Origin of the sequence: Rhodococcus sp. RS1C4, from assembly GCF_002258225.1 — a bacterium.
In the GTDB taxonomy this organism is placed as follows: Bacteria; Actinomycetota; Actinomycetes; order Mycobacteriales; family Mycobacteriaceae; genus Rhodococcoides; species Rhodococcoides fascians_E.
Map to the genome: position 1 here is coordinate 1 of NZ_NOXZ01000046.1, position 57,671 is coordinate 57,671.

Genomic DNA, 57,671 nt, shown 5'->3' on the forward strand with positions numbered 1-57,671 from the left:
CCCGGCAACTACCCACCACCTCCGGGCAGCTATCCCCCGCCGCCCGGCAACTACCCACCACCGCCCGGCAACTATCCGCCATCCCCGGGTTACGGCGGCCAGGGTTACGGCGGACAGGGTTACGGCGGACAGGGTTACGGCGGACAGGGTTACGGCGGACACGGCGTCGGCCTGCCGCCCACGCTGAACGTCGGTGATGCGCTCTCGTTCGGCTGGAACAAGTTCAAGGACAATGCAGGCGTCTGGATCGGCATCGTCGTCATCGCCGCAGTCGTTCAGGTGATCTTGAACCTCGTTTTCGGTCGCTCGGGGAATTCGGGTGACGTGTCCGCGTTGTTCGGCATCTGGTCGATCATCGGCACCGTCGTCTCGGCGATCGTGGGGTACATCATCAATGCCGCGTTCATCCGTGGCGCTCTGCACGAGGTCGACGGCAACAAGCCCGCCATCGGGTCCTTCTTCCAGTTCGCCAACGTCGCCTCGATCATCATCGCCAGTGTTCTCGTCGCCATCATGGTTCTGGTCGGGTTCGTCCTGCTCGTCATCCCGGGTCTCGTTCTGACCTTCCTGTCGTGGTGGACACTGCAATTCGTCATCGACCGCAACGAGGACGCCGTCGCCGCCATCAAGTCCAGTTTCCGAGCGATCTCCTCGAACGCAGGACAACTGTTCCTCTTGGCCCTCGCCATCATCGGGATCAACATCCTCGGAGCCATCCCGTGCTTCCTCGGGTTGCTCGTGACCATCCCGATCTCCGCCATCGCGTCGACCTACGCGTATCGCATCGTGTCCCGCACGGCTGCGGTCTAGATCCCGGCGCGATTTCGAGCATCAGACTGCTCGGTATCGAAATCGTCGGTCACTCGCCGTATTGTTCTGTCGTCGCCTGGGTCCACCGTCCGAACACGGGCCGGTCCAGGCGACGACAGACAGGAAGATTCCGGCGAGAGGGAGATGTTGAACGACCACGACGGCGGCGGTACGAGCAACACCGGGGGCGGCGCCCCGGATCCAGAGCAGGGCGCACCGCAGGATCAGAACCCGCAAGAGGGGTACACCCAGCAACCGTACGACCCTCGGCAGCAGGGCCTCGGCGGCTACCCTCAGCAGCCCGGAAATCCGACACCGCCCCCGTATCCAGGGCAGCCCCAGTACCCAGGACAGACCCCGTATCCAGGGCAGCCCCAGTACCCAGGGGAGCCCCCGTATCAGGGCCAGCCCACGTATCCAGGCCAGCCTCAATACAACCAGTCGCAACCGGGTTACGGGCCGCCGCCCGCGTACGGCCAACAGCCTGACTACGGACCGTCCGGCGGTGGCTATCCCACGTACCCGTCGACACAACCCTGGGGTGGGTCCCAATTTCCACCGCCGTACGCGCAAGGGCCCTACGCATCGCTGCCCTTCTCGCACCCGCACTACACGCCACCGACGTCGCTGGGTGTCGGCGCGGCTCTGAGCTACGGCTGGAAGAAGTTCGGTGCCAACATCGGCGTGTGGCTCGGCTTCATGGGGGTCTTCGCGGCGGTGACCGTCCTGGGCTACGTCGTGTTGTTCGCCATCATCATCGCCAGTATCTCGAGCTCGACCGAGTACGAGAACACGATGTTCGCTCCGACCCCCGACGGAGGATTCTCGGTCGGCCTGCTCGTGATCACATTCGTGGCCGGCGTCATCGGATTCTTCGCCGGGGCCCTGCTCATCCGGGGCGCGTTGCTGGAATTGGACGGTGCGAGGCCCGGCTTCGGCGAGTTCTGGCGTCTGCCCAACCTGGTGCAGCTGACCCTGTTCGGAGTCGTCGTCTCGTTGATCAGTGCCGTGGCCCCGTCGCTGCCCACCCTGGCATCCCTGTCGATCAGTCTGCTTCTCGGGATCTTGATCTGGTTCGGTCCGCATTTCATCATCGACCGTGGTGCATCGGTGGTGATCGCGTTGACCGCCAACATCAGGTTGCTCGGTGTCAGCCCGGGGAAGCTCGTCCTGCTGTACCTTGCGGTGGCCGGAATCAACATCGTCGGAGCAGTGCCCTGTGGGCTGGGGCTTCTGTTCACCGTTCCCACGAGCGTGATCGCGGTGACCTACGCGTACCGCGTCCTGTCCGCGGGAGCTGTCTCGCCGGCGTAGGCCTTCGAACAGAAAAACCCCCGCAGCTCCGGCGGCTGCGGGGGTTTCTGCTGCGGTGGGCTTCTATTCCGCGGAGGGCGCGTCCGTAGTGTCGTCCTTCTTCTCCTGTGCAATCTTCTCCGGCTTGGCATCGATGCCGGATTCCTTGCGCTGCAACGGGGTAATCGGTGCCGGGGCATCCGTCAACGGGTCCACGCCACCGCCGGACTTCGGGAAGGCGATGACCTCGCGAATGGAGTCGACGCCTGCCAGGAGCGCGGTGATGCGGTCCCACCCGAACGCGATTCCGCCGTGCGGAGGCGCGCCGTAGCTGAACGCGTCGAGCAGGAAGCCGAACTTCTCCTGCGCTTCCTCGTGGCCGATGCCCATGATCGCGAACACTCGTTCCTGAATGTCCTTGCGGTGGATACGAATACTTCCGCCGCCGATCTCGTTTCCGTTGCACACGATGTCGTACGCGTACGCCAGGGCCGAGCCCGGATCGGTGTCGAAGGTATCGATGGATTCCGGCTTCGGCGATGTGAATGCATGGTGAACCGCGGTCCAGGCACCCGAGCCGACCGCGACGTCGCCGCTCGCGGTGGCGTCGGACGTCGGCTCGAAGAGCGGTGCGTCGACGACCCACACGAACGCCCATGCCTTCGGATCGATGAGGTCGAGCTTGCGCGCGATTTCGCCTCGGACAGCGCCGAGGAGAGCTCGCGAGGACTTGACGGCGCCGGCGGAGAAGAAGATCGCGTCACCGGGCTTCGCGCCTACATGGGCGGCAATTCCGTCCCGTTCTTCGTCCGTGAGGTTCTTCGCGACCGGTCCGCCCAGAGTCCCGTCCTCGCCGACCAGAACGTAGGCCAGACCCTTGTGCCCGCGCTGCTTCGCGAACTCCTGCCACTTGTCCAACTGCTTGCGCGGCTGCGACGCCCCGCCCGGCATGACGACGGCGCCGACGTACGGCGCCTGGAACACGCGGAACTCCGTGGCGGAGAAGAAGTCCGCGCATTCGACCAGTTCGATGTCGAACCGCAGGTCGGGCTTGTCCGAACCGTAGCGACGCATCGCGTCGGCATACGTGATGCGCGCAATGGGCGACGTGATGTCGTGTCCGACGAGCTTCCACAGCGCGGCGAGGATCTCCTCGGCGAGCAGAATGACGTCGTCCTGGGTGACGAAGCTCATCTCGACGTCGAGCTGAGTGAACTCCGGCTGGCGGTCGGCGCGGAAGTCCTCGTCGCGGTAGCAGCGGGCGATCTGGTAGTACCGCTCGATACCGCCGACCATCAGCAGCTGCTTGAACAGCTGCGGGCTCTGCGGCAACGCGTAGAAACTACCGGGCTGAAGGCGTGCAGGGACCAGGAAGTCGCGGGCGCCTTCGGGCGTCGACCGCGTCAGCGTCGGTGTCTCCACTTCGACGAACTCGTGATGCGCCAGGACACCACGCGCCGCAGCATTGACCTGCGATCGCAGCCGGATTGCGTGGCCGGGTCCTTCTCGACGCAGGTCCAGGTAGCGGTACTTCAGCCTCGCTTCCTCACCCGGCTGATCGTCGAGCTGGAAAGGAAGCGGCGCGCTTTCCGACAGAACCTCGATGTCGGTGGCATCGACCTCGACCGCACCGGTGGGGATTTCGTAGTTCTGGTTGCCTTCGGGGCGACCCTCGACCTTGCCGGTGACCTTCACGACGTACTCGGCGCGCAGGCGGTGTGCCTTCTCGGCCACATCGCCCTCGCGAAACACGACCTGGGCGACGCCCGATGCGTCACGAAGGTCGATGAAGATGACACCGCCATGATCGCGGCGACGCGCAACCCACCCCGTCAGGGTGACAGTTCGGTCGACGTGCTCGGATCGAAGTGAGCCGGCGAGGTGGGTGCGCAGCACTGGTGTCCTTTCACAAAAATGGAACAAAGCGTGTTCGTCGGTCACCAATCCTACGGAGGCGACGTCCGGACAGGAAACGCGATACCGCTTCAGGCATGGGAAGCTGCAGTTCGACAAACGTCGGATCGGGCCGTGCAACTCGCCCGGGGGGACGTTCTTCCTGGAAGGATGACGAGGCATGACGTTCAGAGAAGGCGCTCGACTCGACTCGAAGCGTGTGTCCTCCGGTGGCGGTGGCCGAGGCGGCAAGATCGCGCTCGGAGGAGGTGCGGGCGGTCTGGTGATTCTGGTGCTGGCGCTGCTGTTCGGCGGAGACCCGGGATCGATCCTGGGGCAGCTGACCGACGGAACGGACAGTTCGTCGCAATCCGCCGGGACCGACGGTTCGCTCGACAAGTGCCAGACAGGGGCCGACGCCAACAGTGACGTCGATTGCCGCATCGTCGGGACGATCGGGAGCCTCGACGATGTCTGGCAGTCCGAGCTCGGCACCCAGACCGGAGTGGACTACGTCGAGCCCGCAGTACGACTGTTCAGCGGCTCGATCAACACCGGCTGCGGCAATGCGACCAGTGCGGTCGGACCGTTCTACTGCCCCGCCGACTCGACGGCGTACTTCGACACCAGCTTCTTCCAGGTCCTCGTCGACCGGTTCGGATCCAGCGGTGGCCCGCTGGCGCAGGAATACGTCGTCGCCCACGAGGTCGGCCATCACATTCAGAATCAGTTGGGCGACATCGGACGAGCACAGGCCGATCCGCAGGGCGCCGAATCCGGTGCGGTTCGGGTGGAGCTGCAGGCCGACTGCTACGCCGGTGTCTGGGCACATCACGCCGCGCTGATCCCTGACCCGAACACCGGCCAACCCTTCCTGGAACCTCTCACCGACACCGATGTTCGCGATGCGCTGTCGGCAGCGTCGTCGGTCGGTGACGACCGGATCCAGCAGGCGTCGAGCGGTCGGGTGAACCCGGAGGGCTGGACCCATGGGTCCTCGGAGCAGCGTCAGGCGTGGTTCGTGGCGGGGTACAGGACCGGGCAGGTCGGTGCCTGCGACACGTTCTCCGCCCGCGACCTGAACAGTCCGGCCGCCCTCACACGGTGACAGCCCGAGACACGAGCGTTCTCAGAACAGGGTGAGCGCCGGGTCGCGCGCCTCCGACGCAGGCGAATCCGGTTCGACGGGAACGTTCTTGGGCATGGAACGTGCGTCGCCGACATCGAATCCGTGGCGCTCCAACATAGGATCGATACGTCCTCGCAGCCACGCCTTGTACTCGGGTGTCACGTATGCGCCGTGCCCGTACAGCTGACGGTAGCGACGAACCAACGCTGGGTGATGTTCCGCCAACCACGACATGAACCAGTCCTTCGTCGACGACCTCAGGTGCATCGGCGTCGCGGACACCGAGGTCGCTCCTGCGTCGGCGAGCGCTTCGACGAGGGACTCGAGCTGCCGTGCCCCGTCGGTGAGGAACGGAATCACCGGTGCCACCAGGACACCACACGGCAACCCTGCGTCGCGGACTGCTCTGATCAGCTCGAGACGAGCCTTGGGGCTCGGCGTGCCCGGCTCGATCTGCTTCTGCAGGCCGGCGTCGAAAATGGCCAGACTGATGTTGATGTGCACGTCGACCTGGCGAGAGGCAAGGGCGAGCAAGGGCAGATCCCGCCGCAGCAGCGTTCCCTTCGTCAGGATCGAGAACGGCGTGCCGGATTCCACGAGTGCGCCGATGATGCCGGGCATCAGCCGATATCGCCCCTCGGCGCGCTGGTAGGGATCGGTGTTGGTGCCCAATGCAACCGGCTCCCTCTTCCACGATTTACGCGCGAGTTCTCTGCGAAGCACCGCGGCAATGTTCGTCTTCACGACGATCTGCGAATCGAAATCGCTGCCGGCGTCGAGGTCGAGGTACTCGTGGGTGGGCCTGGCGAAGCAGTACGTGCACGCGTGGGAACACCCGCGCGCAGGATTGACCGTCCACGAGAACGGAAGCGAATCACCGTCGATCTTGTTGAGCGCACTCCTGCACAGCACCTCGTGGAACGTGATGCCCTCGAATTCGGGCGTCTGCACGCTGCGAACCAGGCCGGCACGCTCGAGACCGGGCAGTGCGCCGTCGTCCGCGGCGCCGAGTGTCTGTCCCGCCCATCGCATGCACACAGTCGAACATGTGTTCTACATCGGTGTCAAGCGGGTCGGCGCCGCCGAGAACGAGCGTCACGCGGACGGCAGCATCGGGGCTGCCGCTACGGTGGAGGCGTGACCGCACCGATCGTTCCCACACTCGAACCCATCCTCCGCCTCGGACTCAGCCTGGGAAGCCCCATCGCCGTCGGCTCGGTACCCGACGGCGAACGAGTGGTGACGCCCATCCTCGGCGGCGCCGCTCCAGGACCGGACATCGAAGGGACGGTTGCTGTTTCGACGTCCCTTGCCGGGGTGACGCGCGTCGACGGCCGCACCGAGTTCGCCGCAGACATCACTCTCGAGCTCGCCGAGGGCGGTCACCTCGCGTTGTCGTTCCGCGGTCTTCAGTTCGGCCCGGCCGAGGTCATCGAGTCGCTCGCCGGAACCGAAGAAGTCGACCCCGCGACCTACTACTTCCGTGGCACTCTCGAAATCTCCACGGCGGTACCGCAATTCACCTACCTGAACCGCGCCCTGGTCGTCACGTCGGGCACCCGCTCCGCAGAATCTGTCGTCCTCGATGCGTTCCTGGTCACGTAGCCGCTAGTTGCCCAGCTCGGCGACCTCACGGTCGGTCAGGGTGGCGAGAGGGGTTCTGCCCGCCGCCTTGACGAGCTCCGCCGCTCGATAGAGCGGCCGCTCCCCCAGCCCGGCGTCGCGGGCTTCCGCTTTCAACTGGTCGACGAGAAGCGAGGCGATCGCTGCAGCCGGCACCAGTTCACTCGTCCACAATGCGTCGGCGAGCTTGCGGAGCGACAGAATGGGGAGCTCACGGCCCCCGCCGTTCGTGTAGAGCGCCAACGCGAGAGTCAGTTTCACGTTGCCGTCGTACAGGCGCAGCGAGATCTGATCTATCCGCGCCGTTCTGACCTGCAGCTCCGCCGACACCAAGTTCGGCACCGACAGAGCGCGAGTACGCACCCCGCCGCGAGCGTGAACGATGTTGCCGTCGAGCCATGTTCGACGTCGGATGCCCACCCACGCCGACGCCGCAGCCGGTATTCCGACGACGACGCCGAGGACGACCGCAACGGTGGTAGGCAGAAAGAACGAGGTGATCACGGCGACGAGGACACCGAACACCAGCGCACCGATCGCGACCTTCCTGAGCCGGGGAACGATCAGCTCGGTAGGTATCAGATCCAGGTCGACGCGCTCGTCACCGGCCAAGTCGAGCCTCCAGGTGCGACACGATCTCGGACAGTGCCACGTCGTGCTGCTCCCCGGTCGACAATTCCTTGACCACGACGTTACCGTCGGCCAGCTCTTTGTCGCCGAGAACCAAGGCGAACTGTGCGCCGGAACGATCGGCGGCTTTCATGGCGCCCTTGACACCACGATTGCCGTAGGCGAGATCGACGCTGATTCCCTTGCCGCGCAGTTCGCCTGCGATCGCCACGATGCGCGCTTTCGCGTCCGATCCCAGCGGAACGCCGAACACGGCGCAGCGCGCGGGAGATCCGGCCGACTTCCCCTCGGCTGCGAGGGCAAGCATGGTTCGGTCGACGCCGAGCCCGAATCCGATGCCGGACAGTTCCTGGCCACCCAGTTGCGCCATCAACCCGTCGTATCGGCCACCGCCGCCGATTCCGGATTGCGCGCCCAGTCCGTCGTGGACGAACTCGAACGTCGTCTTCGTGTAGTAGTCGAGTCCGCGGACCATCCGCGGGTTCACGACGTACGGAACCTTCAACGCGTCGAGGTGTGCGAGCACCTCGTCGAAGTGCGCCCGCGCAGTGTCGGACAGGTGGTCGAGCATCAGCGGGGCGTCCGACGTCATCTCGCGCACTTCCGGACGTTTGTCGTCGAGGACTCGAAGCGGGTTGATCCGAGCGCGCGTGCGGGTGGCCTCGTCGAGCGGAAGGCCGAAGAGGAACTCCTGCAACAATTCTCGATACTGCGGGCGGCAGGTGTCGTCCCCCAGCGACGTGATCTCCAACCTGAAGTCCGTCAGACCGAGCGACCGAAAACCGTTGTCCGCCACGGCGACGACCTCGGCGTCCAGCGCAGGATCATCCATTCCGATGGCTTCGACCCCGACTTGCTGCAACTGTCGATAGCGTCCCGCCTGCGGGCGTTCGTAGCGGAAGAACGGCCCTGCGTAGGCAAGTTTCACCGGGAGAGCTCCCCGGTCGAGGCCGTGCTCGATGACGGCGCGCATGACGCCTGCAGTTCCCTCCGGACGCAGGGTGACGGATCTGTCGCCCCGATCGGCGAAGGTGTACATCTCCTTGCTCACGACGTCCGTCGACTCGCCGACACCGCGTGCGAACAGCCCGGTGTCCTCGAAAATGGGCAGTTCGATGTGCCCGTACCCGGCGTTGCGAGCCGCGGTCAGCAACCCCTCACGGACGGCGACGAACTCCGAGGAATTCGGGGGGACGTAGTCGGGAATGCCCTTGGGCGCAGAAAAGGTACTCGGCTTGCTCACGGTCACAGTTTTCCTTGTTCGGGGCCTGCGAGTCCAACGAGAAAGGGATTGGAGGCGCGTTCCTGGCCGATGGTGCTCTGCCCGCCGTGTCCCGGCAGCACCACGGTGGCGTCGTCGAGCGGCAGCAGCGTCGTCGCGATCGAGCGAAGCAACTGTTCGTGGTCACCTCCGGGAAGATCGGTTCTCCCGATGGACCCCGCGAACAGCGTGTCGCCGGTCAACGCGATCGCTAGTGTGCCGTCCGGTGTCTCGACGTCGATGGTGAACACGACCGACCCCTGCGTGTGGCCGGGCGTGTGAAGCACACCGAACTCGATGCCTGCCAGTTCGAGAGAGGTCCCACCGTTCAGGTCGACCACACGTTCGGGCTCGTGGAACTCCGCGTCGCCGAGCAGAGCGGCGAGGGTCGGGCCGGTGCCACGCAGTGGATCGGACAGCATGAACCTGTCCTCGTCGTGGATGTAGGCAGGAATACCGAACTTCTCGCACACCGGTTCCACGGACCAGGTGTGGTCGAGGTGACCGTGGGTGAGCAACACCGCTTCGGGAGTGAGCCCGGATTCGCCCAGAAACCGCAGGAGCGGTTCCGTCGCATCCTGCCCGGGATCCACCACGACGCAGTCCGACGAGCCCTCCTGGGCGAGCACGTAACAGTTCGTCTGAAACATTCCCGCCGGGAATCCGGTGACGAGCACAGCTGCCGCTCCTAGTTTTCGTACGCCAAGGTCCGTTCCACCCTAGTTGGACCGTGTCCACCTGCGTGTGCGCAGTCCGCCCCCGGAACGACGCCGCCATGCCAGTCGGAAACTTCTCAGGATGTAATGGCACACTCACTCACGGTCGGTTTCGGCTCGCCGACCGGCGGGAAGAGACGTAGGCCGAGCCGGCGGACGACACAAGCGGGAGGACACGCAATTGCCCAGCAACGAGCAGCGGCGCGAGGCAGCGAAGAGAAAGCTCGAGCGACAACTCGAACGCCGAGCCGAACGAGCGAAGAAGCGTAAACAGCTGACCATCGCCGGATCGGTGCTGGGTGTGGTGGTCGTGGTCGGTGCGGTTGCCGTCGTGTTCGCCCTCACTCGCGGCGGAGACGGGCCCGAGACGACGGCGTCGTCGACGCCCAACGGCGACACACTGATCGCCGACGGCCGCGCCGAGCCGCTCCCCGAGACCGTCGACTGCAGCTACCCCGCGGCCGCACAGCCCGCCGCGAAGGAGAACACTCCTCCGCGCACCGACGGCGTGCCGACGAGTGACGAAGCACTCAGCTACAGCATGGAGACGACGCAGGGCAACATCGGCCTGACGCTGAACAATCCGCAGTCACCGTGCACGGTGAACAGTTTCGTCTCTCTCGCCAACCAGGGCTACTTCGACGGCACGCAGTGCCACCGACTCACCACAGGCGCTGGTTTGCAGGTTCTGCAATGTGGCGATCCCGCAGGCACCGGCATGGGCGGACCGGGCTACCAGTTCGCCGACGAGTTCCCGGCCGATCAGTACGCCGAAGGCGACCCGGCCGCCGACGAGCCGATCAGTTACCCACGCGGAACGATCGCGATGGCCAACGCGGGACCCGGCACGAACGGCAGCCAGTTCTTCCTCGTCTACGGCGACTCCACGCTGCCGCCCGCCTACACGGTGTTCGGCACCATCGACGAGACCGGTCTGCAGACACTGGACAAGGTCGCTGCGGCGGGCGTCGAAGGTGGAGCCGCGGACGGCAAGCCTGCACTTCCGGTGGACATCACCAGTGTCGTGAGCGACCTGTGAAGCGCACGTTAGCGGTGCTCGCCGCGTCGGGCGCGTCCGTCCTCCTCGTGGCAGGTTGCTCGTCCGACAACTCCGGTACCGCAGCGACGACCGAGTCCGCGTCGGCCACGACCAGTGCCGCGGCCCCGACCACTCAGCCGCCGCTGGATCTGAGCCTGTTCGGAGTCCTCCCCCCGGTTCCTGCGCAGGAGGTGTCGAGCACCACCTGCGAGTACCCGGAGGCGACGCCCGCGATTCGCGAGAACACCGCGCCGCAGCAGTACGGAGTGTCCACCGTCGGGCTGGTCGACGTTGCGGTGACGACGAGCCAGGGCCCCATCGGCCTGTCGCTCGACCGCGCCGAAGCGCCCTGCACCGTCAACAGTTTCACGTCACTTGCCACGCAGGGGTACTTCGACGACACCGTCTGTCACCGGCTGACCACCACCGAAGGGCTACAGGTCCTGCAGTGCGGGGATCCGTCCGGACAGGGAAACCGTGGCCCCGGTTACGAGTTCGCCAACGAGTACCCGACGACGGCGTTCCCGGCCGGCGACGCGGCGCTGTCCAGCCCGGTCGTCTACCCCCGCGGCACCGTCGCCATGGCGAACGCAGGACCCGATACCAACGGCAGCCAGTTCTTCCTGGTCTACGAGGATTCCGTCCTTCCTCCGCAGTACACCGTCTTCGGAACCATCGACGACGCCGGACTGGCGACGCTGGACGCGGTGGCAGCGGCCGGAGTCTCCACACCGGGCAACGACGGACCACCCAACGCGGCGGTCACCGTCGAGTCGGTCGTCGCCGCTCAGTGACCGTGAGTGGAAATGTAGGTCCTGACCTACATTTCCACTCACGTGGGGGTCAGGCAGCCGACGTCAGGCGATAGACGTCGTACACCCCTTCGACGTTGCGCACGACGTTCAGGACGTGGCCCAGGTGCTTCGGGTCACCCATCTCGAAGGTGAACTTGCTGATCGCCACCCGGTCCCCCGATGTGGCCACGGACGCGGACAGAATGTTGACCTTCTCGTCCGCGAGTGCCTTGGTGACGTCCGAGAGCAGGCGATGCCGATCCAGCGCCTCGATCTGAATCGCGACGAGGAACACCGAGGATGCCGACGGGGCCCATTCGACGTCGATGAACCGTTCCGACTGCTCGCCCAGCGATTTCGCGTTGGTGCAGTCGGTTCGGTGGACACTGACCGACCCGCCGCGGGTGACGAACCCGAGGATTTCGTCGCCCGGCACCGGGGTGCAGCACTTGGCCAGCTTCGCGACGATCCCTTCGGTGCCGGACACCAGCACACCGGCGTCACCGACCTGACGCGGACGAGTCGGGATGGTGGACGGTGTGGACCGCTCCGCCAGTTCCTCTTCCACGTCTCCGACGCCGCCCAGGTGAGCAACCAACCGCTGCACCACGTGCTGCGCGGACACGTGACTCTCGCCGACCGCGGTGTACAGCGCCGAGACGTCGACGTAGCGCAGTTCGTGCGCGATCGTGGACATCGACTCGGCGTTCATCAACCGTTGCAGCGGTAGTCCGCCGCGGCGCACTTCTTTCGCGATGGCGTCCTTGCCCGCTTCGAGTGCTTCCTCGCGGCGCTCCTTGGCGAACCACTGGCGGATCTTCGTCTTCGCGCGGGGCGAGACGACGAAGCCTTGCCAATCGCGGCTCGGCCCGGCGGTGACGGCCTTCGAGGTGAACACCTCGACGACCTCGCCGTTCTCGAGCGTGCGTTCGAGCGCCACCAGCCGACCGTTGACGCGGGCTCCGATACAGCGGTGGCCCACCTCGGTGTGCACGGCGTACGCGAAGTCGACGGGACACGACCCCGCGGGCAGCGTGACGACGTCACCTTTCGGTGTGAAGACGAAGATCTCCTTGACGGCCAGGTCGTAGCGCAACGATTCCAGGAATTCGCCCGGATCCGCTGCCTCACGCTGCCAGTCGAGCAATTGGCGCATCCACGCCATGTCGTCGACCTCGGCGTTGTCGTTGCCGTGTTTGCCGCGCGTCTCCTTGTACCGCCAGTGCGCGGCGATGCCGAACTCGGCCGTGCGATGCATGTCCCTCGTGCGGATCTGCACCTCGAGCGGCTTGCCTTCGGGGCCGACGACCGTGGTGTGCAGCGACTGGTAGACGCCGTAGCGAGGCTGCGCGATGTAGTCCTTGAACCGGCCGGCCATCGGCTGCCACAGCGAGTGCACGACGCCCACGGCGGCGTAACAGTCGCGGATCTCGTCGCACAGAATGCGTACGCCCACCAGATCGTGGATGTCGTCGAAGTCGCGACCCTTGACGATCATCTTCTGATAGATCGACCAGTAGTGCTTGGGTCGTCCTTCGACGGCCGCACTGATGCGGGAGGCCGACAGCGACGCGTTGATCTCGGCGCGCACTTTTTCGAGGTACGTGTCGCGGGACGGTGCACGATCGGCGACGAGTCGAACGATCTCGTCGTACTTCTTGGGGTGCAGAATCGCGAATGCGAGATCTTCGAGTTCCCACTTGACCGTCGCCATGCCGAGACGGTGTGCGAGTGGCGCGATGACCTCGAGGGTTTCTTTCGCCTTTCGTGCTTGTTTCTCGGGCGGCAGGAAGCGCATGGTGCGCATGTTGTGCAGGCGGTCGGCCACCTTGATGACCAGAACGCGAGGATCGCGGGCCATTGCGATGATCATCTTGCGGATGGTCTCGCCCTCGGCCGCGGTGCCGAGAACCACCTTGTCGAGCTTGGTCACCCCGTCGACGAGGTGCGCTACTTCCTCACCGAACTCGTCGGTGAGTTGTTTCAGCGAGTAGCCGGTGTCCTCGACGGTGTCGTGCAGGAGAGCCGCGACCAGCGTCGTGGTGTCCATGCCCAGTTCGGCGAGAATGTTCGCCACCGCCAACGGGTGCGTGATGTACGGGTCCCCGGACTTGCGCATCTGGGTGGCGTGGCGCTCGTCCGCGACGTCGTATGCCCGTTGAAGCAACGCGAGATCCGCTTTGGGATAAAGCTCACGGTGCAGACTCACCAGCGGTTCGAGGACAGGCTTGACCGCGGCGTTGCGGCCGGCCGTGATGCGCCTGGCCAAGCGGGCGCGGACGCGTCGGGACGCGGACGTCGGGACGGCGGGTGCCGAGCCCTTTCCGACGACCAGCGGAGCGGAGTCCGGTGTCGCCTGCGGAGTGTCCGCAGTAGCCGCCTTTCCCGATTCCGATTCGGACGCAGGTCGATCCGGCAAGGGTTGGTCGAGGTAACGGGTCACAATGTTCGCCTCCTGCCGCGTGGTCTGCTCTCGTTCGCTTGGCTCATGGCCCCTCGGTCGACCGACACCGACCTCGGTTACGGATCTTCGACAACAGCAGTGTTCACCAACTTTAGTCCTCAGACCTGCCGAAGGCAGACAAGCGGGTAGCCCTCGCACTTGCCTCGACCCTCGAGGACCGCGATCTCGAGCGCGACCGCAGCACCGACGACCTCGGCGCCGCAGGCCCGCAACAACTCTGCGGTGGCCGCGATGGTGCCACCGGTGGCGAGGACGTCGTCGACGATCAGGACCTTCCGGCCCGAGATGTCGACGTCGGCCGGGATCTCGAGTTCCGCCGACCCGTATTCCAGTTCGTAGCTCTGCGCCACCACGGGTGGCGGGAGCTTGCCTGCCTTGCGGACCGCGAGAATGCCGGTGCCGAGTTCCAACGCGACACCCGCGCCCAGCAAGAAGCCGCGCGCATCGATTCCCGCAACGAGGTCGGCTCCCGAACCGGCCTCGGCCAGTGCCGCTACCACGGACTTCAGACCGTCTGGATCTGCGAACACCGGCGTCAGATCGGCGAACCGCACCCCGTCGACCGGGAAATCGTCGGCCCATCGGGTGAGTCGGTCGATGTGGTCCGACGCGATCGACGCTCTCTCTTCGGAAACTCTGTTCACCTGAGCAGTATCCAACGATCCATGTTCCACCCTGCACCCGCCACCGTCGGATTCACGACGACGTTGGTCATACCGTCCGCCACGGCCAACGTTCGAGGCTGGTTGAACAGTGGAAGCGAGGGCATCTCGTTCCAGAGGATCCGTTCCCCTTCGGTCGCGAGAGACAGCACGGTCCCATCCGACGGCGCCGTCGCCAGCTCGTTGACGATCGCATCGATTCTGCCGTTGGTGAATCCACCGACGTTGCTGCCGTTCCCGCTGTGCACGCTGTAGCGCGCCGCTTCCTCGGACACCGCTCCCGACGGTCCCGAGGCCGACGCAGTGGCTCCGAGAACGGCGTCGACCGCCCCCGTGCGTAGTGCACTCGGCGAGAAGTCCGGAGACCCTGCGTCGGTGACGGTTATCCCGGCGGGCGCGCATGCGGACGCGATGTCGGCGACGATCCGTGCGCGCCGTGGATCGGGTGCGAGGTAGCCGACTCGAACGGTGAGGCTGTCCAGATCGGCGTTGTTTCGCTCGGTCGTCGACGCCGCGACGTCCGCTTGCCGGTAACGGCCGTCCGCGGTGGCGGCCACCGGTCCGTAGAGCAGCGCGCTCGGACGGACGAGTCGGGAATCGACGACGGCCGAGCCGATGCCTGCGGACTCGTCGTATCCGGGGTGGCCGACGCCGTCGAACAGTTGCTCCCGCGGCACACACGCTGCGATTGCGCGGCGCGCAGCGGACGCCGCGAGCGAACCGCTCGTCGCGAACGTCAATTGCTCCACGCCGTGGGACGGAAAGTCGGTGCGCTCGAAGCCGTCCGATGGGATGTCGCCGCCTGCACCGTGATCGACGACCTCGAGGTCGCCCTCGGTTGCGCGTGCGGCGACGTCGGTTCCCTTCGGCCATACGACGATGCGGTCGGTCTCGGGCGGAACCCCCCACCACGACTCGTTGGCGACGAGTACGAGGCCGTCCTCCTGGGTGTAGGAGTCGACGCGGTAGGGCCCGTTGGACGGCAGCAGGGACGTGTCGATCTGTCCTGGAACGAGATTCCAGCCCGTGTTCCAGAACTCGGCGATCCTCCCGACGGCCGCGAGGTCGCCGGACAGGATCGGGTCGACGACATTGGGGACCCCGGCGACGCGAGCTGCCACATGGGAGGGCAGAAGATCGGTTGCGCCGAACAAGGACCGCCAGCCGTCGTAGTTCCGACCCGGACGGTAGACGACCGTGGCGTCCTTGCTTCCCGGGATGCAGTCGACTCGTTCGATGTCTCGGTATCCCGCGCTCGACGCAGCGTCGAACAGGGGCAGGTCGTTCTCCCCCGCCACGAAGCGCCCACTGTTCGCTGCCCATGTCAGCACCAGGTCGTCGCACGTCATCGGGACGCCGTCGGAGTACGTCGCCTGCGGCGCGATCGTGTACGACACCGTGAGGACGTCGGCCGGTACGACCGACACCCCGCCCACGTCGTTGTCCGAGAGCGCTTCGCCTTCGGGTCCGACGTAGCCGAAGCCGGTCTGGACCCGAGGGAACGCCTGCCGGGCCGCCGATGCGGCGCCGTCGACCGTATTGGCGTTGTACGTGGTCAATACCGTGTCGACGGCGTATCCGATGGACGGGACCTGGTCCTCTGCCGTCGAGCACCCTGCGAGAGCGCCTGCTGTGACGGCGACGACCGCCACCGCTGCCGTCGTCCGCGACCTCTGGACTCGCACGTTCATCAACGCCTCTTCTTGGCACGCTTTCCGGTAGGCCGCGAGCCCACCCGAGGGGTCACCGGCGCGTCGGGGACTGTGCCCGACCCTGCTACGACCGGAGTGTCCGACCCTACGCGCTTCGCGGCCTCGGCACGCTTGCCCAACACCTTCTTGGTGTGGGCCGCGACGGGACCCCACTTCTCCTTGATGGACACCAGCAACGGCGTCGCGAAGAAGATCGACGAGTACGCGCCGACGATCATGCCGACGAGCTGGACGAGCGCGAGGTCCTTGAGTGTGCCGACACCGAGCAGCCAGACGGCGACGACCATCAGCGCCAACACCGGCAGAACGCCGATGACGGTGGTGTTGATCGACCGCATCAGGGTCTGGTTGACGGCCAGGTTGGCCTGCTCGGCGTAGGTCTTCCGGCCCAGGTGAAGGATTCCGCGCGTGTTCTCCTCGACCTTGTCGAAGACCACGACGGAGTCGTACAGCGAGAACCCGAGGATGGTGAGGAGGCCGATGACCGTCGCGGGCGTGACCTCGAACCCGACGAGCGAATACACACCGGCGGTGACCAGCAGGTCGAAGAACAGTGCGGCGAGTGCTGCTATCGCCATGTCCCTCTCGTATCGGATCGCGATGTAGATACTGACGATGACAAGGAACACGACGAGCGCGATCAGTGCCTTCTGCGTGATCTGCCCACCCCATGTCTCGCTGACGTCGGAGAAGCTGATGGCGTTGGGGCTCGCCGTTCCAGTGCTGTCCACCGGCTGGAAGGCGTCGAACAGTGCAAGACGCACCTGGTCGACCTGTCCTGCGTCGAGTGCCTCGGAACGCACCTGCACCGTGGCAGCCGCGCCGGAGCCGACGGTCTGCACTGCTTCGGGGCCGAACCCGAGAGCGTCGGTGAACACCGTCTCCACCTGCTCGGAGGTGACACCGCCGTCGGCGGGAACCTGAATCTTGGTTCCGCCTTCGAAGTCGATTCCGAGGGTGAACCCCCGGAAGACCATGCTGAGCAGGCACACCAGGACGATCGCCGCGGTGAGGATGTAGTAGAACCGGCGCCTACCGACGACCTCGAACGCGCCCGTTCCCGTGTACAGCCTCGACAGCCAACCACGCGCGGGTTGCGCGCTCTGATCGACGCCGGAGTCCTGCAGCAGGACCGACCCGGTGCCCTCGGTGTTCTCGGATGAATCGGACATCTCAGGCCCCCTTCGTCGCAGCATCGGATGCGGATTTGCTTGCCATGGCACGTGCGGCGGCGCGCTTGCGTTCCTGCGCGATCTGCGCGACGGCGCCGAGCCCGTTCACGCCGGGCTTGGACCAGAACTTGGACTTCGACGCGAGGTAGACCAGCGGCCAGGTGACCAGGACGACCACCATGACGTCGAGGATCGTGGTGAGGCCGAGCGTGAACGCGAAGCCCTGCACCTGACCGACGGCCAGGGCGTAGAGCACCGCGGCGGCGATGAAGCTCACGGCGTTACCGGACAGAATCGTCTTGCGTGCACGCGTCCAGCCTCGCGGAACGGCGGATCGGAAGCTTCTGCCTTCCCTGATCTCGTCCTTGATGCGCTCGAAGAACACGACGAACGAGTCGGCCGTCATGCCGATGCCGATGATCAGACCGGCGATGCCGGCAAGGTCGAGGGTGAAGTTGATCCATCTGCCGAGCAGAACGAGAATTCCGTACACCATCGCACCCGCGAGCACCAGCGACAGTGCGGTGAGAAATCCGAGCGCACGGTAGTACACGAGGCAGTAGACCAACACGAGCGCGAGGCCGATCGCTCCGGCGAGCAGACCCGCTTCGAGCGAAGCCAGCCCCAGCGTCGCGGACACGGTCTCGGCTTCCGACGACGCGAAGGACAGCGGAAGCGATCCGTACTTCAAGGTGTTCGCGAGGTCCGATGCACCTTGGGCGGTGAACTGTCCGGTGATGGACGTTGCGCTACCGGCCGGCGTCGCGCCCTGGATCACCGGCGCGCTGACGACCTTGGAGTCGAGCGTGAACGCAGCCTGGCTGCCGATGTTGGCTCCGGTGAACTGCGCCCACGTGTTGCTGCCTTCGGAATCGAAGCTCAGGCTGACCTCGTGACGCGACTGCTGGGAGTTGAATCCGGAGGTCGCATCGGAGATCTGCTGACCGTCGATGATGCTCGGCCCGAGGACGTACACGGCGGCACCGTCGGTGGAGCATGCGACCAACGGCAAGGCCGGGTCGTCGTTGCCCTGCAACGGGTCGGGAGCGTTGCAGTCGATCGTCGCGAGGGCAGCCTGCTGGACCTGAGGGTCCTCGCTCTGACGAAGCGCCTTCGCCTCGGCGATCTGGTCGTCGGCCTGCTCGGCCTCGGTGCCCGCGGGCTCGTCCGCAGCCGGGTCCTCCGCAGCAGGATCCTCGGCGGGGTCGGCGGGTGTGGGCGCGGGTGTCGGATCGACCGCGCTGGGATCCTGTGCCGGGAACGGGCGACCCTGAGGCACCGCATCTCCGGACGGCGCAGGAGTGTCGGCAGCGGGCGTCTCGGCGGGTGTTCCACCTGCCGGGGCCTGCTCGGTTCCTCCCGCGGGGGCGCCTGCCGCGGGCTGTGCAGCTTGAATCACCGGGCGGATGAACAGCCGCGCGGTCTGGCCGAGAGTGCGTGCCTGCGAGCTGTCGTCACCGGGAACGGTGATGACGAGGTTCTCGCCGTCGATGAGCACCTCCGAGCCCGCGACACCGAGACCGTCTACGCGAGTGGTGATGATCTGCTGTGCCTGGATCAGGCTCTCACGGCTCGGCGCGCTGCCGTCCGGCGTCCGCGCCGTCAACGTGACACGGGTACCGCCTTCGAGGTCGATACCGAGCTTGGGCTCGGGGGACTTGTCTCCGGTGAAGAAGACCAAGGCGTACACAACGGCCATCAGGACGCCGAACACGGCGAGATAGCGGGATGGATGCACCGATCCGCTTGAAGGTGCCACGGTGTGTGATTCTCCTCTTGGCGTTTGAGGGTGAGGTGACGAGAGGTGACTCGCGGGAGGTTCAGGGCATACCGGGCGCCTGGACCCTTGCACGCGAAACCGCTGCCGGACCGTGTCCGACAGCGGCTGAGATCATCGCGAAGTCACTCCTTGTCGAGGCGACGCGTGCTCTGTTCGACGGTGTCGTCGGCGGAGGGCTGCGACGACACGGTCTTGTCGAGCGACGGTCCTGCACCTTCCACACCGGACAGGTCGTCGGGTGCGGTGATCGCGTCGCCTGAACGATCGTCGAACTCGTCGTCGGTCTCCGGTGGGAGAACCTCACGGACGACTGCCCGGGACCAGGTGGTGATGATGCCGTCGGCGATCTCGAGGTCGACGGTGTCCTCTTCCACCAGCGCGACGCGGGCGTAGAGGCCTGCGGTCGTCACGACCTCGTCACCGACCTTCAGCGAGTCCTGCAATGCCTGGGTGTCGGCGAGGACCTTCTTCTGCTTGCGCACGTTGAGGAACATCGGTACGAGCAGCGCCACGATCAGCAGCGGAAATAGCAGTTCCATCTTCTACGTCAGTCCTAAGAGGTGTCGTTGTTCTTGTCGTGTCGGCGTCCGATAGCGAGCGCGTCGCGCGCATTCGGAGTGCCGTGCGTCGGGTCCAGTGTGCCATTACCTCACTGCCGACTTGTCCGGCTCCTGAGCTTTGCCGGGCAATTACTCGAATAATCCCTGCTGAGCTTCGTTCGTTCGCACGGAAATACCGCCGATGGCGAGGTCCGGTGGGGGCACGAGACCGAGATGCTGCCACGCTGCTGCCGTCGCCACCCGTCCACGGGGAGTCCGTGCAACCATGCCCGCGCGTACCAGAAACGGCTCACACACTTCTTCCACCGTCGACGGTTCCTCTCCGACGGCGACCGCGAGTGTCGACACGCCGACGGGCCCGCCTCCGAAGCTCCGGATCAACGCGCTGAGAACCGCTCGGTCCAGCCTGTCCAGACCCAACTGGTCGACGTCGTAGACGACGAGCGCTTCCTGCGCCGTCTGTTTGGTCACGGTGCCGTCCCCACGCACCTCGGCGTAGTCGCGCACTCGGCGAAGCAGGCGGTTCGCGATACGTGGGGTACCGCGCGAGCGTCCGGCGATCTCGGCGCATCCTGCCGCGTCGATCGGCACGCCGAGGATGCCTGCCGAGCGCACGAGTATCCGCTGCAGTTCCTCGGGTTCGTAGAAGTCCATGTGCGCGACGAAGCCGAAGCGATCCCTCAGCGGTCCGGTGAGGGCGCCCGATCGGGTGGTGGCTCCGACCAAAGTGAACGGCGCGACTTCGAGAGGGATGGAGGTGGCGCCCGGCCCCTTGCCCACCACCACGTCGACACGGAAGTCCTCCATGGCGAGGTACAGCATCTCCTCGGCCGGGCGCGCGATTCGGTGGATCTCGTCGATGAACAGCACGTCGCCCTCGACGAGGTTGCTGAGCATGGCGGCGAGATCACCTGCCCGTTCGAGCGCGGGCCCCGACGTCAGTCGCAACGACGTACCCAGTTCCTGGGCGATGATCATCGCCATCGACGTCTTGCCGAGCCCGGGTGGGCCCGACATCAGGATGTGATCGGGTGTGCCGCCACGAAGCTTCGCACCGGTCAGGACGAGTTGGAGTTGCTCACGCACTCGCGGCTGACCGATGAAGTCCGTCAGCGATTTCGGGCGCAGACTGGTCTCGACGTCGACGTCGTCCGCGGTGACCTCCGCGGTCACCTGTGAGTCCTCGAGGTCGGCGTCGTCGGTCATCTCGTCTTACCCAGGTACGCGAGCGCGGAGCGTAGCGCAGCCGACGTCGACGCGTCGGGCTGAGCGGCCAGTACGGATGCTGTCGCGTCCTCGGCTTGTTTGACCGCGAATCCGAGTCCGGTGAGGGCTTCGACGATCTGATCGTGCACCGCGCCGCCGCTCGCGCCTGCGGTCGGCGTCGCGGACGCTCCCCCTCCGCCGACGATGGCGTCGACCTTGTCCCGCAGTTCGACGACCATCCGTTCGGCACCGCGTTTTCCGATCCCGGGTACACGCGTCAACGCAGTGACGTTGCCGTCCGCCAAGGCGGTCCGCAACGCCGCCGGATCGAGCACGGCGAGGGTGGCCATCGCGATACGAGGCCCGACACCGGACACCGTCAGCAACAGTACGAACAGGTCCCGTGACTCGGTGTCCGAGAACCCGTAGAGGGTCATCGAGTCCTCGCGGACGATCATGGTCGTCAGCAGTCTGGACTCGGATCCCCGAGTCAACGACGCGAGTGTCGAGGGTGTCGCGTTGACTCGATATCCGACCCCGGACGCTTCGAGGACTGCGTGGTCGAGCGCGATGTCCAGTACTTCCCCGCGGATGGATGCGATCATCCGACGCCCGCCTCTCCGACAGCCCGAGCCGCTACGGCTCGGGCGCTCTTCTTCGCCGCGGCTGTCCGTGCTTTACGCTCCTCGGCCAGCCGTACCTCGTACTTGCGCCGCTGTTCTTTGGCCATCGCCTCGGCCTTCGCCATCCTCGCGATCATCGGCGCGCGCCAGCAGTGACAGATACCCAGAGCGAGAGCATCGGCCGCGTCGGCGGGAGTCGGTGCGGTCTGCAGTCCGAGAATCCGCATGACCATGGCTGTGACCTGCGCTTTGTCCGCACTACCGTTGCCCGTGACCGCGGCTTTCACCTCGCTGGGAGTGTGAAAGCAGACGTCGATGCCTCGGCGGGCTGCGGCGAGCGCGATCACTCCCCCGGCTTGCGCCGTGCCCATCGCGGTGCGCACGTTGTGTTGCGCGAACACGCGCTCGACGGCGACGACGTCAGGCTTATGAGTATCGAGCCAATACTCCGCGGCCTCGGAGATTCGGAGCAAACGCTGAGCCAGATCCATGTCCGCCGGAGTGCGCACGACATCGACGTCCAATGCGATGACACTGCGCCCCGAACCGCCCTCGATCAAACTCAACCCGCACCGGGTCAAGCCTGGGTCGACGCCCATCACTCGCACGTGTTCACCTTCCGCTTACGAACTGTTGTTCGATAGCGTAGCGGAGGGCAGGCCGAGCGGGCGTGTGCGACACCCGACCGGCCGCCGACGGGTCAGTCCTCGTCGAGTTGCGCGAGAACCTCGTCCGACAGTTCGACGTTGGAGTAGACGTTCTGAACGTCGTCACTGTCCTCGAGCGCGTCGATCAACTTGAACACCTTGCGTGCACCGTCGACGTCGACGGGAACGCTCACCGACGCCTGGAAGCTGGCCTCGGCCGAATCGTAGTCGATCCCGGCCTCCTGCAGCGCCGTTCGGACTGCAACGAGATCGGTTGGCTCACTGACGATCTCGAAGGTGTCGCCGTTGTCGGTGACTTCCTCGGCACCGGCGTCGAGAACCGCCATCAGGACGTCGTCCTCGGACTGACCGTTCTTCTCCAACGTCACCAGACCCTTGCGCGAGAACAGGTACGACACCGATCCCGGGTCCGCCATGTTGCCGCCGTTGCGGGTCATCGCCACCCGAACCTCGCCCGCGGCGCGGTTGCGGTTGTCGGTGAGGCACTCGATGAGCACCGCCACACCGTTGGGTCCGTAGCCCTCGTACATGATGGTCTGCCAGTCGGCGCCGCCGGCTTCCTCGCCCGCGCCGCGCTTGCGCGCACGCTCGATGTTGTCGTTGGGAACCGACGTCTTCTTCGCCTTCTGGATGGCGTCGAACAGCGTCGGATTACCTGTGGGATCGCCACCACCGGTGCGGGCCGCCACCTCGATGTTCTTGATGAGTTTGGCGAACGACTTGCCACGCTTGGCGTCGATCACCGCCTTCTTGTGCTTGGTGGTGGCCCATTTGGAGTGGCCGCTCATGCGATGGAGCCCCTTTCGTACTTACAACAAGTGTTCGTAGTTTACGCGTGCTCGACCGGCACCGACTCCATACACGTCCGCAAACGTGCGAACGTCGCCGCTCAGACCCCACGCACGAGGTCGACGAAGAGTCCGTGTACGCGACGGTCACCGGTGACCTCGGGATGAAAGCTGGTGGCCATGACGGGCCCCTGGCGCACCGCGACGACGCGACCCGCGGCGGGACCGTCGGGAACGGTGGCGAGGACCTCCACGCCGTCGCCGACGCGTTCCACCCACGGCGCTCGGATGAACACCGCGCGCAGGGGGTCGCCGTCGATTCCAGCGAACTCGAGATCGGTTTCGAAGGAGTCGACCTGACGACCGAAGGCATTGCGCCGCACGGTGATGTCGAGGGCGTCGAGATGCTGGGCGTCCTCTCTGGTATCGAGAACTTCACTCGCCAACATGATCATTCCCGCACACGATCCGTAAGCGGGTAGTCCGTCACGCAGCCGGGCACGCAGCGGTTCGAGCAGTTCGAAGACCGTCAGAAGCCTGCTCATCGTCGTCGATTCGCCGCCGGGAACGACGAGTCCGTCGACGCCGTCCAACTCCGCGGGCCGGCGTACCGCGACTGCCTCGGCGCCGCTCGAGCTCAGCGCAGCGAGGTGTTCTCGGACGTCGCCCTGCAACGCGAGTACACCGATGCGAGGCCCGGTCACCTGGGCTTGAACGGATCGGTGGCCGATTTCGTTCGATCCCGCTCGAAGCGCATCAGACCTTCCTGCACTACGGCGGCGACCATGCGACCCTGCCGGTCGAAAATTCGGCCCTGTGCCAGCGCACGCCCGAAGTCCGCGGACGGCGACGTCTGGTCGTACAGCAGCCATTCGTCGGCGCGGAACGGGCGCAGGAACCACAACGCGTGATCGAGTGACGCCGTCTGAGTCGCCACGCCCGGGTGTGGGACCTTCGCCGAGCCGATCAGGGTCATGTCGGACATGTACGCGAGCGCGCAGACGTGGAACACCTGATTGTCCGGCAACCGATCGCGGTAACGAAACCACACTCGCTGCTGGGCGGCGAGGCTCGGGTATTTCTCGGTCTGCTCATCGGGGACCTTGCGTATGTCCCATTCCTTCCACTCCTCGTAGAACGAATTGTCGAACTCCGGAAGGGTGCGCGGGTCCGGCAAGGTCTCCGGATCGACGACGCGGGGCATCGTGTCCTGGTGCGAGATGCCGTCGTCGTCGACGTGGAACGACGCGGACATGGTGAAGATCGCCTTGCCGTCCTGAATTCCGGTGACACGGCGCGTACAGAAGGACCTGCCGTCACGGATGCGCTCGACCATGTAGACGGTCGGCTCCGTGGGGTTGCCCGGCCGGATGAAGTAACCGTGCAACGAGTGCACGCGGTAGTCGTCGGCGACTGTGTTGACGGCCGACACCAGAGCCTGCCCGGCGACCTGCCCGCCGAACGTCCGCTGCAACATGCTCGGGAAGGTTCGACCACGGAAGATGTCGTTCTCGATACGTTCCAATTCGAGAATGTCCTCGATACTGGCCATTGTTCACCTCTCGTCGCTGCTGGTGAAGGCTAACAAGCGCGGAAACAGGCAAGATGAACCGGTGCCGAACCGAGACCTGCCGACGCCTGTGCCGATTTTCCCGGAACTACTCGCCCGGGCAGTGGCCGATCGAATTCCCCACGGCCGCCGCGCAATCGGTGTGATCGACGGCGTCGACGCTGCTGGTCCGGTCGATTTCGCCGGGACGGTCCGTGACCTCGTGGGCGCGTCCGGACGGCGTTGTGACGTGATCGATCTCCACGATTACGTGCGGCCCGCCTCACTGCGATTCGAGTACTCTCGGACCGACGAGTTGACCTATCGGACAGCCTGGTTCGACTTCGCCGCGGTGGAGCGTGAGGTCGTTGCCCCGATGCGTCCCGGAGGCCGAGGAACGTTCCTACCCCGGCTCTGGGACGAGGTGGCCGATCGGTCCGCGAGGGCGAGCCTCGTCGACGCGGCTCCCGACCATGTTCTGCTGATCGCCGGTCCGACGGCCCTCGGACGCATTCCCGATGCAGCGGTGACGGTGCACCTGAAGATCAGCGAAGCCACCATGCGGCGCCGGACCCCCGAGGCCGACGCATGGACGGTTGCACCGCTGCTCGAGTTCTACGACGAGGCACCGACTGCGGACGTCGTGGTCCGCTGGGATCACCCGGACCGGCCCGCGATACTCCAGGCCTGAGACGTCACCAGCCGCGTTCGGCCAAACGGTGAGCAACCGGAAGATCGTCGACGTTGATGCCCACCATGGCCTCACCCAGGCCACGCGAGACCTTGGCGAGGACGTCGGGGTCGTCGTGGAAGGTCGTCGCCTTGACGATCGCCTCGGCACGCTCCTTCGGGTTGCCGGACTTGAAGATTCCGGATCCGACGAAGACGCCCTCCGCACCGAGTTGCATCATCATCGCAGCGTCAGCCGGCGTAGCGATGCCGCCGGCCGTGAACAGGGTCACGGGCAGCTTGCCCGCACGTGCGACCTCCACGACCAGGTCGTGGGGAGCCTGAAGTTCCTTTGCCGCGACGTACAGCTCGTCTTCGGGCAGCGACGTGAGTCGGCGAATCTCGTCGCGGATCTTGCGCATGTGCGTGGTCGCGTTGGACACGTCGCCGGTACCCGCCTCGCCCTTGGACCTGATCATCGCTGCGCCTTCGGTGATCCGACGCAGCGCTTCGCCGAGATTGGTTGCGCCGCACACGAACGGGACGGTGAAGTTCCATTTGTCGATGTGGTTGGCGTAGTCCGCCGGGGTCAGCACCTCGGATTCGTCGACGTAGTCGACGCCGAGACTCTGGAGTATCTGCGCTTCGACGAAGTGGCCGATCCTCGCCTTCGCCATGACGGGGATGGACACCGCGGCGATGATGCTGTCGATCATGTCCGGATCGCTCATCCGCGACACACCACCCTGCGCGCGGATGTCCGCCGGAACACGTTCGAGCGCCATGACCGCCACGGCCCCTGCATCCTCGGCGATCTTGGCCTGATCGGCGGTGACCACGTCCATGATCACGCCGCCCTTGAGCATTTCGGCCATGCCGCGCTTGACGCGTGCTGTCCCCCGGCCGTTGTCTTCGACGTCTGATGCGGGAACGATGGGCGTACTCAAAGGACTCTCCTGCAGCTGAGGGAACACGGGACTACCTCGGAGCGAGGCGTGCCCGAGAGTAGACCGAACTGGCATTCATTCCCATAGCCAGTCGAGAATTGCTGGACCCCTGACCGAGCGCTCCGTTCCGCCGTGTCCGTCGGCCTCAGCGGATAGCGCGTACGTCCGGTTCGGTTCTACGCGCAAGCACGATGTTGACCTCGTCGAGCAGTTCGGCGAGATCCTGCGGATACACCGTCTCGCCGATCGCCGCGAGTGACCTGATGTCGTCCTCGGTGCACCACTTGTGGCCCGTCACCGTTCGACGCTCGAAGTCGGTGAATCCCGAATGTTCGGGCTCGAACTCCTGAGTCCTCGACGCGAAGAACAGCTCCTCGGACCGCAGGAGCACTCCGTTGAACGGGAACGTGGCCACCCGCCGCCACATCGGCCCCTTCAACTCGGTCGACGCCACGCCCAGACCCGTTTCCTCCCGGACCTCACGGACAGCGGCCTCGCGGAGGTTCTCGCCGGACTCGACGGCGCCACCGATGGTGAACCAGAAATACACGTCGGGAACCGTCGGATCGTGGCCGCGCAGAAGAAGCACCCGGCCTCGTTCGTCGACGAGAACGACTCTCGCCGAGGTGCGCTGCACCGCTCGCCCCTCGGACCCGAAGGTGTCGGACGCCGACCGCTCGGCAATCTCGAAGTACGTCGGCAGGGGCGCAGTTCCGCCCAGGTGCAGTGCACGAACCGCCGCGGTCGTGCGCAGCGCCAACGTGTCTCGCACCGCATCGTTGTGGAACCTGCGCGCGATCAGCACCCGGGCTTCGGCGTCGGCGAGCTCGGCTACCAGTTGCGGGGGCAGATCGGCAGGATCGAGCGCCGCCAGCGCCACCGACACCGCGTTCTCGGCCGCCTCACGATGTGCGCGGTCGGCGCGTTCGGCGGCGTCGGCCAGCGCCGCCAATCGCCGACTGTCCTCCAGCTGGGCCCTGGTCGCCGACGCCACGGCTCTGGCCACCACGGCGCGGCGCGCCAGTGCGGAGTCGAGCGACTGCCACGACAGGTCCGAGCGGACGTGCAGCCGATCGAGGCGGTTGGCCGTCGCGTAGGCCCACAGCCCGATCACCAGGACCAGTACCGCGACGAGACCGACGATCAGAATCGTCAACGCGGACAGTGTCATCAGCTCGCCGCCCGCACTTTCTGTCCCCCGACGGTCACGGTCTCGTAGACCCGCATGATCTGCTCGGCGACGACCGGCCAATCGTATTCCGCCACAGCCCGGGTCGCCGCCTGCACCACACGGTCCCTGACATCGTCCGAGGACAGCACCGCGTCGACGGCATCGGCGAGGGCGACGTCGTCGTCGATCGGCACCAACAGGCCGGCGGTGCCGTCGCGAAGGACCCGCCGGAACGCGTCGAGCTCACTGGCCACCACAGCGGTACCCGACGCCATCGCCTCCACGAGCACGATCCCGAAGCTCTCGCCGCCGAGGTTGGGGGCGCAGTACACGTCGGCACTCCGCATCGCCGACGCCTTCTCCTCGTCGTCGACCTGCCCGAGGAACCGCAGATGCGACGCTGCCGCGCCCGCTTCCTTTCGTAGTTTGTCCTCGTCACCGCGTCCGACGACGAGTATCTCGACGTCGGGGTGTCGCTCGACGAGTGTCGGAAGCGCGCGCAGCAGCACCGCCATGCCTTTGCGTGGTTCGTCGAAGCGGCCGAGGAACAGTACGGTGCCGCCGGCTCGGGGATACCCGGGAAGCAGCGTTGCGCGTCGGAAGGCCGGTACGTCGACACCGTTGGGGATTTCGACGGCATCGCTGCCGAGTGCCTCGACCTGCCACCGGCGGGCGAGTTCGGATACCGCGATCCGTCCGCTGATCTTTTCGTGGTAGGGACGGAGAACACCCTGAAACGTACTGAGTACCAACGACTTCGTGGTGGAAGTGTGAAAGGTCGCCACTATCGGGCCGTCGGCGGCCTTGAGTGCCAGCATCGACAGGCTCGGGGCATTCGGTTCGTGAATGTGCAGGACGTCGAAGTCGTTCTCGGCGATCCACTTCCGAATGCGCGAGTACGTGACCGGCCCGAACCGGAGCCTCGCCACCGAGCCGTTGTACGGAATGGCCAGGGCCTCACCCGCGGAGACGACGAAGTCGGGTAGTTCGGTGTCGTCGGACGCCGGTGCGAGGACGCTCACTCGGTGACCCCGTTCGATGAACACCTCGGCGAGCTGCTGCACGTGTGCCTGAACTCCACCCGGCACGTCGAAGGAGTACGGACAGACCATCCCGATCTTCACGTGCCCTCGATCCGTGCTCGCCGCGAATCGGACAGGTCGTCCATCCACAGAGGTTGGAGCATGTGCCAGTCGGCGGGATAGGTCGCGATGTTGTCGGCGAAGCGGTCGGCGAGCTGCTGCGTGGCGGTCTCGACTCCCTCGCCCACGTCGATGCGCGGTGAGATGGAGAAGCCCCAGGCATCGCCGTCGAAGTAGCAGTGCACGGGCAGCAAGTGCGCGCCTGTGTCGATCGCGAGGCGAGCCGGGCCCGCCGCCATTCGTGTCGGCTCCCCGAAGAACGTGACGGGCACACCGTGCCTGGCCAGATCGCGTTCGCTCAGCAGGCAGACGACTTTGTTCTCCCGCAGACGTTCCGACAGCGCCGCGAACGGCGGCACCTCCCCTCCGCTGAGCGGGAAGATCTCGAAACCGAGGCTTTCTCGGTAGGCCACGAACCGCTGGTAGAGCGATTCGGGTTTCAACCGTTCCGCGACGGTCGCGAAGGTGCCGTGAGTCCGTGCCAGCCACACACCGGCCATGTCCCAGTTTCCGCTGTGCGGCAGCGCGAGCACCGCGCCGCGACCGTCGGCGAGCGCAGCGTTCAGGTGTTCCTGGCCGTGGATGCTCGAATCGAGCGACGCCGCCAACTCATCGAGGTCCATCGATGGAAGGCGGAATGCCTCTCGCCAGTATCGGGCGTAGGAGCGCAACGACGCACGGATTAGCTCGTCGGGCACCTGGTCCGCTGTGGTGCCCAGCACGCGTGAGAGGTTTCGACGGAGTTGAGCCGGGCCGCCGCCCCGACGGGCCGCGACGTCCGCTCCGGCGTCGAACAGTCGGGTCGCCAGCCCGGCCGGAAGCGATCTCACCAGGCGCCAGCCCGCGGCGTACCCCGCGTCGCCGACGCGCTCGCCGAGAGTCACGGCGTATCGGTCTTCGCGTCGCCGTCGGTCGTGGCCGCAGGTTCCTTGCTGATGATGTCCCTGGCGCCCTCGGAGCGGCGCACGGCAAGCACTCGTTGGAACACCGTGACCACGCTGAGCACGGCGAGAACCCACATTGCCGGGTAGATGAGGCTGTCGAGCCAGGGAACGTCGTAGTGCCGACCGATTCCGGTCAGTCCTGCACCGACCAGAACGATGACCAGGCGGTCGGGCCGTTCGATCCATCCACCGTCCGCCGACAGACCGCTGGCTTCCGCGCGCGCCTTCGCGTAGGAGATGACCTGCGACGTCACGAGGCACACCAGAGTTGCGATCAGCAGCAGCTTGTCCTGCTCGCTGTACACCGCCCACCAGGCGAGGCCGGCGAAGATCGCGCCGTCCGCGACGCGGTCACAGGTCGCGTCGAGTACCGCTCCGTACTTCGTTCCGCCACCGCGTGCGCGCGCCATCGCACCGTCGAGCATGTCGAACAGCACGAACAGCGTGATCACCATCGTGCCCCAGAAGAGGTACCCGGCCGGGAACATCGTCACGGCGGCAGCCACCGTCACGACGGTGCCGATCAGCGTGACCGAATTGGGAGTCAGTCCGGTGGCGTTGAGCGCTCGACCGAGCGGTGCCGTCACCTTGGACATCGGAGTCCTACCGAGAATGCTCAGCACCGCGAACCCCCCTTTCGACGTATGTTCATTCGGCCCAGGCCGACGCCAGCAGAGCCCGCGTGTCACGCAGCAGCTGCGGCATGACCTTCGCTCCACCGACGACGGTGATGAAATTCGCGTCGCCGCCCCACCTGGGAACGATGTGCTGATGCAGATGCTCGGCCAACGATCCTCCGGCTGCCGCACCCAGGTTCAGTCCGACGTTGAAACCGTGCGGGTTGGACACGCGCTTGATGGTCCTGATGGCGTGCTGAGTGAACGACATGAGCTCGGCGCTCTCGGCGGGCGTCAGATCCTCCAACGCAGCGACGCGCCGGTACGGGACGACCATCGTGTGCCCGGGGTTGTACGGGTAGAGGTTGAGCACCGCGTACACCTGCTCGCCTCGCGCGACCACGAGCCCGTCCTCGTCGCTCATCTTCGGAATGTCCGAGAACGGTTCGCTGGACTTGCTGTTCTCACCGGGAGCTTCGGTGATGTAGGACATGCGGTGCGGCGTCCACAGACGTTGGAGTCGATCGGGGTCACCGAAACCGGTGTCGACGATCGCCGCGTCCTTGTCGGGCATGGTCAGCTCACTCCTGAGGTCTCGGCGACGAGGGTTGCGGTGGGAGATGCGTTGTTGCGCGAGCTGATCCAGTCCGCGATCAGCTCGACAGCTCGGTCGGTCGCGACTCCGTTGACCTGAGTGCCGTCGCGGAACCGGAAGCTGACCGCTCCGGCTTCCACGTCACGTTCGCCGGCGAGGAGCATGAACGGCACCTTCTGCGCGGTCTGGTTGAAGATCTTCTTCTGCATGCGGTCGTCCGACGCATCGACCTCTGCCCGAATTCCGCGCTTCTTCAGTTCGGCCACCACAGCGAACAGATGATCCTGATGCACCTCTGCCACCGGGATACCGACGACCTGCACTGGGGACAGCCACGCCGGGAACGCACCCGCGTAGTGCTCGGTGAGTACACCGAAGAACCGCTCGATCGAGCCGAACAGTGCTCGGTGAATCATCACCGGGCGTTCTTTGCTTCCCCCGGTAGCGGTGTACTCGAGCTCGAAGCGCTCGGGCAGGTTGAAGTCGAGCTGGATGGTGGACATCTGCCATGTCCTACCCAGTGCGTCCTTCGCCTGAACCGAGATCTTCGGGCCGTAGAACGCCGCGCCACCCGGATCGGGAACCAGATCGAGACCGGACGCGGCTGCCACCTCGGCGAGCGTGTTGGTCGCTTCCTCCCACACTTCGTCGCTGCCGACCGACTTGTCCGGGTTGCGAGTGGACAACTCCAGATAGAAGTCGTCGAGCCCGTAGTCCTTGAGCAGACCGAGAACGAATTCGAGCGTCGTGGTCAATTCGTCGCGCATCTGCGCACGAGTGCAGAAGATGTGGGCATCGTCCTGGGTCAGACCTCGAACGCGGGTGAGTCCGTGGATGACTCCGGACTTCTCGTAGCGGTACACGGTTCCGAACTCGAACAACCGCAAGGGCAGTTCACGATACGAGCGCCCCCGCGAGCGGAAGATCAGGTTGTGCATCGGGCAGTTCATCGGCTTGAGGTAGTAATCCTGGCCGGGTTTGCGCACAGCACCGCTCTCGTCGAGCTCGGCGTCGAGATGCATGGCCGGGAACATCCCGTCGCGATACCAGTCCAGGTGGCCGGACACCTCGTACAGGTGCCCCTTGGTGATGTGCGGGGTGTTGACGAAGTCGTATCCCTCTTCGATGTGCCTCTGCCGGGAATAGTTCTCCAGCTCGTTTCTGATGGTGCCGCCCTTGGGGTGGAACACCGGGAGCCCGGATCCCAGCTCGTCCGGGAAGCTGAAGAGGTCGAGCTCCGACCCGAGCTTGCGGTGGTCGCGGCGCTCCGCCTCGGCCAGCAGCTCCAGGTGGCGATCGAGAGCCTCGGAAGATTCCCACGCGGTTCCGTAGATGCGCTGCAAACCGGCGTTGTCCTGGTTGCCGCGCCAGTAGGCGGCGGAACTGCGGGTCAACTTGAACGCAGGGATGTACTTGGTGGTCGGTATATGGGGGCCGCGGCACAGGTCGCCCCAGATTCGGTCCCCCGTCCGCGGATTCAGATTGTCGTACGCGGTCAGCTCGCCGCCGCCGACCTCCATGATCTCGGGATCGTCGATGCCGGACTTGTCGTTGACCAGTTCCAGCTTGTACGGCTCGTTCGCCAGTTCCTCTCGGGCCTGATCGATCGAGTCGTAGACGCGACGCGAGAATCGCTGGCCGGCCTTCACGATCTGCTTCATCTTCTTCTCGAGCGCGGTCAGGTCCTCGGGAGTGAACGGCTGCTCGACGTCGAAGTCGTAGTAGAAGCCGTCCTTGATGAACGGGCCGATGCCCAACTTCGCACCGGGAAACAGGTCCTGGACCGCCTGCGCCAGGACGTGCGCGGCGGAATGCCTGATGACACTGCGGCCGTCCTCGGTGTTCGCGGCCACCGGCTCGACCTCGGCATCACCGTCGGGAGCCCAGGACAGATCGCGAAGCTTGCCGTCGGCGTCACGCACGACGACGATCGCGTCAGGTCCCTTGTTGGGCAAGCCCGTGTCCCGAAGTGCCGTTCCGGCAGTCGTTCCGGCCGGCACCATGATGCGGGCGGGCGAGACGGCGGTTACGGGCATGGTCACGGCGATGTACTCCTTGGTCGATCCTCGCAGGGAAGATCCCGGTGTAAGTGGATAGCGGCGGTCGGTGAGACCGAGGACAGCCTATCGGCTCTCGGGTGCACGTTCGCCGTCACATCGCGGACGCGTCGTCACAGTGGACTGGACAGCCAACTCCAGTCGAGACCGAACCACCCGCCGATGAGCGAGAACGTACCGAGCAACCACAACGTCACCAGCACGACGGCCGTGGTCAGCAGTACACCGAGCCCTTTGACGAACACGGACTGGTGCGAGAACCACTCCATGAATCGGTCGTAGTGCTTGCGCGCGAACTTCAGGAGCCGATGCGCCCACGTGAATTCCGACGCGAGAATGCCGAGGCCCGCGAAGACGATCAGCCACCCGGGACCCGGATACGGAATCGCCAGGATTCCGAGCCCCAGCACGATCAGCCCGACCACGCCGACCGTGATTCGGTACGCGAGATCGAGAGTGGGATTGGCTCTGATCTTGGCACGGAACTGGCGTCGTCGTTCCGACACCCGGTCGAATACGCCGTCGTCGTGCGCGGTTTCGGCGCGATCGTCTGCAGTCACCGCATCAGGTTACCGGCGCGTGAGACAACACAAGCCCCACGCTCGGTGCGTGGGGCTTGGCGCGGGGGCTCGTTGTTTGCTTCCAGTGGTCCCGGCTGGGATCGAACCAGCGACCTTCCGCGTGTGAAGCGGACGCTCTTCCACTGAGCCACGGGACCGTCATCGTCCGACAGCGATGTACGCCTCTCGAACGAGGCAGAACATTAACATGCGTACCGCGGGATACTCGAATCGCCCTGTTCGTCGAGCGTTCCGTACAGACTCTTCCCCGTGTCGGCGCTCGCCCCCGACCCGACAGTGACGCCACTCGAGCAACCGACAGCGGCACTGACAAGGCGATTTGTGAGTTCGCCAGAAGTTGGTCTAGTGTTTTCACCGCACCACGGAGACGGTAACGGTTCCGCGGGGCACGCGGATGTGGCGCAGTGGTAGCGCATCACCTTGCCAAGGTGAGGGTCGCGGGTTCGAATCCCGTCATCCGCTCGAGGCTGGAACAATCTCAGGGCCGAATCAGCGAGAGCTTGTGCCGATTCGGATCAAGGGCAATCGAGAGAACGCCTGGCCCATGGTGGAGTGGCCGAGTGGTGAGGCAACGGCCTGCAAAGCCGTGCACACGGGTTCGATTCCCGTCTCCACCTCGCAGTGTGTCGGAGGCAGCCGTCTTCGATGCAAGTACCTGCGCGATTAGCTCAGCGGGAGAGCGCTTCCCTGACACGGAAGAGGTCACTGGTTCAATCCCAGTATCGCGCACCACGCGAAGAACCCCGGTCTTGTGCCGGGGTTCTTTTCGTCCGACTGAATGTCGGTGGTTTCACCGCATCGCCCGCTGGATCCGTCCTCGGATGCAGCGTTCGATGCACATGCGGATGTGGCGCAGTGGTAGCGCATCACCTTGCCAAGGTGAGGGTCGCGGGTTCGAATCCCGTCATCCGCTCGTTCGATGTTCGCCTGCGCGATTAGCTCAGCGGGAGAGCGCTTCCCTGACACGGAAGAGGTCACTGGTTCAATCCCAGTATCGCGCACCATCCGAGAATGCCCTTCAGCCCCGTGCTGGAGGGCATTTGTGGTCTGGACCCGTGCAGGGGTGGTGATTCAGGTCATACACGTGCACTCTGGAGGGACATCCCCGACCGGAAGGAACCCCACCGATGGCCGACCGTACGAACGAGGCAGACAGTGGCGCCGAAGGTGTCACACCGACCACGGATCCGAGCACCGAGGAGAGGGCGAAGTCCGACGCGGCGGAGATCGATGCCCAGTACGAACCCGGCGCACGGCCGACAGTCACGCTGCCCGGAACGGACGGCATGGTGTCCGGGACGGCATTCGCAGACATGGTCGACGACAACGGCGGCCTGAAGGAGGACTCGACGCCGGATGCCTGAGGCGCCCACCGACACCCACGAAGTGCACGGTGTCGACGGAGTTCGTGGGTATCTTCATCGGTCCGACGGGCCGGAGGTGGCCGCACTCGCACTGACGCACGGGGCCGGCGGTGACTGCTCGGCCAAGTTCCTCGTCGACGTCGCCACCACATGGTCCGCGCACGGGGTGACGGTTCTGCGGTTCGATCTGGCGTTCCGGCAGGCGAAGCCGTCCGGCCCACCGCATCCGTCGAAGTCCGCGGCCGATCGAAACAGTGTGGTGCTCGCGGTCGAATATCTCGGCAGCCTCACCGCAGCGCCTCTCGTGGTGGGAGGACACTCCTATGGAGGCCGCCAGGCATCGATGACGGTGTCGGAGGGGCTCTCCGCCGTCGGTGCGCTGCTGTTGTCCTATCCGTTGCATCCGCCGGGCAAACCCGACAAGGCACGTACCGCGCACCTACCCGGAATAGATATCCCCACCCTGTTCGTCTCGGGCACGAAGGATCCATTCGGCACACCCGACGAGCTGAGGCTGGCAATCGCATCGATCCCCGGCCCGACGGAGTTGCTCGAGATCGACGGTGCAGGACACGACCTGTCCGCAGCCAAGCACCGCGTCGCCGAGCGATCGTTCGAGCACGCGTCACCCTTGTTCGGCACAGCCCGGTAATCGCGTCGGCGAGTCCCCGTGCGGTAGGAAACTGCTCGAATGTTCTACTTGTCTCATGCCCACCTGGGGATGGTTCGTCGTTGCACTCGTTCTGATCGACGCAGCGGTTCTCGCTGCGTGGCTGCTGGCTCGTAAACGTCCGGGCAAGCGCACGGATTCGACGAAACCCCCGGCGCCGCTCGCATCGACAGGGGTCCTGTGGGCCGACATCGAACCGACGCTTCGCACGCTCAAACACGAGGGAAACTCGCTCGCAGCGATCAAACTCCTGCGGTCCCGCACCGGGTTGCCGCTGCGCGAAGCCAAAGAGGCGGTGGACCGACTGTGACCGTGATCGTGGGCCGAGCCGGAATCTGGGAAGCCGAACAACTCGCCGACGTCGCCGCCGTGACGTTTCCGCTGGCCTGTCCACCCGGGTCGACCCAGGAGTCGATCGAAGCCTTCATCGGCGAGGTGCTCTCCCACGAACGGTTCGCCGACTACCTGGACGATCCGGATCGGACGATTCTCGCCGCGCGTGAAGACGACTCGATCGTCGGGTACGCCATGCTGATTCGCGGCGAGCCGGCCGACCCCTCGATCAGCGCCGTCCTGTCGACATCGCCGACGATGGAACTGTCCAAGATGTACGTCCTACCGGGTCATCACGGCAGCGAAGTGTCGGCGGCACTGATGGCGGCGACCGTGGCGTTGGCGGTCGACTTCGGCTGCGCTGGAATCTGGTTGGGCGTCAACCAGCAGAACGCGCGAGCTCAGCGCTACTACGCCAAGCACGGGTTCCACCGTGTGGGCACCAAGACGTTCACCGTCGGTGCCGAGGTACACGACGATTTCGTGTTCGAACGAGTCCTCTGACGTCAGCCGACGGCTGCGAAACGAGACAATGCGAGCAGGCGCGAGGTGGCACGCAGGTACTTCTTGCGATACCCGCCTGCCAACATCTCCTCGGTGAAGATTTCGTCGAGCTTTCCGCCGGACGCCGTCACCGGGATGCTCGCGTCGTACAGGCGGTCGGCCAACACGACAAGTCGGAGTGCGACCGCCTGGTCGGCAGCGGGGTGCACGTTCTTCCAGAAGACCGCCTCGACGCCGTCGAGCAGCTTGCCGTACCGCGACGGGTGCAACGTACTCAGGTGTGCGAGCAACTCGTCGAAATCGTCGAGCGTTGCGCCCTCGACGTGGTTCGCGCGCTCGACCAGTTCGGACTCGGAGGTGGGATCGGGAGCAGGCGGAAGGTCGCGGTGTCGGTAGTCGGGGCCGTCGACACGAATCGACTCGAAGATCGACCCGAGCTTCTTGATCTCGCGCATGAAGTCCTCGGCAGCGAACCTGCCCTCGCCCAGCTGTCCGGGGAGAGTGTTCGACGTCGCGACGATGGACACTCCACGTGCGGAGAGCTCGGACAGCAGACGGGACACCAGCATGGTGTCACCCGGGTCGTCGAGTTCGAACTCGTCGATGCACAGGACACTGTGGTTCGACAGCTGATCGAGTGCCTGGTTGAAGCCGAGCGCCCCGACCACATGTGTCAGCTCCACGAACGTTCCGAATGCCTTGGGCTCGGGCACGCTGTGGAAGATCGACGCCAAAAGGTGGGTCTTGCCGACGCCGAACCCGCCGTCGAGGTACAGGCCCGCGCCGGTTGCCGGGGTCTTCTTGCCGAAGAGGCCGCGCTTGCCACCCTTTCCGCGGATCTTGGTGACCTTCTGCGCGAACGCCTCGGCTTTCGCGACCGCCTCGGCCTGGCTCGGCTCGTTCGGATCGGGAATGTACGACGAGAAGCTGACGTCGTCGAACATGGCCGGCGGAACCATTTGAGCGATCAACTGATCGGATGGAACGACGGGGTTTCGATCGACAAGACGTGCAGGCATTGAACGAGCGTAGCGACGTGGTGTTATCTACCTTATGCAGCTACTGGATATTGCGACCTACTTCACATCCGAGAGCGATGTGTCACGCGTCGCGAAGGGCCGGCTGGACGAGGCCGACCTGTCGCGCCTGTACGCCTATCCCCCTCGACCCCGGCGCCCGTGGATTCGGGCGAACTTCGTGGCCAGCATCGACGGAGCAGTGACGGCCGACGGCGTGTCCGCCGGCCTCGGGTCGCCCGCCGACCAGGCAGTCTTCGGGGTCCTACGGTCCTTGACCGACGCGGTCCTCGTCGGCGCCGGAACCGTGCGCGCCGAAAATTACGGAGGCGTCTCCCTGCCCGACGACACCCGCCGGGCCCGCGTCGACCGCGGGTTGGACGAACTCCCCCCAGTCGTGGTCGTGACGGCCTCCGCCGAACTCGACCCCGACGCGCGAGTGTTCACCGACACCACCGTCACTCCGATCGTCGTGACCACTGCAGCCGCGTCCGCCGACAAGAAGAAGGCACTGTCCGACGCCGGAGCCCGGATCGTCGAGGCAGGTGAGACGACCGTGACGACCGGCGACCTACTCGGCGCGCTGGACGGTCTCGGTCTTCACCGCGTCCTGTGCGAGGGTGGCCCGGGACTGTTCGGCCAGCTGATCGCCGACGACGCCGTGGACGACGTCTGCCTCACGGTGTCGCCTCTCCTCGTGGCGGGGTCTGCCGGCAGGATCTCGCACTCCGCATCCGGCGCGGTCCGGCGCATGACGAGGGCGCACGTCGTCGCCGACGACGACGGCACACTGCTGACCAGGTGGGTCAAGCACCGAACCGAACACTGACCGGCCTGGTCGGATGTGTCGCCGACCGCCTGGTCGGATGGGTCGCCGACCGCGCGGTGCGGGAACTAGATAGCCTCGCAGCGTGACGCAGAATCGATCGTTGCTGGTGTTCGTCGTGTGTCTGTCTATGTTCGCGGCCGGGTGCGGGGCCGGGCCGTCCGGTCGACCCGACGTGGCGGTCGAGCAGAACTCACCGGGCCAGCCCGCCGACACCGAATCGGAGGACCCCGCGCCGGAGCCTCCTGCACTGCAGGTTCCGGTGACGGATCTGTCCTGGCAGGACTGCACGTCGGACACCCTCGGTCGATACGGCTACGCACCTCGTACCCCCGGCCTGATCCTCGAATGCGCGGATTTCGAGGCGCCCGTCGACGCGTCCGGTGAGATGTTCGGGTCCTTCTCCGTCGGTGCGCTGCGTGCGCGCCTGGATCGGACGCCTGCCGACGCTCCCCCGATGGTGCTGACGTCAGGGGCGGACCGCGCGTCGATCGAGACGCTTGCCGACATGGCAGCAGGGCAGGGCGCGACCCTTCTGGCAACCAATCCTGTGGTCGCGGTGGACCGACGCGGCATCGGCCGATCCACTGCGGTGGACTGCACCAAGTTCGACGCCCGCGCAGCCCTGGCGGATCTGGGACAGTTCGCCGGAGCAGGCGGTGACACCGTCGATCGAGCCGTCACCGCAGGCCGGGACGCGACCATCGAATGCACCGACCTTCTGCAACCACAGGAACTGGCCTTCGCGACGTCGTATGCAGCGGACGACCTGGAACGGCTGCGACTCACGTGGGGCGTGGACAGCATCGGACTCATCGGCACCGGAAACGGTGCGTCCACCGCATTGGCATTCGCCGCGCAGTACCCGGACCGCCTCTCCCGACTCGTACTCGACTCGCCCACCGGACTCGGCGCGGATCAGATGACCGTTGCCGAACAGAAGACCCAGGGACGCGAAGCTGCCTTCACCGCCTTCGCCGGGCGATGCGTCGCGCTCGACTGTTCGCTCGGCCCGGATCCCCGTGCGGCCGTTGCCGAGCTGGTGCAGCGCGCACGATCGGGGGCCCTGAGGCCGCTGTCCACCCACGCGCTGCTCGACGGAATCGCCTATGCCCTCGCATCGTCGGCGGGCGATCCGACGCAGCGCGCACTCGCACTGTCCACCACACTCTCCTCTGCACGTTCCGGTGACACCGCAGCCCTGACCCAGTTGGCCGACCGAGCTGCCGACGCCTACGGCACGGACGGGCAGTTCGTCGCCCGCTGCACCGACGGACAGCAGTGGCCGTCGCCCCAGGCGGTGCGCGACGCCACCGGATCATGGTCGGAGTTGTATCCCGTCTTCGGCACCGACGCGGCTCTGGCCGCACTCGCCTGTGCGTCCTGGCCGACGGCTCCCGCAGCGCCGCTGCCCTCGGAACTACCGATTCCGGTGCTGTTGCTCAGCGGCGCGGCGGATCCCGTCGTCGGCAACGGAGGTTTCGCTGCAGTCTCCGGAATGATCGCGACGACGGGTACGCAGGCGGCGTCGATGACATGGCAGGGCGCGGGTCACCCCACGGTAGGTGGTTCGGCGTGCGCTCAGTCCGCGGTCGCCGGTTACGTCGCCGACGCGGCCCTGCCGCCGGACGGCAGCGTGTGCCCTGCATGAGACGCCGTGGGCGGTCGAGGGCGGGAACAAGGCCCGAGGGGGTTGTCACGGCCGGGGTGTCTGACGTCGGTCCGACAGGGCGGTCAATGTACCGTTCCGTAGGTGTCACTTAGCTTCCTCGAGCCACGAACCGGCCGGTCCACCGCAGAAGTAGTCAACTTTGCGTTGTGGCCGTTGGCCGTCATGACGGTGCTCAACCGGGTCCTGGTTCGAGCGATCAACGGCGACATCACCGACGACTTCACCCCGGTGTATCGCGCGGCACTGGCGTTTCTCAACCGGCAGCCGGTCTACACGGCGAACTTCGATTCGGTGGATCCGCACTACCTGTACCCGCCCGGGGCCACGATGCTGCTCTCCCCCGTCGCTGTGATCGACCCGGAACGCTCGCGGTGGCTGTTCATCTTCGCCAGCACCATCGCAATCCTGATTGCTCTGTACATTCTGCTGCGCATCTTCGGCTACGGCCTGAACTCCGTCGTCGCGCCGGTCCTGCTCTTCGCCGCATTCGCCAGCGAAACAGTGACGAACACTCTGGTGTTCACCAACTTCAACGGTTTCGTGTTGCTCGGTGAAGTCGCGTTCATCGGTTTCCTGTTGAAGCGGAAAGACCTGTGGGCAGGCGTCGCGATCGGTCTCACGATCGTGGTCAAGCCCATTCTCGTTCCCCTGCTGATCATTCCGCTGATGACCAGACAGTGGAAGGTGTTCGTCACCGCAATCGCCATCCCTCTCGTCTTCACCGCGATCGCGTGGCCGCTGTCCGTCGACCCCATGGACTTCGTGAACCGCACCGTCCCGTACTTGCTCGAGTCCAGGGACTACTTCAACAGCGCCGTCGTCGGAAACGGTCGCTACTACGGTCTGCCCGAGGTACTGATCTTCGGAATCCGCGGCGTTCTCGGACTGATGGTTCTGGCCTCGTTGTGGATTCTCTACAAGTACTGCCGCGAGGACCGGTTGTTCTTCGTCGCCACCACGTCCGGCCTTGTCCTCACCGCACACTGGCTTCTGGGTTCGCTGGGCCAGATGTACTACTCGATGATGCTGTTCCCGCTTCTGATGACGGTCGTCCTGAAGAACTCGGTGCTCCGGAACTGGCCTGCCTGGCTCGCGATCTACGGCTTCACCTGCTACGACCGCTGGCTGTCCGGCCGGTTCTACACCACGGGACGAGCATTCGACTACATGCGCACCACCTTCGGATGGAGCCTCCTGATCATCGTCATCTTCGGCGTGCTCGTCGGGCGCTACTACGCCGCAAGGCAGGACGGCCGACTCGACCGGGGAATCGAACCAGAGTATCCACTGGACGACCCGCGACCTGCGGAGACGACGAAGTCCGGCGGATAGTATTAGCGTGAAGGCATGAGTTCAGCGACGGACAAGAATCCTGCCCCAGCAGTACAGCTCACCGACGCGCAGTGGCGAGAGAAACTCTCCCCCGAGGAGTACGCGGTTCTGCGGCAAGCCGGGACCGAGCGCCCCTTCGTCGGCGAATACACCGACACGACCACCGAAGGTATCTACGAATGCCGCGCATGCGGCGCGGAACTGTTCCGCAGTACCGAGAAGTTCGAGTCCCACTGCGGCTGGCCGTCCTTCTTCGACCCGGCCGACAGCGACGCCGTGATTCTGAACGAGGACAACTCGCTCGGAATGCGTCGCATCGAGGTGATCTGCAAGAACTGCCACAGTCACCTCGGACACGTCTTCGAGGGCGAGGGTTACCCGACGCCCACCGATCAGCGTTACTGCATCAATTCCATCTCGCTGACCTTCAGCCCAGCAGCCGACGCACGGTAGGCGCGCGGGATTCGTGCCCGAGTTCGGCTCACGCCGCGAAGCCGACTACAGCCGGATCGAGTACCGCACGGCCTTGAAAACTCTGCGGTATCTTTTCGCTATGACTGCGGCGATCAAGACATTCTGGTGGCGTCAGCTCAAACTCACCGGCCTTCGACCGAACTTCGGGGACGAGTTGACTCCGGGGCTGGTGAAGTCTCTGTTCGGTCGGAAATGTGCGTGGAGACGGCCGAAGGGCAGCGAGTTCACCGGCGCCGGTTCGACGCTGGAGATGGTCCAGCTCATGAACGCGCCGAAGACGTTGAAGATATGGGGTTCCGGTTTCGGAGTGCGCGAGGGAACCACCGAGAGAAACTTCAGCAATCCTGGGTACGATATCTACGCCGTACGGGGGCAACTCACCCTGGGGCGTGTCGACCAGGACCGCGATATCGCAGTCGGAGATCCGGGCCTTCTGGCAAGCAGGGTCTACCCGCCCTCGCAACAGGTGCCCGGTCGAGTCGGCCTCGTCTATCACTGGATGCACAAGAGCGACACAGTCGTTCAGACCCTCGCACGTGAGGGAAACATCATGCTGATCGATCCGTCGAGGAAGCCGTCCAAGGTCGTCGCGGACATCACGTCCTGTGAGTTCGTGATGTCCACGAGCCTGCACGGACTCATCGTCGCGGACTCGTACGGTATCCCGAATGCGTGGATCGAGCTGACGCAGGAGATAGGCGGCAAGGGCTACAAGTTCGAGGACTACTACTCCGCATTCGATGGAAAAGCGGTTCAGCATTCGTCCGACCTCGCATGGGATGCGGAGCACATCGAGGCCCTTCGCACCGAGTATCGTCCGATTCCCAATCTCGCAGAGATTCAGGACAATCTCGTCGCTGCATTTCCATACGCCGCAGTCGACGTACGATGACCTGACACAAACGAAGTGCGGCGGCGATCGGCTTCCGACAGCTACGTACCGAGGTGACACGCGGAGTACGTCCCCTCGCGTGCATACTGTGACCATGCGCACTTTTACTTCACCTGAGCAATTGAAGGCAGCGGTCGGCGAGGACCTCGGTAGCAGTGACTGGCTGCAGATCACGCAGGAACGGGTGAACACGTTCGCCGATGCCACGGGTGATCATCAGTGGATCCATGTCGATGTCGAACGCGCGAAGAAGGAAAGCCCGTTCGGTGCGCCGGTCGCCCACGGTTACTTGAGTTTGTCTCTCGTTCCGCTGCTCAACTGGCAGATCTACACCATCGAGAACACGAAACTCGGAATCAACTACGGCTCCAACAAGGTTCGGTTCGTCAATCCGGTGAAGGTGGGTTCGCACGTCCGCTTGCAGACGACGCTGACATCGGTGGACGAAGTGTCCGGTGGGGCTCTGCAGGTCGTCGCCACCAGCACGCTGGAGATCGAGGGTGAGGCGAAGCCTGCGCTCGTGGCGGAGACGATCAGTCGGATCGTGTTCTGACTGCTGCTCTGTCGAGTAGTTCGGGAGGATCGAACGCGGTGATCGGCGGCAGGTCACCGTCGTAGAGTTCGATCTGCACCAGAACGTGCTGACCCGTCGATCCTCGTGCGAGCGAGGATGTGCCGACGTCGGGCGTCAGCACGTTCGGGTTGCCGTGTTTGCACAGCGTGACGGGATCGGCAGGGTCGAGCGGGTCGTACCACGCACCGGTGGACAGTTGTACGACGCTGTCCATCATGGCGTCGTCGATGATCACACCGGCCAGGCAGGCTCCGCGGTCGTTGAACACCTTCACCACGTCGCCCGCGGCGATCCCTCGCGCGGCAGCCGCGGCGGGATGGATCCGAATCGGCTCTCGCCCTGCGATTTTCGACGCCTGGCTGGTAGCACCGTGATCCAGTTGGCTGTGCAATCGAGCGCGGGGCTGATTGGCGATCAAATGCAGAGGATACGTCGCAGCTCGTGCGCCGCCCAACCATTCGTCCGGTTCGAACCAGGCCGGGTGTCCGATGCAGTCGGCGTAATCGAAGCCCGCGATCGTCTCGGAGAAGATCTCGATCTTCCCGCTCGGTGTACGCAGGGCGTTCCGTCGAGGGTCCGCCCGATAGTCGGCGAGCAGGGTGAGGTCGTCCTCGGTGGTCATCCGGAACGAACCGGTGTGCCAGAAGTCGTCGAACTCCGGGGTGTCGACGCCGGCTGCGCGTAGGTAACCGCGCCACTGGTCGTAGAGATGCTCGACCCACTGCCGGGACGACCGACCTTCGGTGAATGTCTCTGCCACGCCCAGCTTCTCGGACAACGCCGCGAAAGTGTCGTAGTCGTCACGCGAATCGGCGTATCGAGGTACGGCGCGGTGCATGGCCACGAGCAGCGGATCGTTGCGGGTGCAACTCAGATCCTCACGTTCGAGCGACGTGGTCGACGGAACGACGATGTCCGCGTGTTTGGCCATCGGCGTCCAGTAAGGATCATGCACGACGATGGTGTCCGGACGTGCCAGTGCGCGCCGCAGTCGTCCCAGGTCCTGGTGGTGATGGAACGGGTTGCCCCCCGCCCAGTGCACGAGCTTGATGTCGGGGTACGTCAGTCGCCTGCCGTCGTAGTCGAACTCGGCACCGGGCCGGAGCAGCATGTCCGAGACCGCGGCCACCGGAATGAAGGACGTGACCGGATTCAGCCCCTGCGGAAGGGTCGGCAACGGGTACGGCACCGGTGCGAGACCCGGCTCGTTCATCGAGCCGTAGCCGTGGCCGAATCCCCCACCCGGGATGCCGATCTGGCCGAGCATCGATGCCAGCGTCAATCCCATCCACGGGGCTTGCTCACCGCTTCGCACTCGCTGCAGGGACCAGGTGACCGTCAGCAAGGTGCGTTGCGACGCCATCGACCTAGCGAGTTCGGTGATCACCTCGGGGGCCAGCCCGGATTTCTCGGACGCCCATGCGGGGGATTTCGGTGTGCCGTCGGTGTCACCGAGGAGGTAGTGCTCGAACGCGTCGTATCCCGTGGTGTACTCGTCCAGGAATTCTCGGTCGAGCAGGTTCTCGGTCGCCAGTACGTGAGCCAGCCCGAGCATCACTGCAACATCCGAGCCTGGACGCGGCGCGAGCCACGTTGCAGCGCCCGACATGTCGTCTCGTAGCGGACTGACGGTGACGATTTTTCCGCCGCGAGCCCGGAGTTCCGCGAGTGCGGATTCGGTGGGGTGAGTCGATGTACCGCCGTGATTGACGGACGTGTTCTTCACCGGCACTCCGCCGAACGCGACCAGAAGGTCGGTCTCGCGCGCGATGACTTTCCAGGATGTCGACCGTGAGAACAACTTCCAGTGCGCTCCGACGACGTGCGGCATGACCACGGACGTGGCGCCGGTGGAGTAACTGTTCACGGACCGGGTGTAACCACCGAGGCAGTTCAGGAAGCGATGAACCTGGGACTGGGCGTGATGGAAGCGCCCGGCACTGGCCCACCCGTAGGACCCACCGTAGATCGCAGTGTTTCCGTACCGGTCGATGACCCGCCGGAGTTCGTCGGCGAGGAGGTCGGTGAGCTCGTCCCAGGTGACGGAGACGAACTGATCGCTTCCGCGATGCTCGCTCGGACCCGGCCCGTCTTCGAGCCACCCTCGTCGCACGGCCGGTCCGGTGACGCGCGAGCGGTGACGTACCGATCCGGGAAGATTCCCCAGAACGGGCGACGGGCTCGAATCGCCTGCGTCGGGCGTGATCCCGGTTATCTCACCGTGCGCCGCGTCGGCCCGGAACATGCCCCAGTGGGCCATGTGCTGTGCACTCACAGGTCGATGCCGCGGCTTCTCACAGCATCCAGCAATGCAGTGGGTCGCTCGGTCGTCGGAACGGGGTCGACGAGCGCGAACGAACATCCGATGGCGCGTGCAGCGCCGTCGGCTTCTTCACTGTCCCCGACCATCAGGGTTCGTGTCGGGTCGACCCCGAGACCGTCGACGGCGATGCGGAAGATCTCCGGTTGCGGTTTGACGACTCCGACCTCGAAGGACAGCGTGAACCTGTCGACGTACTTTTCGATGCCGAGCTGCGCGAACGCCGGCCTGATGTCGAAGGGGATGTTGCTCAGGACACCGACCGAGATAGACCTCGCGGCAAGGGCTTTCACCACCTCGGCCGTGTCGGGATACGGCGTCCAGCTGGCTGCGTCGACGACGCGGCCGTACACGGATTCCGCCTGCTCCGGTCGGTCTATTCCGGATTCCTTCAGAACGTGAAGATATGCCTGCCGGTGCAGTGCCGGGTCCAGGTCGCGGTTCCGCCACGCGTGGCGGGTGATGTCGTCGAACTGCACGACCTCCCCGACCGGTGCGGTCATACGGCGCATCAACTCCGCCGCGTGATGCCCGTCCACCGGAGCGCCGTCCGAGTGGGTGACACCGTCGAACCACGAGTCGTCCTCGTCCAGCCGAAAGAGGGTGCCGGAGAAGTCGAAGATGACCGCCTCGATCATGGCAGGGATGCCACGAGTGCCTCGACGTCGACGCGTGGTCCGGTGAAGAACGGTGTCTCCTCGCGTACGTGGCGCCGTGCTTCGGTGGCACGCAGGTCGCGCATGAGATCGACGATGCGGTCGAGTTCCGGTGCCTCGAAGGCGAGAATCCATTCGTAGTCCCCGAGGGCGAAGGACGGCACGGTGTTGGCGCGGACGTCCTTGTAGCCGCGGGCGGCCATGCCGTGATCGGCGAGCATCGTACGACGCTCCTCGTCGGGCAGCAGGTACCAGTCGATGGAGCGGACGAACGGATAGACGCAGATGTAGGCGCCCGGGTCCTCACCGGCGATGAACGCCGGTACGTGACTCTTGTTGAACTCGGCCGGGCGATGCAGTGCGGAGTTGCTCCACACCGGGGTGCTTGCCTTCCCCAGCGCGGTGGTCCGACGGAAGTCGGAGTACGTGGCCTGCAGGTCCTCGATGCGCTCGGCGTGCGTCCAGACCATGAAGTCGGCATCGGCGCGCATCCCGGCGATGTCGTAGACGCCGCGTACTGCGACGCCTTTCTCTTCCTGGCTCTCGAAGAACACCCGGGCTTCCTTCGATGCGGCGGCGCGGTCGTCGCCCAGGACTCCTGGGGTGACCTTGTACACCGAGAACATCAGGTAGCGAAGTGTGGAGTTGAGCGCTGAGTAGTCGAGGCGTGCCATGCGCCCTATCGTGCCACCTCGGAGACGGCGGCGGCCGCTCTGGTGGCGGATGCGACACAAGCGGGGACTCCGACGCCGTGGCTCCAGGCACCGGCGACGGCGAGCCCGGGGACGTCACGGACGGCGGCGTCGATCTCGGCGACTCGCTCGACGTGCCCCGGCGCGTACTGCGGTAGCCCGCCTCGCCAGCGCTGCACCACGGTCTCGACCGGTGCGACGTCCAGGCCGGTGACCGTACGCAGATCCTGCGTGGCGATGTCGACGAGTTCCCTGTCGGTCATCTCCAGCGCTGCAGTGTCGCCGAAACGGCCGAGAGACGCACGCAGCAGCGGTGTTTCCCGCTCCCCCAGGTGCGTCCATTTCCGGCTCGAGAGAGTGAACGCTTTCACCGAGAGTCCTGCGTCGGTGGCGACGAGGACACCCGAGTTGTCCGGCAGTGCGGTCCCCGGTGGTAGAGACATGGCCACCACGACGGACGACGCGAGTTCGATGTCCGCGGCGGCGTCCGCGGCGTCAGGAACTGTGTCCGCGAGGATGCGTGCGAGAGCCGGGGCAGGTACGGCGAGAACCACGACGTCCACGTGACCGATGGGGTCGACGCGCCAGCCACGCCGCTCTCCCCGGATCGACACGACTTCGGTACCCATGACAGTTCGAGCGTTCGTCGCCGATACCAGCGCGTCGACCAGTACTCCGTACCCGTCGCGGAGTGCACCGAACACCGGTCCGGAGCTGGGCGGGGGCAGTGCCCGCTTCACGGCAGCCGTCAAGCTGCTCGCTCCTGCGTCGAGTGCTGCGGCCAACGTCGGCAGCGCGGCCCGTACGCCGATCGAGTCCGACAGTCCGGAGTACACCCCGCCGAGCAAGGGATCGACGGATCGACGAAGCACCTGATCGCCGAACCGACCACCCACCAACTCGGCGACGCTGACGTCTTCGCCCACGTTCCAGGTCATCGGCGAGTCGGATTCGGCGGAGATCCTCCGCACGGTCTCGTCGTCGACCATTCCGCGTAGCGCGACAGCGTCGGACGGGATTCCCATCAAGGTGTCCGGTGGCATCGGATGCAACGCACCGCCCGCGTAGAACAGTGGTCGCCTACCCGCCGGATGCACCAACTGCTCGGACAGGCCGAGCTCGTCCAGCAGAGCGGGAACCTCGGGCCGTCGCCCGATGAAGGCCTCCGCACCCACGTCGAGTGAACCACCGGCGATGCGTGCCGTCCGCAACGTTCCGCCGAGCCGCTCGGATGCCTCGACGACGGTGATCTCCGCGTCCGGGCCCAGGCTGCAGCGCAGTCGGTAAGCAGCGACCAGTCCGGTGATTCCGCCGCCGACCACCGCGGCGCGAGGCGCCGACACCGTCACAGCGAATGCACCAGCTCCACGACACGGGTGAGGATCGTGGGGTCGGTGTCCGGCAGGACTCCGTGGCCGAGGTTGAACACGTGCCCGGTGGCCCCCGCCGCGAGCGCACGATCCGCCTCCGCAACGATTCGCCTCACCTCGGTCTCGACGGCGTCCCAACCCGCGAACAGCACAGCCGGGTCGAGGTTGCCCTGCAGAGCTTTTCCTGCCCCGACGCGGGTGACCGCGTCGTCGAGTGGGATCCGCCAGTCGACGCCGACCACGTCGGCACCCGCGTCGCCCATTGCGCCGAGCAGTTCCCCCGTACCGACTCCGAAGTGAATTTTCGGGACACCGGCCGAGCTCACCGCGTCGAACACCTTGGTCGAGTGCGGAAGGACGAATTCACGGTAATCGGCGAGTGAGAGTGCCCCCGCCCAGGAGTCGAACAGCTGGAGTGCATCGATTCCGGCCGCGAGTTGTGCCGTCAGGAACGTGATGGTGGTGTCCGCAAGTGTGTCCAGCAACGTGTGCCAGGTCTGCGGGTCGGACCGCATCAACGCCTTCGTCTTCTCGTGGTTTCGGCTGGGCCCGCCCTCGACCAGATACGAGGCGAGCGTGAACGGGGCGCCGGCGAAGCCGATCAGCGCTGTCTCGCCCAGCTCCTTCGTCAGCAGAGCAACGGCGTCCGCAACCGGCTGTACCTGCTCGGCACTCAGCTGCGGTAGTGCATCGACATCGGCACGCGATCGCACCGGATTCGCCACCACCGGGCCCGTACCGGCGACGATGTCGAGGTCGATGCCCGCGGCCTTGAGCGGCACGACGATGTCCGAGAAGAGAATTGCGGCGTCGACGCCGTGTCTCCTGACCGGTTGCATCGTGATCTCGGTGACCAGCTCTGCGTCGAAGCAGGATTCCAGCATTCCGATCCCGGCCCGGATCGTGCGGTACTCGGGTAGAGAACGCCCGGCCTGACGCATGAACCACACGGGTCGGCGCGTCGGGACGCGGCCCGCGGCGGCGGCCAACAGGGGCGCGTCGGGAAGGTGGCGACGCGAGGACGGCGTGTCGGTGCTGGGCGTGACGGTGTTCATTGCAGTCCATGCTGCCACGCCTCACGGTCGACGCCTGTACGCAGGTCCGTGCTGGTACTTCGGCGCGCCTCCGACGAACGGGAACGTGAGAAGTCTAACGTCCGGTGACGTGACCACACCCGGATCCGCTGCCGAGCCTGCGCCGTTTCGATCGGCTGTCGAGGCGATGCACCGGGCAGTCGTGCACCCCTCGATCGAAGTCGGCCCGATCAGACCGCCGCAGCGTCTCGCGCCGTACAGCTATGCGGTGGGCGCCGAGGTCAAGCATCCTGTCGGTGAGGACGTCGGCGAGCAGTCCGACGGTGACGCATTCGGCCGACTGATCTTGTTGTACGACCCGGACGGTGACGAGGCATGGAACGGCACCATGCGCCTCGTCGCCTACATCCAGGCCGACGTCGACGAGACCCTCGCGTCGGACCCACTGCTTCCCGAGGTCGGGTGGAGCTGGCTGGTCGATGCTCTCGGTAGTCGTGCCGAGCCGGTGACCGCGCTGGGTGGGACTGTCACATCGACCAGTTCCGTCAGGTACGGGGACATCGCCGGGCCCCCGAAGGCGCATCAACTCGAGCTCCGCGCGTCGTGGACGGCGGGATCGGTGGAGCTCGCGTCACACGTGGAGGCGTTCTGCGAGGTCCTGGCCTACGCCGCCGGATTGCCTCCGGCCGGGATCACCGAGTTACGGAGCACAGCCGAGAAACGGTGACGCGACCCGAACTGGATCGTGAGTTCGCACGCGGTCCGCTCGTTTGGGCTTAGAGTCACCTCTCATGTCAGCGACAAGTTCCAGTGAACCGTCGGATGTAACGGACGGTCCTCCGCCTGCCGTTCCTCTGCTCGCGCCCGCCGACGGTGTCCCCCCGGTCGTCGACACCGTCGCCGGCGTCGCCGAGGCCGCGGCTGCACTGGCGGGCGGTCACGGTCCGCTCGCCGTGGACGCCGAACGGGCGTCGGGTTTTCGCTACTCCCAGCGTGCGTACCTGCTGCAATTTCGCCGCCGCGGTGCGGGAACGGTCCTGCTGGATCCGATACCGGTCACCGGGCAGCTCACCGCCTTGGCCGAGGTGATCAACCCGTTGGAGTGGGTGTTGCACTCGGCCGACCAGGATCTTCCCGGCCTCGAAGAACTGGGCCTCGTCCCGACGACGCTGTACGACACCGAACTTGCCGGCCGTCTGGCGGGCTTCGAGCGCGTCGGACTCGGCGCGATCGTCGAGAGAACGCTCGGCCTCTCGTTGCAGAAAGGACACGGCGCCGCCGATTGGTCGACGCGGCCACTCCCGGACACGTGGTTGAACTACGCCGCACTGGATGTGGAAGTACTGCTGGAGCTGCGTGACGCGATGGCCGCCGAACTCGAGAGCCAAGGCAAGACGGAGTGGGCGGCGCAGGAGTTCGCACACATTCTGACCCTCGGTCCCCCGAAGCCGAAGACCGACCGTTGGCGCCGGACATCGGGTATCCATGCGGTGAAATCTCAGCGTGTCCTCGCGGCGGTGCGTGAACTGTGGCAGGCGCGCGACGAGATCGCTCGCCGCCGCGACATCGCCGCGGGACGGGTTCTGCCGGACTCGGCCATCGTCGCCGCCGCCACCTCTGATCCGAAGAACGAGAACGAGTTGAAGGCGTTACCTGTCTTCGGCGGCCCCCGCCAGCGCCGGTCCGCGAAAGTATGGCTGGGCGCGCTCAGCCGGGCACGCGCACTGCCCGCCTCCGACCTGCCGCCCAAGGCAGCACCGTTCGACGGTCCTCCCCCGGTGAATCGGTGGGCTCGCCGCGACCAGGATGCCGCCGATCGGCTCGCCGCGACGCGAGCGGCAATGACGGAACTCAGCGAGCGCGTGTCGGTTCCCGTCGAGAATCTGCTGCTTCCCGATCTGTTGCGCCGGCTCGTGTGGGACTGGAAGCCGCTGACGTCGACCGACGCCGCGGGTGCGATCGAGCACGAGCTGGCCGACGGCGGGGCCCGTCCCTGGCAGCGTGAGCTCGTCGTCCCAGTGCTCACGGCCGCATTGACCCCTCCTCAAGTTACCGACGGGTAATACCCGCTACAGTGGGCGTCAACCCGGCGTCGGTCGGGTCCATGTCCGCATCTGTCGGGAGGATCGAAGCGTGTCTGTACCCGCGTCCACCAGCTCACAGCGGAATGTCGTGTTCGTCGACGGCATCCGCACACCGTTCGGCAAGGCAGGCCCCAAGGGCATCTACGCCGACACTCGCGCCGACGACCTCGTCGTCAAAGCCATCCGCGAACTGCTCCGCAAGAACCCCAACCTTCCTCCCGAGCGGATCGACGAGGTCGCCATAGCCGCGACCACACAGACCGGCGATCAGGGCCTGACCATCGGCCGCACGTCCGCCCTGCTGGCAGGTCTTCCCCGCAGCGTGCCCGGCTTCGCCATCGATCGCATGTGTGCGGGCGCCATGACGTCGGTGACCACCACCGGATCAGGCATCGGCTTCGGCCAGTACGACGTCGTGATCGCAGGCGGCGTCGAGCACATGGGTCGTCACCCTATGGGCGAGGGCGTCGATCCGAACCCGCGGTTCCTCGCGGACAAGCTCGTCGACCCGAGTGCTCTCGTCATGGGCAACACCGCCGAGAACCTCCACGACCGCTTCCCGTCGATCACCAAGGACCGCACCGACGCCTACGCCGTGGCGAGCCAGGAGAAGTACGACGCCGCCAAGAAGGCCGGCTACATCGCCGACACCCTCGTCCCGGTCGCCACCAAATCTGCCGCCGGATGGGGTCTGGCCACCGAGGACGAACCACCTCGTCCGGGCACCACCGTCGAAGACCTGGCGAAGCTCAAGACTCCGTTCCGTCCGGCCGGCCGCGTGACCGCCGGAAACGCAGCAGGTCTCAACGACGGTGCCACCGCCGCGATTCTCGCAGGTGAAGACACTGCGCACGAGCTCGGACTGAACATCGGCATGCGGATGGTCGGCTTCTCGTTCGCAGGCGTCGACCCCGCCGTCATGGGCATCGGACCGGTCCCGGCGACCGAAAAGCTGCTCGGCCGAACCGGATTGAGCATCTCCGACATCGGCCTGTTCGAGATCAACGAAGCCTTCGCCATCCAGGTCCTCGCGTTCCTCGAGCACTACGGCATCGCCGATGACGACCCCCGCGTCAACCAGTGGGGCGGCGCCATCGCGTGTGGCCACCCGCTCGCATCCTCCGGCGTGCGCCTCATGACACAGCTGTCGCGTCAGTTCGCGCAGCGTCCCGACGTCCGCTACGGCTTGACGACCATGTGCATCGGCCTCGGTATGGGCGGCACCGTCATCTGGGAGAACCCGAACCACTCCGACTACGCGGGAGTGAAGCCTGCAGGAACGACCCAGACGGCAGGAGCAGCCAAATGAGCGACATCACCACTGCGTTCACCGACGAGGTAGTCACGAACGCATTCACCAAGATCGTCTCCGTCCCCGGCCTCGAAGGCTCGATCGCCCTCGTGACGCTGGACAACGGCTACGACCACACCAAGCCGTCGACGTTCGGCCCCGGCGGCCTCACGCAGTTCGACGCCGCACTCGACGAGGCATTCGCCGCGAACCCGGTCGCGATCGCAGTGACCGGCAAGCCGTTCATCTTCGCGGTCGGTGCCGACCTCAATGGTGTACCGAACATCAAGACCAAGGACGAGGCGCTCCAGATCGGTCAGCTCGGCCACAAGGTGTTCCGGCGCCTGCGTGAATCCGAGATCCCGACGTTCGCATTCATCAACGGTGCTGCTCTCGGCGGCGGCCTCGAAGTCGGCCTGCACTCGCACTACCGCACCGTCGCCGACAACGCGGCAGCACTGGGATTGCCCGAGGCGTTCCTCGGACTCGTTCCGGGATGGGGCGGAACTCAGTTGCTGCCCAACATCATCGGCGCATCGAACGCCGTGACGGTGATCATCGAGAATTCGCTCAACCAGAACCGAACCCTCAAGCCGCAGCAGGCGCTCGATCTCGGTATCGCCGACGCCGTGTTCGGCGGCGCCGACTTCATCGAGCAGTCGCTGGCATGGGCAGCCCAGGTCATCAAGGGCGACATCACTCCCGCCCGTCCCGAGATCGACCGTGGCCAGGCCTGGGATGACGCCGTTGCCCGCGCCAAGGGCATCGTCGCGGGCAAGACCGGTAACTTCGCTCCCGGTCCGGTCGCTGCTGTCGAGCTGATCGAGCTCGCCAAGAACACCGACATCAACGACTCGGCTTCGCTGGACGCCGCATTCGCTGCCGAGGACGAGGCACTGTCCACTCTGCTCGTGAAAGACGAACTGCGTGCAGGCCTCTATGCATTCGATCTCGTACAGAAGCGGGCCAAGCGACCCGCAGGTGCACCGGACAAGTCGTTGGCGCGCAAGATTTCCGGCGTCGGTATCGTCGGGGCAGGTCTCATGGCCAGCCAGCTCGCTCTGCTCTTCGTCCGGCAGCTGAAGGTTCCGGTGATCCTCACCGACATCGACCAGGAGCGCATCGACAAGGGCGTCGGCTACGTTCACGGTGAGATCGACAAGCTGCTCGGCAAGAAGCGTCTGTCCCCGGATGCCGCCAACCGATTGAAAGCACTGGTCTCCGGCTCCATCGACAAGGCGGCGTTCGCACAGGCAGACTTCGTCATCGAGGCCGTGTTCGAGAATCTCGACGTGAAGAAGAAGGTGTTCGCCGAGGTCGAGGAATTCGTCTCTCCCGACACGATTCTCGCCACCAACACCTCGTCGCTGTCGATCACGAAAATGGCAGCCGATCTGAAGCACCCCGAGCGCGTGGTGGGCTTCCACTTCTTCAACCCCGTCGCCGTCCTCCCGCTACTAGAGGTCGTCAAGGGCGAGAAGACCGACGATGCCACGCTGGCAACGGCATTCGCCACGGCCAAGACTCTTAAGAAGTCGGCCGTGCTCTCTGCCGACCTGCCCGGATTCGTCTTCAACAGGCTCGTCACCCGCGCCTCCGGAGAGATCATCGCCGCGATCGACGAGGGCACGCCCTTCGACGTCGCCGACGGGGCGGTCGCCGAGCTCGGCATGCCGATGAGCCCGCTCACCCTGCTGGCATTGGTCGGACCGGCCGTCGCCCTGCACACCGCGGAGACCCTCGCCGAGGCGTACCCCGAGCGGTTCAAGGACTCCGCCGGATTCCGCGCACTCGTCGACGCCAAGAAGCCCGGTGTCTGGACCTACGGACCCGAAGGCCAGATCGTCGACCCCGAGGTGGCAGCGCTGTGGCCGCAGGGTGATTCACCGTCGACGGCGGAGCAGGTTCTGGATCGAACCCGCCGAGCGTTCGCCGACGAGATCAACATCATGTTGGAGGAAGGCGTCGTAGCCGCGGCGGAGGACATCGACCTCTGCCTGCTCCTCGGCGGCGGCTTCGGATTCTGGAACGGCGGAATCACTCCGTACCTCGATCGAACCGGCACCTCGGAAGCGGTGACCGGCAGGCGATTCCTCGCCGACGGCGTCGCGAACGTCTGACGGAAGTCCGAGATCGAAGTTGTGTACGTCGTCACCGTGAACCATGTACACAACTTCGATCTCGCCGGCGTTACAGCGTGCCCAGAAAAGCCATGAGCTCAGATTCGCGTGCGGGGTCGTAGGACTCCGCGGAAGACGACACAACGCGGTTGCGGTCGACGTAGTCGCCGCTGCGAGCGAGCGTTCGGCCGGACACCAGGTCAGCGAGTGCCGCACCTGCCTGCGTGGACGTGGTGGCCAGTGGCGTCAGACTAAGCACTGGACCCAGCGCTCGCATCATCAGCTGCGCTCCCCTGCCTGCATGTCTGGCCAGGCCGGTCCCCGGGACCAGACCGGGGTTGAACGAGATGATGTCGACGCCCGGTTCGAGGGCGTCAGCCCATGCATGAACGAGGTGGACCGCCGCAAGTTTGCTGGTCGAGTACGCGGTTCTCCCGGCTGCGGCCGACTCCGGTTCGGCGAAGGCACCGGGACGCGCGAGGACGTCCGGAGCCGACCACACGGGCGCCGGAACCAGCGCGAGATTGTGCCGGAGATCCCCGAAGTGCGTGTCGCTGACGGTGATCACGATGCGCGAGGAATCCGTCAGGTGGGACCGGAGCTGGGTCAGAAGTACGTGGTTGGCAACTACGTTGACCGCGAAGGTCGCTTCGAGACCGTCGACCGTCGTCGTGACGGCATCGGTGTACTGGATGCCCGCGTTTCCGACGAACCTGTCGAGTTTCGGGATCGAACCGTTCTGCACCAGCGCGCCGATGTGACGGCCCGCCGTTCTCGTCGCCTCGACGTCAGCGAGGTCGGCGTCCACGAACGTGACCCGAGGAGAGGTCGGGCCAGGTCCTCGACCGACCACGACGAGGTGTGCATGAGGGTCGTCAACAAGCAACCTCGAGGCTGCTACGGCGCCGATCCCCTGGCTGACTCCGGTCATGACAATGGTGTGTGCGGAACTGTGGGTCATGGCACCCACGCTGTCACCGGCACAGGAGTACAACCAGCACCCGGTGAGACGGTGGGATCAGCAGTACCAGGATGCATCCGCCGAAGCGAGAGATGATGGACCGATGAGCGACACGGCATCCGACCTCGGTGAAGTCCTGCGCGGATGGAGGGACAGACTCTCACCTGTCGATGCAGGCCTGCCGACGGGCCCGAGGCGGCGGACCGAGGGTCTACGCCGTGAAGAGTTGGCACAGCTGGCCGGAGTGTCCGTCGACTACCTCGTCCGACTCGAACAAGGCCGCGCCACGACGCCGTCCGCGCAGGTCACCGCGTCTTTGGCACGAGCCTTGCAGTTGAACGGCGCCGAGCGAGATCACCTGTACCGCTGCGCTGGCCTGTTGCCACCGGGCCCGGGAAGCATCGATCGACACGTCGGTCCCGGCATTGCGCGCCTCGTCGGCCGCCTGGCGGACACGCCTGTGGCCGTGTTCGCGGCGGATTGGGACCTTCTGACGTGGAACCCGATGTGGAGCGCACTGCAAGGCAATCCGACGGCGATCGACGTGACGCACCGAAACCTGGTCCGGGTGATGTTCGGGAGCGACGATCGCGGCCGAGCCGCCTATCCACCCGCGTCGTCGACGGCAGACCTGGAGCATCTCGCGACGGCACTCGTCGCCGACCTCAGAATCGCAGCCGTCCGGTTCCCACGCGACGCACCGCTGCTTGCGTTGATCACCGAATTACGTACGCAGAACTCGTATTTCGATGCACTGTGGCGCTCGGGGACCGCCGCCGAGCATGCCACCGATCGCAAGACGATCCACCATGCAACCGTCGGGGACATCACCCTCGACTGCGACGTTCTCACCGCACCCGGCACCGACCTCCGGCTTGTCGTCTACACCGCTGCGACGGGCACGGCAGATGCAGACAAGCTCGACTTTCTTCGGGTCGCGGCAGGCGTCGCCGTAGCCGAGCACTGAGATTGCCGTCACGTCGCGATACATTTCGGCGGGCTGTGCCGTCGAGAGGGACATGAACACACTGAAGATCGCAGTTGCAGGTGGAACCGGCGTCGTCGGCAAGCACGTGGTCGACCTCGCACGAGGACGCGGTCACGACGTTCTCGTGCTCACCCGCTCCAACGGCGTGGACCTCGTCGACGGAACCGGCCTCGACGACGCTCTCGCCGGGGTCGACGTCGTCGTAGACGTTGCCTCGACGCGAACAATGTCTGCCAAGGAATCCGTCCGGTTCTTCACGAGCGTTACCGCACATCTCCTTCGGGCGGAGCACAATGCGGGCGTGCGGCATCACGTGGCGCTCTCCATCGTCGGCGTCGACGAGGCGCCGTACTCGTACTACGCGGGAAAAGTCGCGCAGGAACAAGCGATTCGAGACGGCGACATTCCCTGGACCATCCTGCGCGCAACGCAGTTTCACGAATTCGCCGAGCAACTCGTCGAGCGAACCACGCTCGGTCCGCTCGTCGTCGTACCACGTATGCGGTGCATGCCCGTCGCGGCACGAGACGTTGCGCGGACACTCGTCGAACTGGCCGAAGGCACACCCGCAGGCAAAGTCCCGGACCTCGGCGGACCACGAGAGGAACGCATGGTGGACATGGTCCGCACCAACGTGGCCACACTCCACGGCAGACACTGGGTTGTCGAGGTCCCCGTGCCAGGCGCCTACGGGAGAGCCATGCGCGACGGCACCCTCGTGCCGGGAGCCGATGCCGACCACGCGTCGACCACCTTCGCGGATCGACTCGGCTGAAGGAACCCGACCCTCCGCGCTGGGGTAACCCTTCGGATGAAATCCGCTGATTTCAGCCACCGACCGGCTGGAGCAGGTCCATGATGTCGATGACCACCACCGACGCTGGCTCGTCAGAAAGCTGGGTTCGTCATGACGCAACCTGCAGAACGCCATACCGCGAAAGTCATCGGAGTCACCGTCGCGGCAGCGGTCGGTGGCTTCCTCTTCGGTTTCGATTCGTCGGTCGTCAACGGCGCGGTCGACTCGATCCAGGAGAACTTCGGCCTCAGTTCGTTCGTCACCGGATTCGCCGTCGCGATCGCGCTGCTCGGATGCGCAGTCGGTGCGTGGTTCGCCGGACGGCTCGCCGACAGTTGGGGACGCAAACGCGTCATGCTGTTGGGCTCGGCGTTGTTCACCATCTCGTCGGTGGGTTCCGGTTTCGCTTTCTCCATCCCCGACCTGATGTTGTGGCGAGTGCTCGGCGGACTCGGAATCGGAATCGCATCGGTCATCGCGCCTGCCTACATCTCCGAGATCGCGCCCGCACGCTATCGCGGTGGTCTCGCGTCGCTGCAGCAGTTGGCCATCACCGTCGGCATCTTCGCCGCGTTGCTGTCCGACGCGGTGCTGCAGAACGCCGCGG

The 57,671-nt window shown here is 65.6% G+C and carries 56 protein-coding genes and 6 tRNA genes (1 of these 62 running past the window's edge); 29 read left to right on the plus strand and 33 right to left on the minus strand.

Annotated elements, in window-relative coordinates; translation table 11 throughout:
- Together CH289_RS23180 and CH289_RS28065 are read left to right on the plus strand one after the other, a co-directional pair.
- A partial coding sequence (locus CH289_RS23180) for a DUF2189 domain-containing protein (RefSeq protein WP_094728694.1) occupies positions 1–810 on the plus strand: 810 nt, incomplete at its 5' end.
- Between the two features lie 144 nt (positions 811–954).
- Positions 955–2,124: a hypothetical protein gene (locus CH289_RS28065; protein ID WP_143545125.1), complete on the plus strand. Its 1,170-nt coding sequence runs from the start codon at positions 955–957 to the stop codon at positions 2,122–2,124.
- 63 nt (positions 2,125–2,187) lie between these two features.
- Here CH289_RS28065 and aspS read toward each other — a convergent pair whose 3' ends face one another.
- Positions 2,188–3,999, minus strand: coding sequence for an aspartate--tRNA ligase (aspS, locus tag CH289_RS23190; protein ID WP_019666411.1), 1,812 nt, complete (start codon positions 3,997–3,999; stop codon positions 2,188–2,190).
- A gap of 178 nt (positions 4,000–4,177) precedes the next feature.
- Here aspS and ypfJ point away from each other — a divergent pair, with 178 nt between their 5' ends.
- Complete coding sequence (gene ypfJ, locus CH289_RS23195; protein WP_019666412.1) at positions 4,178–5,104, plus strand: KPN_02809 family neutral zinc metallopeptidase; 927 nt, start codon at positions 4,178–4,180, stop codon at positions 5,102–5,104.
- Between the two features lie 21 nt (positions 5,105–5,125).
- On the opposite strand, the gene CH289_RS23200 is transcribed toward ypfJ, so the two are convergent.
- Positions 5,126–6,157 carry an Rv2578c family radical SAM protein gene (locus CH289_RS23200; RefSeq protein WP_020110142.1) on the minus strand — a complete coding sequence of 344 codons (1,032 nt, stop codon included), beginning with the start codon at positions 6,155–6,157 and terminating at the stop codon, positions 5,126–5,128.
- A 105-nt stretch (positions 6,158–6,262) separates the two neighbouring features.
- On the opposite strand from CH289_RS23200, the gene CH289_RS23205 reads away from it, so the two are divergent.
- The gene (locus CH289_RS23205) at positions 6,263–6,730 is read left to right on the plus strand and encodes a DUF3237 family protein (RefSeq protein WP_019666415.1); all 468 of its coding nucleotides are present in this window, start codon (positions 6,263–6,265) and stop codon (positions 6,728–6,730) included.
- A gap of 3 nt (positions 6,731–6,733) precedes the next feature.
- Here the strand turns inward: CH289_RS23205 and CH289_RS23210 are convergent, their stop codons facing one another.
- The 3 genes from CH289_RS23210 to CH289_RS23220 are packed head-to-tail and all read right to left on the minus strand — an operon-like array spanning position 6,734 to position 9,316.
- Positions 6,734–7,360, minus strand: a complete 627-nt coding sequence (locus tag CH289_RS23210) for a hypothetical protein (protein ID WP_019666416.1) — start codon at positions 7,358–7,360, stop codon at positions 6,734–6,736.
- Entirely contained in the window at positions 7,350–8,621 is a 1,272-nt protein-coding gene (gene hisS / locus CH289_RS23215; RefSeq protein WP_027498531.1) for a histidine--tRNA ligase, read from the minus strand. Before hisS ends, CH289_RS23210 begins: the two co-directional genes overlap by 11 nt.
- Positions 8,622–8,623: 2 nt before the next feature.
- Positions 8,624–9,316 carry an MBL fold metallo-hydrolase gene (locus CH289_RS23220; protein WP_019666418.1) on the minus strand — a complete coding sequence of 231 codons (693 nt, stop codon included), beginning with the start codon at positions 9,314–9,316 and terminating at the stop codon, positions 8,624–8,626.
- Positions 9,317–9,536: 220 nt separating this feature from the next.
- Here CH289_RS23220 and CH289_RS23225 point away from each other — a divergent pair, with 220 nt between their 5' ends.
- Positions 9,537–10,394, plus strand: coding sequence for a peptidylprolyl isomerase (locus CH289_RS23225; RefSeq protein ID WP_019666419.1), 858 nt, complete (start codon positions 9,537–9,539; stop codon positions 10,392–10,394).
- Positions 10,391–11,188 (plus strand): peptidylprolyl isomerase, encoded by a 798-nt coding sequence (locus CH289_RS23230; protein ID WP_027498532.1) that lies wholly within the window; start codon positions 10,391–10,393, stop codon positions 11,186–11,188. Before CH289_RS23225 ends, CH289_RS23230 begins: the two co-directional genes overlap by 4 nt.
- A gap of 49 nt (positions 11,189–11,237) precedes the next feature.
- Here CH289_RS23230 and CH289_RS23235 read toward each other — a convergent pair whose 3' ends face one another.
- The 12 genes from CH289_RS23235 to CH289_RS23290 form a co-directional block, all read right to left on the minus strand.
- Positions 11,238–13,607: a RelA/SpoT family protein gene (locus CH289_RS23235; RefSeq protein ID WP_026347584.1), complete on the minus strand. Its 2,370-nt coding sequence runs from the start codon at positions 13,605–13,607 to the stop codon at positions 11,238–11,240.
- A gap of 143 nt (positions 13,608–13,750) precedes the next feature.
- The gene (locus tag CH289_RS23240; RefSeq protein ID WP_019663987.1) at positions 13,751–14,296 is read right to left on the minus strand and encodes an adenine phosphoribosyltransferase; all 546 of its coding nucleotides are present in this window, start codon (positions 14,294–14,296) and stop codon (positions 13,751–13,753) included.
- Complete coding sequence (locus CH289_RS23245) at positions 14,293–16,005, minus strand: ABC transporter substrate-binding protein (protein ID WP_020110145.1); 1,713 nt, start codon at positions 16,003–16,005, stop codon at positions 14,293–14,295. The genes CH289_RS23240 and CH289_RS23245 overlap by 4 nt, the downstream gene beginning before the upstream one ends.
- Complete coding sequence (secF, locus tag CH289_RS23250; protein ID WP_020110146.1) at positions 16,005–17,198, minus strand: protein translocase subunit SecF; 1,194 nt, start codon at positions 17,196–17,198, stop codon at positions 16,005–16,007. The genes CH289_RS23245 and secF overlap by 1 nt, the downstream gene beginning before the upstream one ends.
- 1 nt (position 17,199) lies before the next feature.
- Entirely contained in the window at positions 17,200–18,957 is a 1,758-nt protein-coding gene (gene secD / locus CH289_RS23255; protein ID WP_179276861.1) for a protein translocase subunit SecD, read from the minus strand.
- 143 nt (positions 18,958–19,100) lie between these two features.
- Positions 19,101–19,517 carry a preprotein translocase subunit YajC gene (gene yajC / locus CH289_RS23260; RefSeq protein WP_019663991.1) on the minus strand — a complete coding sequence of 139 codons (417 nt, stop codon included), beginning with the start codon at positions 19,515–19,517 and terminating at the stop codon, positions 19,101–19,103.
- Positions 19,518–19,667: 150 nt separating this feature from the next.
- Positions 19,668–20,744 carry a Holliday junction branch migration DNA helicase RuvB gene (ruvB, locus tag CH289_RS23265; RefSeq protein WP_020110147.1) on the minus strand — a complete coding sequence of 359 codons (1,077 nt, stop codon included), beginning with the start codon at positions 20,742–20,744 and terminating at the stop codon, positions 19,668–19,670.
- A complete protein-coding gene (gene ruvA / locus CH289_RS23270) occupies positions 20,741–21,349 on the minus strand; it encodes a Holliday junction branch migration protein RuvA (protein ID WP_019663993.1) in 609 nt (202 codons plus the stop codon). Before ruvA ends, ruvB begins: the two co-directional genes overlap by 4 nt.
- Entirely contained in the window at positions 21,346–21,975 is a 630-nt protein-coding gene (ruvC, locus tag CH289_RS23275; protein WP_027498533.1) for a crossover junction endodeoxyribonuclease RuvC, read from the minus strand. Before ruvC ends, ruvA begins: the two co-directional genes overlap by 4 nt.
- 92 nt (positions 21,976–22,067) lie before the next feature.
- Positions 22,068–22,823: a YebC/PmpR family DNA-binding transcriptional regulator gene (locus tag CH289_RS23280; RefSeq protein WP_019663995.1), complete on the minus strand. Its 756-nt coding sequence runs from the start codon at positions 22,821–22,823 to the stop codon at positions 22,068–22,070.
- A 101-nt stretch (positions 22,824–22,924) separates the two neighbouring features.
- On the minus strand, positions 22,925–23,527 hold the full coding sequence (gene pdxT, locus CH289_RS23285) for a pyridoxal 5'-phosphate synthase glutaminase subunit PdxT (protein WP_020110149.1): 603 nt from the start codon (positions 23,525–23,527) through the stop codon (positions 22,925–22,927).
- Positions 23,524–24,375: an acyl-CoA thioesterase gene (locus CH289_RS23290; protein ID WP_019663997.1), complete on the minus strand. Its 852-nt coding sequence runs from the start codon at positions 24,373–24,375 to the stop codon at positions 23,524–23,526. Before CH289_RS23290 ends, pdxT begins: the two co-directional genes overlap by 4 nt.
- A 121-nt stretch (positions 24,376–24,496) precedes the next feature.
- Between CH289_RS23290 and CH289_RS23295 the strand changes: the two genes are divergently transcribed.
- Positions 24,497–25,063, plus strand: coding sequence for a nucleoside/nucleotide kinase family protein (locus CH289_RS23295; RefSeq protein WP_020110150.1), 567 nt, complete (start codon positions 24,497–24,499; stop codon positions 25,061–25,063).
- Between the two features lie 4 nt (positions 25,064–25,067).
- On the opposite strand, the gene pdxS is transcribed toward CH289_RS23295, so the two are convergent.
- The 9 genes from pdxS to CH289_RS23340 all read right to left on the minus strand — a co-directional run bounded on the left by pdxS (position 25,068) and on the right by CH289_RS23340 (position 33,232).
- Positions 25,068–26,015: a pyridoxal 5'-phosphate synthase lyase subunit PdxS gene (gene pdxS / locus CH289_RS23300; protein ID WP_019663999.1), complete on the minus strand. Its 948-nt coding sequence runs from the start codon at positions 26,013–26,015 to the stop codon at positions 25,068–25,070.
- 118 nt (positions 26,016–26,133) lie between these two features.
- Complete coding sequence (locus tag CH289_RS23305) at positions 26,134–27,159, minus strand: NUDIX hydrolase (RefSeq protein ID WP_020110151.1); 1,026 nt, start codon at positions 27,157–27,159, stop codon at positions 26,134–26,136.
- Positions 27,159–28,283, minus strand: a complete 1,125-nt coding sequence (locus CH289_RS23310; protein WP_020110152.1) for a glycosyltransferase family 4 protein — start codon at positions 28,281–28,283, stop codon at positions 27,159–27,161. The genes CH289_RS23305 and CH289_RS23310 overlap by 1 nt, the downstream gene beginning before the upstream one ends.
- Positions 28,280–29,185: a phosphatidylinositol mannoside acyltransferase gene (locus CH289_RS23315; RefSeq protein ID WP_020110153.1), complete on the minus strand. Its 906-nt coding sequence runs from the start codon at positions 29,183–29,185 to the stop codon at positions 28,280–28,282. Before CH289_RS23315 ends, CH289_RS23310 begins: the two co-directional genes overlap by 4 nt.
- Positions 29,182–29,868 carry a phosphatidylinositol phosphate synthase gene (pgsA, locus tag CH289_RS23320; RefSeq protein WP_019664003.1) on the minus strand — a complete coding sequence of 229 codons (687 nt, stop codon included), beginning with the start codon at positions 29,866–29,868 and terminating at the stop codon, positions 29,182–29,184. Before pgsA ends, CH289_RS23315 begins: the two co-directional genes overlap by 4 nt.
- Before the next feature lie 25 nt (positions 29,869–29,893).
- A complete protein-coding gene (locus CH289_RS23325) occupies positions 29,894–30,436 on the minus strand; it encodes an ATP adenylyltransferase (protein WP_019664004.1) in 543 nt (180 codons plus the stop codon).
- A gap of 2 nt (positions 30,437–30,438) precedes the next feature.
- The gene (gene thrS, locus CH289_RS23330; protein WP_094728704.1) at positions 30,439–32,493 is read right to left on the minus strand and encodes a threonine--tRNA ligase; all 2,055 of its coding nucleotides are present in this window, start codon (positions 32,491–32,493) and stop codon (positions 30,439–30,441) included.
- Between the two features lie 134 nt (positions 32,494–32,627).
- Positions 32,628–33,020 (minus strand): TIGR02611 family protein, encoded by a 393-nt coding sequence (locus CH289_RS23335; RefSeq protein ID WP_026347589.1) that lies wholly within the window; start codon positions 33,018–33,020, stop codon positions 32,628–32,630.
- 140 nt (positions 33,021–33,160) lie between these two features.
- Positions 33,161–33,232 (minus strand) — tRNA-Val (locus CH289_RS23340).
- Between the two features lie 253 nt (positions 33,233–33,485).
- On the opposite strand from CH289_RS23340, the gene CH289_RS23345 reads away from it, so the two are divergent.
- From CH289_RS23345 to CH289_RS23385, 9 genes are all read left to right on the plus strand, one after another.
- Positions 33,486–33,557 (plus strand) — tRNA-Gly (locus tag CH289_RS23345).
- Positions 33,558–33,641: 84 nt separating this feature from the next.
- Positions 33,642–33,712, plus strand: a tRNA-Cys gene (locus CH289_RS23350).
- A 40-nt stretch (positions 33,713–33,752) separates the two neighbouring features.
- Positions 33,753–33,827, plus strand: a tRNA-Val gene (locus tag CH289_RS23355).
- Between the two features lie 109 nt (positions 33,828–33,936).
- A tRNA-Gly gene (locus CH289_RS23360) sits at positions 33,937–34,008 on the plus strand.
- Between the two features lie 16 nt (positions 34,009–34,024).
- A tRNA-Val gene (locus tag CH289_RS23365) sits at positions 34,025–34,099 on the plus strand.
- Between the two features lie 123 nt (positions 34,100–34,222).
- On the plus strand, positions 34,223–34,459 hold the full coding sequence (locus tag CH289_RS23370) for a hypothetical protein (protein ID WP_020110155.1): 237 nt from the start codon (positions 34,223–34,225) through the stop codon (positions 34,457–34,459).
- The gene (locus CH289_RS23375) at positions 34,452–35,111 is read left to right on the plus strand and encodes an alpha/beta hydrolase family protein (RefSeq protein WP_019664008.1); all 660 of its coding nucleotides are present in this window, start codon (positions 34,452–34,454) and stop codon (positions 35,109–35,111) included. Before CH289_RS23370 ends, CH289_RS23375 begins: the two co-directional genes overlap by 8 nt.
- A 55-nt stretch (positions 35,112–35,166) precedes the next feature.
- The gene (locus tag CH289_RS23380; RefSeq protein ID WP_019664009.1) at positions 35,167–35,439 is read left to right on the plus strand and encodes a hypothetical protein; all 273 of its coding nucleotides are present in this window, start codon (positions 35,167–35,169) and stop codon (positions 35,437–35,439) included.
- Positions 35,436–35,966: a GNAT family N-acetyltransferase gene (locus CH289_RS23385; protein WP_019664010.1), complete on the plus strand. Its 531-nt coding sequence runs from the start codon at positions 35,436–35,438 to the stop codon at positions 35,964–35,966. Before CH289_RS23380 ends, CH289_RS23385 begins: the two co-directional genes overlap by 4 nt.
- 2 nt (positions 35,967–35,968) lie before the next feature.
- On the opposite strand, the gene zapE is transcribed toward CH289_RS23385, so the two are convergent.
- Positions 35,969–36,985 (minus strand): cell division protein ZapE, encoded by a 1,017-nt coding sequence (gene zapE, locus CH289_RS23390; protein WP_019664011.1) that lies wholly within the window; start codon positions 36,983–36,985, stop codon positions 35,969–35,971.
- Between the two features lie 34 nt (positions 36,986–37,019).
- Between zapE and CH289_RS23395 the strand changes: the two genes are divergently transcribed.
- The 6 genes from CH289_RS23395 (at position 37,020) to CH289_RS23420 (ending at position 42,731) form a co-directional block, all read left to right on the plus strand.
- Positions 37,020–37,811: a pyrimidine reductase family protein gene (locus CH289_RS23395; protein ID WP_020110156.1), complete on the plus strand. Its 792-nt coding sequence runs from the start codon at positions 37,020–37,022 to the stop codon at positions 37,809–37,811.
- Between the two features lie 82 nt (positions 37,812–37,893).
- On the plus strand, positions 37,894–39,459 hold the full coding sequence (locus CH289_RS23400) for an alpha/beta hydrolase (protein WP_094728698.1): 1,566 nt from the start codon (positions 37,894–37,896) through the stop codon (positions 39,457–39,459).
- Positions 39,460–39,561: 102 nt separating this feature from the next.
- A complete protein-coding gene (locus CH289_RS23405) occupies positions 39,562–40,812 on the plus strand; it encodes a glycosyltransferase family 87 protein (protein ID WP_094728700.1) in 1,251 nt (416 codons plus the stop codon).
- A gap of 15 nt (positions 40,813–40,827) precedes the next feature.
- Positions 40,828–41,265, plus strand: coding sequence for a peptide-methionine (R)-S-oxide reductase MsrB (gene msrB, locus CH289_RS23410; RefSeq protein ID WP_020110158.1), 438 nt, complete (start codon positions 40,828–40,830; stop codon positions 41,263–41,265).
- A 100-nt stretch (positions 41,266–41,365) separates the two neighbouring features.
- Positions 41,366–42,178, plus strand: coding sequence for a polysaccharide pyruvyl transferase family protein (locus CH289_RS23415; protein WP_143545126.1), 813 nt, complete (start codon positions 41,366–41,368; stop codon positions 42,176–42,178).
- A gap of 94 nt (positions 42,179–42,272) precedes the next feature.
- The gene (locus tag CH289_RS23420) at positions 42,273–42,731 is read left to right on the plus strand and encodes a MaoC family dehydratase (RefSeq protein ID WP_027498535.1); all 459 of its coding nucleotides are present in this window, start codon (positions 42,273–42,275) and stop codon (positions 42,729–42,731) included.
- On the opposite strand, the gene CH289_RS23425 is transcribed toward CH289_RS23420, so the two are convergent.
- From CH289_RS23425 to hemE, 5 genes are read right to left on the minus strand one after another with little or no spacing between them, the layout of a single operon-like run.
- Positions 42,712–45,012, minus strand: coding sequence for a molybdopterin-dependent oxidoreductase (locus CH289_RS23425; RefSeq protein WP_179276862.1), 2,301 nt, complete (start codon positions 45,010–45,012; stop codon positions 42,712–42,714). The genes CH289_RS23420 and CH289_RS23425 overlap by 20 nt on opposite strands.
- 11 nt (positions 45,013–45,023) lie before the next feature.
- Complete coding sequence (locus tag CH289_RS23430; protein WP_020110162.1) at positions 45,024–45,710, minus strand: HAD family hydrolase; 687 nt, start codon at positions 45,708–45,710, stop codon at positions 45,024–45,026.
- The gene (gene hemQ, locus CH289_RS23435; protein WP_019664019.1) at positions 45,707–46,402 is read right to left on the minus strand and encodes a hydrogen peroxide-dependent heme synthase; all 696 of its coding nucleotides are present in this window, start codon (positions 46,400–46,402) and stop codon (positions 45,707–45,709) included. Before hemQ ends, CH289_RS23430 begins: the two co-directional genes overlap by 4 nt.
- Positions 46,403–46,407: 5 nt before the next feature.
- Entirely contained in the window at positions 46,408–47,769 is a 1,362-nt protein-coding gene (locus CH289_RS23440) for a protoporphyrinogen oxidase (RefSeq protein WP_020110163.1), read from the minus strand.
- On the minus strand, positions 47,766–48,845 hold the full coding sequence (hemE, locus tag CH289_RS23445) for a uroporphyrinogen decarboxylase (protein WP_020110164.1): 1,080 nt from the start codon (positions 48,843–48,845) through the stop codon (positions 47,766–47,768). Before hemE ends, CH289_RS23440 begins: the two co-directional genes overlap by 4 nt.
- Positions 48,846–48,954: 109 nt before the next feature.
- Here hemE and CH289_RS23450 point away from each other — a divergent pair, with 109 nt between their 5' ends.
- From CH289_RS23450 to CH289_RS23465, 4 genes are all read left to right on the plus strand, one after another.
- Entirely contained in the window at positions 48,955–49,551 is a 597-nt protein-coding gene (locus CH289_RS23450; protein ID WP_019664022.1) for a DUF3000 domain-containing protein, read from the plus strand.
- 64 nt (positions 49,552–49,615) lie between these two features.
- Positions 49,616–50,887, plus strand: coding sequence for a ribonuclease D (locus CH289_RS23455; RefSeq protein ID WP_020110165.1), 1,272 nt, complete (start codon positions 49,616–49,618; stop codon positions 50,885–50,887).
- Positions 50,888–50,957: 70 nt separating this feature from the next.
- Complete coding sequence (locus CH289_RS23460; protein ID WP_020110166.1) at positions 50,958–52,217, plus strand: thiolase family protein; 1,260 nt, start codon at positions 50,958–50,960, stop codon at positions 52,215–52,217.
- Positions 52,214–54,319 (plus strand): 3-hydroxyacyl-CoA dehydrogenase NAD-binding domain-containing protein, encoded by a 2,106-nt coding sequence (locus CH289_RS23465; protein WP_020110167.1) that lies wholly within the window; start codon positions 52,214–52,216, stop codon positions 54,317–54,319. The genes CH289_RS23460 and CH289_RS23465 overlap by 4 nt, the downstream gene beginning before the upstream one ends.
- Before the next feature lie 70 nt (positions 54,320–54,389).
- Here CH289_RS23465 and CH289_RS23470 read toward each other — a convergent pair whose 3' ends face one another.
- Entirely contained in the window at positions 54,390–55,280 is an 891-nt protein-coding gene (locus CH289_RS23470) for an SDR family NAD(P)-dependent oxidoreductase (RefSeq protein ID WP_231383729.1), read from the minus strand.
- 103 nt (positions 55,281–55,383) lie between these two features.
- On the opposite strand from CH289_RS23470, the gene CH289_RS23475 reads away from it, so the two are divergent.
- The 3 genes from CH289_RS23475 to CH289_RS23485 form a co-directional block, all read left to right on the plus strand.
- Complete coding sequence (locus CH289_RS23475) at positions 55,384–56,247, plus strand: helix-turn-helix transcriptional regulator (protein ID WP_027498537.1); 864 nt, start codon at positions 55,384–55,386, stop codon at positions 56,245–56,247.
- 52 nt (positions 56,248–56,299) lie between these two features.
- Positions 56,300–57,043, plus strand: coding sequence for an SDR family oxidoreductase (locus CH289_RS23480; protein WP_020110170.1), 744 nt, complete (start codon positions 56,300–56,302; stop codon positions 57,041–57,043).
- A gap of 132 nt (positions 57,044–57,175) precedes the next feature.
- Positions 57,176–57,671: the beginning of a sugar porter family MFS transporter gene (locus tag CH289_RS23485; RefSeq protein ID WP_019664030.1), read on the plus strand. Its footprint extends 902 nt past the window's final position; the window shows 496 of its 1,398 coding nt (coding positions 1–496); it begins with the start codon at positions 57,176–57,178; its stop codon lies beyond the right edge, outside the window.

What these genes read in the sequence shown, in the direction of transcription:
- CH289_RS23245 (WP_020110145.1), bottom strand. Translation starts at nt 16,005, where the DNA reads ATGAACGTGCGAGTCCAGAGGTCGCGGACGACGGCAGCGGTGGCGGTC.
- CH289_RS23395 (WP_020110156.1), top strand. Translation starts at nt 37,020, where the DNA reads ATGCAGCTACTGGATATTGCGACCTACTTCACATCCGAGAGCGATGTG.
- CH289_RS23465 (WP_020110167.1), top strand. Translation starts at nt 52,214, where the DNA reads ATGAGCGACATCACCACTGCGTTCACCGACGAGGTAGTCACGAACGCA.
- CH289_RS23375 (WP_019664008.1), top strand. Translation starts at nt 34,452, where the DNA reads ATGCCTGAGGCGCCCACCGACACCCACGAAGTGCACGGTGTCGACGGA.
- CH289_RS23430 (WP_020110162.1), bottom strand. Translation starts at nt 45,710, where the DNA reads ATGATCGAGGCGGTCATCTTCGACTTCTCCGGCACCCTCTTTCGGCTG.
- CH289_RS23325 (WP_019664004.1), bottom strand. Translation starts at nt 30,436, where the DNA reads ATGCCCGACAAGGACGCGGCGATCGTCGACACCGGTTTCGGTGACCCC.
- CH289_RS23475 (WP_027498537.1), top strand. Translation starts at nt 55,384, where the DNA reads ATGAGCGACACGGCATCCGACCTCGGTGAAGTCCTGCGCGGATGGAGG.
- CH289_RS23415 (WP_143545126.1), top strand. Translation starts at nt 41,366, where the DNA reads ATGACTGCGGCGATCAAGACATTCTGGTGGCGTCAGCTCAAACTCACC.
- secF (WP_020110146.1), bottom strand. Translation starts at nt 17,198, where the DNA reads ATGTCCGATTCATCCGAGAACACCGAGGGCACCGGGTCGGTCCTGCTG.
- hemE (WP_020110164.1), bottom strand. Translation starts at nt 48,845, where the DNA reads ATGAACACCGTCACGCCCAGCACCGACACGCCGTCCTCGCGTCGCCAC.
- CH289_RS23380 (WP_019664009.1), top strand. Translation starts at nt 35,167, where the DNA reads ATGCCCACCTGGGGATGGTTCGTCGTTGCACTCGTTCTGATCGACGCA.
- hemQ (WP_019664019.1), bottom strand. Translation starts at nt 46,402, where the DNA reads ATGGCACGCCTCGACTACTCAGCGCTCAACTCCACACTTCGCTACCTG.
- zapE (WP_019664011.1), bottom strand. Translation starts at nt 36,985, where the DNA reads ATGCCTGCACGTCTTGTCGATCGAAACCCCGTCGTTCCATCCGATCAG.
- ypfJ (WP_019666412.1), top strand. Translation starts at nt 4,178, where the DNA reads ATGACGTTCAGAGAAGGCGCTCGACTCGACTCGAAGCGTGTGTCCTCC.
- CH289_RS23290 (WP_019663997.1), bottom strand. Translation starts at nt 24,375, where the DNA reads ATGGCCAGTATCGAGGACATTCTCGAATTGGAACGTATCGAGAACGAC.
- ruvB (WP_020110147.1), bottom strand. Translation starts at nt 20,744, where the DNA reads ATGACCGACGACGCCGACCTCGAGGACTCACAGGTGACCGCGGAGGTC.
- CH289_RS23480 (WP_020110170.1), top strand. Translation starts at nt 56,300, where the DNA reads ATGAACACACTGAAGATCGCAGTTGCAGGTGGAACCGGCGTCGTCGGC.
- CH289_RS23370 (WP_020110155.1), top strand. Translation starts at nt 34,223, where the DNA reads ATGGCCGACCGTACGAACGAGGCAGACAGTGGCGCCGAAGGTGTCACA.
- CH289_RS23455 (WP_020110165.1), top strand. Translation starts at nt 49,616, where the DNA reads ATGTCAGCGACAAGTTCCAGTGAACCGTCGGATGTAACGGACGGTCCT.
- CH289_RS23280 (WP_019663995.1), bottom strand. Translation starts at nt 22,823, where the DNA reads ATGAGCGGCCACTCCAAATGGGCCACCACCAAGCACAAGAAGGCGGTG.
- msrB (WP_020110158.1), top strand. Translation starts at nt 40,828, where the DNA reads ATGAGTTCAGCGACGGACAAGAATCCTGCCCCAGCAGTACAGCTCACC.
- CH289_RS23305 (WP_020110151.1), bottom strand. Translation starts at nt 27,159, where the DNA reads ATGACACTGTCCGCGTTGACGATTCTGATCGTCGGTCTCGTCGCGGTA.
- CH289_RS23470 (WP_231383729.1), bottom strand. Translation starts at nt 55,280, where the DNA reads ATGACCCACAGTTCCGCACACACCATTGTCATGACCGGAGTCAGCCAG.
- CH289_RS23425 (WP_179276862.1), bottom strand. Translation starts at nt 45,012, where the DNA reads ATGGCCCACTGGGGCATGTTCCGGGCCGACGCGGCGCACGGTGAGATA.
- ruvA (WP_019663993.1), bottom strand. Translation starts at nt 21,349, where the DNA reads ATGATCGCATCCATCCGCGGGGAAGTACTGGACATCGCGCTCGACCAC.
- CH289_RS23200 (WP_020110142.1), bottom strand. Translation starts at nt 6,157, where the DNA reads ATGCGATGGGCGGGACAGACACTCGGCGCCGCGGACGACGGCGCACTG.
- thrS (WP_094728704.1), bottom strand. Translation starts at nt 32,493, where the DNA reads ATGCCCGTAACCGCCGTCTCGCCCGCCCGCATCATGGTGCCGGCCGGA.
- yajC (WP_019663991.1), bottom strand. Translation starts at nt 19,517, where the DNA reads ATGGAACTGCTATTTCCGCTGCTGATCGTGGCGCTGCTCGTACCGATG.
- CH289_RS23420 (WP_027498535.1), top strand. Translation starts at nt 42,273, where the DNA reads ATGCGCACTTTTACTTCACCTGAGCAATTGAAGGCAGCGGTCGGCGAG.
- CH289_RS28065 (WP_143545125.1), top strand. Translation starts at nt 955, where the DNA reads ATGTTGAACGACCACGACGGCGGCGGTACGAGCAACACCGGGGGCGGC.